The organism is uncultured Citricoccus sp. (genome assembly GCF_937871995.1).
Classification (GTDB): Bacteria; Actinomycetota; Actinomycetes; order Actinomycetales; family Micrococcaceae; genus Citricoccus.
Window position 1 is genome coordinate 1 of the sequence record NZ_CALMQR010000088.1, and the last position, 50,895, is coordinate 50,895.

At 71.7% G+C, this 50,895-nt stretch carries 42 protein-coding genes, 1 pseudogene and 2 riboswitches; of the genes and pseudogenes, 27 read left to right on the top strand and 16 right to left on the bottom strand.

Annotated features, from left to right (window positions below):
• Positions 1-932 (bottom strand): alpha/beta fold hydrolase (locus Q0283_RS10570; RefSeq protein ID WP_298044541.1); only part of this gene is annotated, 932 nt, incomplete at its 3' end.
• Positions 933-943: 11 nt separating this feature from the next.
• The gene (locus Q0283_RS10575; RefSeq protein WP_183529626.1) at positions 944-1,480 is read right to left on the bottom strand and encodes an SRPBCC family protein; all 537 of its coding nucleotides are present in this window, start codon (positions 1,478-1,480) and stop codon (positions 944-946) included.
• A 154-nt stretch (positions 1,481-1,634) separates the two neighbouring features.
• On the opposite strand from Q0283_RS10575, the gene Q0283_RS10580 reads away from it, so the two are divergent.
• From Q0283_RS10580 to Q0283_RS10625, 10 genes are all read left to right on the top strand, one after another.
• On the top strand, positions 1,635-3,218 hold the full coding sequence (locus Q0283_RS10580; protein WP_183529624.1) for a SulP family inorganic anion transporter: 1,584 nt from the start codon (positions 1,635-1,637) through the stop codon (positions 3,216-3,218).
• Positions 3,219-3,361: 143 nt separating this feature from the next.
• Positions 3,362-3,958, top strand: coding sequence for a DedA family protein (locus Q0283_RS10585; RefSeq protein WP_183529623.1), 597 nt, complete (start codon positions 3,362-3,364; stop codon positions 3,956-3,958).
• Between the two features lie 138 nt (positions 3,959-4,096).
• The gene (locus Q0283_RS10590) at positions 4,097-5,689 is read left to right on the top strand and encodes a fumarylacetoacetate hydrolase family protein (protein ID WP_183529622.1); all 1,593 of its coding nucleotides are present in this window, start codon (positions 4,097-4,099) and stop codon (positions 5,687-5,689) included.
• Positions 5,686-6,399 (top strand): GntR family transcriptional regulator, encoded by a 714-nt coding sequence (locus Q0283_RS10595; protein WP_298044544.1) that lies wholly within the window; start codon positions 5,686-5,688, stop codon positions 6,397-6,399. The genes Q0283_RS10590 and Q0283_RS10595 overlap by 4 nt, the downstream gene beginning before the upstream one ends.
• Positions 6,400-6,442: 43 nt before the next feature.
• Positions 6,443-7,990 carry a 5-carboxymethyl-2-hydroxymuconate semialdehyde dehydrogenase gene (gene hpaE / locus Q0283_RS10600; RefSeq protein ID WP_183529621.1) on the top strand — a complete coding sequence of 516 codons (1,548 nt, stop codon included), beginning with the start codon at positions 6,443-6,445 and terminating at the stop codon, positions 7,988-7,990.
• Between the two features lie 59 nt (positions 7,991-8,049).
• Entirely contained in the window at positions 8,050-9,216 is a 1,167-nt protein-coding gene (hpaD, locus tag Q0283_RS10605) for a 3,4-dihydroxyphenylacetate 2,3-dioxygenase (RefSeq protein ID WP_183529620.1), read from the top strand.
• A 155-nt stretch (positions 9,217-9,371) separates the two neighbouring features.
• Positions 9,372-10,826 carry an MFS transporter gene (locus Q0283_RS10610; RefSeq protein ID WP_298044545.1) on the top strand — a complete coding sequence of 485 codons (1,455 nt, stop codon included), beginning with the start codon at positions 9,372-9,374 and terminating at the stop codon, positions 10,824-10,826.
• A gap of 101 nt (positions 10,827-10,927) precedes the next feature.
• Positions 10,928-11,779 carry a LuxR C-terminal-related transcriptional regulator gene (locus tag Q0283_RS10615; RefSeq protein WP_183529619.1) on the top strand — a complete coding sequence of 284 codons (852 nt, stop codon included), beginning with the start codon at positions 10,928-10,930 and terminating at the stop codon, positions 11,777-11,779.
• A gap of 147 nt (positions 11,780-11,926) precedes the next feature.
• The gene (locus Q0283_RS10620) at positions 11,927-12,712 is read left to right on the top strand and encodes a 2-keto-4-pentenoate hydratase (RefSeq protein ID WP_183529618.1); all 786 of its coding nucleotides are present in this window, start codon (positions 11,927-11,929) and stop codon (positions 12,710-12,712) included.
• Positions 12,697-13,566 (top strand): HpcH/HpaI aldolase/citrate lyase family protein, encoded by an 870-nt coding sequence (locus tag Q0283_RS10625; RefSeq protein ID WP_183529617.1) that lies wholly within the window; start codon positions 12,697-12,699, stop codon positions 13,564-13,566. Before Q0283_RS10620 ends, Q0283_RS10625 begins: the two co-directional genes overlap by 16 nt.
• 169 nt (positions 13,567-13,735) lie before the next feature.
• On the opposite strand, the gene Q0283_RS10630 is transcribed toward Q0283_RS10625, so the two are convergent.
• Complete coding sequence (locus tag Q0283_RS10630) at positions 13,736-14,521, bottom strand: IclR family transcriptional regulator (RefSeq protein ID WP_298044548.1); 786 nt, start codon at positions 14,519-14,521, stop codon at positions 13,736-13,738.
• A 160-nt stretch (positions 14,522-14,681) separates the two neighbouring features.
• Between Q0283_RS10630 and Q0283_RS10635 the strand changes: the two genes are divergently transcribed.
• Complete coding sequence (locus Q0283_RS10635) at positions 14,682-16,577, top strand: FAD-dependent monooxygenase (protein WP_298044551.1); 1,896 nt, start codon at positions 14,682-14,684, stop codon at positions 16,575-16,577.
• Positions 16,578-16,667: 90 nt separating this feature from the next.
• Here Q0283_RS10635 and Q0283_RS10640 read toward each other — a convergent pair whose 3' ends face one another.
• The 7 genes from Q0283_RS10640 to Q0283_RS10670 all read right to left on the bottom strand — a co-directional run bounded on the left by Q0283_RS10640 (position 16,668) and on the right by Q0283_RS10670 (position 22,942).
• A complete protein-coding gene (locus tag Q0283_RS10640; RefSeq protein WP_298044554.1) occupies positions 16,668-19,121 on the bottom strand; it encodes a cation-translocating P-type ATPase in 2,454 nt (817 codons plus the stop codon).
• Between the two features lies 1 nt (position 19,122).
• On the bottom strand, positions 19,123-19,359 hold the full coding sequence (locus Q0283_RS10645) for a heavy-metal-associated domain-containing protein (RefSeq protein WP_183529609.1): 237 nt from the start codon (positions 19,357-19,359) through the stop codon (positions 19,123-19,125).
• 38 nt (positions 19,360-19,397) lie between these two features.
• Positions 19,398-19,781 (bottom strand): metal-sensitive transcriptional regulator, encoded by a 384-nt coding sequence (locus Q0283_RS10650; RefSeq protein WP_298044557.1) that lies wholly within the window; start codon positions 19,779-19,781, stop codon positions 19,398-19,400.
• Between the two features lie 103 nt (positions 19,782-19,884).
• Complete coding sequence (locus Q0283_RS10655; protein ID WP_298044558.1) at positions 19,885-20,811, bottom strand: cation diffusion facilitator family transporter; 927 nt, start codon at positions 20,809-20,811, stop codon at positions 19,885-19,887.
• A 68-nt stretch (positions 20,812-20,879) separates the two neighbouring features.
• The gene (locus Q0283_RS10660; RefSeq protein WP_298044561.1) at positions 20,880-21,563 is read right to left on the bottom strand and encodes a three-helix bundle dimerization domain-containing protein; all 684 of its coding nucleotides are present in this window, start codon (positions 21,561-21,563) and stop codon (positions 20,880-20,882) included.
• A gap of 200 nt (positions 21,564-21,763) precedes the next feature.
• The gene (locus tag Q0283_RS10665) at positions 21,764-22,489 is read right to left on the bottom strand and encodes a low molecular weight phosphatase family protein (RefSeq protein WP_298044562.1); all 726 of its coding nucleotides are present in this window, start codon (positions 22,487-22,489) and stop codon (positions 21,764-21,766) included.
• 48 nt (positions 22,490-22,537) lie between these two features.
• The gene (locus Q0283_RS10670; protein ID WP_298044564.1) at positions 22,538-22,942 is read right to left on the bottom strand and encodes a three-helix bundle dimerization domain-containing protein; all 405 of its coding nucleotides are present in this window, start codon (positions 22,940-22,942) and stop codon (positions 22,538-22,540) included.
• Positions 22,943-23,143: 201 nt separating this feature from the next.
• On the opposite strand from Q0283_RS10670, the gene Q0283_RS10675 reads away from it, so the two are divergent.
• From Q0283_RS10675 to rlmN, 4 genes are all read left to right on the top strand, one after another.
• On the top strand, positions 23,144-24,442 hold the full coding sequence (locus Q0283_RS10675; protein ID WP_298044566.1) for a hypothetical protein: 1,299 nt from the start codon (positions 23,144-23,146) through the stop codon (positions 24,440-24,442).
• Positions 24,439-25,257: an oxygenase MpaB family protein gene (locus Q0283_RS10680; protein ID WP_298044568.1), complete on the top strand. Its 819-nt coding sequence runs from the start codon at positions 24,439-24,441 to the stop codon at positions 25,255-25,257. The genes Q0283_RS10675 and Q0283_RS10680 overlap by 4 nt, the downstream gene beginning before the upstream one ends.
• Positions 25,258-25,278: 21 nt before the next feature.
• Positions 25,279-26,484 (top strand): MFS transporter, encoded by a 1,206-nt coding sequence (locus Q0283_RS10685; RefSeq protein ID WP_298044569.1) that lies wholly within the window; start codon positions 25,279-25,281, stop codon positions 26,482-26,484.
• Between the two features lie 434 nt (positions 26,485-26,918).
• Positions 26,919-28,220 carry a 23S rRNA (adenine(2503)-C(2))-methyltransferase RlmN gene (rlmN, locus tag Q0283_RS10690; RefSeq protein ID WP_255459761.1) on the top strand — a complete coding sequence of 434 codons (1,302 nt, stop codon included), beginning with the start codon at positions 26,919-26,921 and terminating at the stop codon, positions 28,218-28,220.
• Positions 28,221-28,311: 91 nt separating this feature from the next.
• Here the strand turns inward: rlmN and Q0283_RS10695 are convergent, their stop codons facing one another.
• The gene (locus tag Q0283_RS10695; protein ID WP_183529593.1) at positions 28,312-29,835 is read right to left on the bottom strand and encodes an MDR family MFS transporter; all 1,524 of its coding nucleotides are present in this window, start codon (positions 29,833-29,835) and stop codon (positions 28,312-28,314) included.
• Positions 29,836-30,055: 220 nt separating this feature from the next.
• On the opposite strand from Q0283_RS10695, the gene Q0283_RS10700 reads away from it, so the two are divergent.
• From Q0283_RS10700 to Q0283_RS10730, 7 genes are all read left to right on the top strand, one after another.
• Positions 30,056-30,892 (top strand): DUF4397 domain-containing protein, encoded by an 837-nt coding sequence (locus Q0283_RS10700; protein WP_183529591.1) that lies wholly within the window; start codon positions 30,056-30,058, stop codon positions 30,890-30,892.
• Complete coding sequence (locus tag Q0283_RS10705; RefSeq protein ID WP_183529589.1) at positions 30,885-31,637, top strand: class F sortase; 753 nt, start codon at positions 30,885-30,887, stop codon at positions 31,635-31,637. The genes Q0283_RS10700 and Q0283_RS10705 overlap by 8 nt, the downstream gene beginning before the upstream one ends.
• A 145-nt stretch (positions 31,638-31,782) precedes the next feature.
• Positions 31,783-32,262 (top strand): RNA polymerase sigma factor, encoded by a 480-nt coding sequence (locus Q0283_RS10710; protein WP_010143927.1) that lies wholly within the window; start codon positions 31,783-31,785, stop codon positions 32,260-32,262.
• Positions 32,255-33,118: an anti-sigma factor domain-containing protein gene (locus Q0283_RS10715; protein ID WP_183529586.1), complete on the top strand. Its 864-nt coding sequence runs from the start codon at positions 32,255-32,257 to the stop codon at positions 33,116-33,118. The genes Q0283_RS10710 and Q0283_RS10715 overlap by 8 nt, the downstream gene beginning before the upstream one ends.
• A gap of 65 nt (positions 33,119-33,183) precedes the next feature.
• Positions 33,184-33,284, top strand: a riboswitch (SAM riboswitch).
• A gap of 104 nt (positions 33,285-33,388) precedes the next feature.
• Positions 33,389-34,717, top strand: a complete 1,329-nt coding sequence (locus Q0283_RS10720; protein WP_298044570.1) for an acyl-CoA dehydrogenase family protein — start codon at positions 33,389-33,391, stop codon at positions 34,715-34,717.
• A complete protein-coding gene (locus Q0283_RS10725) occupies positions 34,714-36,195 on the top strand; it encodes an MFS transporter (protein WP_255459751.1) in 1,482 nt (493 codons plus the stop codon). Before Q0283_RS10720 ends, Q0283_RS10725 begins: the two co-directional genes overlap by 4 nt.
• Positions 36,192-37,571 carry an LLM class flavin-dependent oxidoreductase gene (locus Q0283_RS10730; RefSeq protein WP_183529583.1) on the top strand — a complete coding sequence of 460 codons (1,380 nt, stop codon included), beginning with the start codon at positions 36,192-36,194 and terminating at the stop codon, positions 37,569-37,571. The genes Q0283_RS10725 and Q0283_RS10730 overlap by 4 nt, the downstream gene beginning before the upstream one ends.
• A gap of 148 nt (positions 37,572-37,719) precedes the next feature.
• On the opposite strand, the gene Q0283_RS10735 is transcribed toward Q0283_RS10730, so the two are convergent.
• Complete coding sequence (locus Q0283_RS10735; RefSeq protein WP_183529581.1) at positions 37,720-39,156, bottom strand: MFS transporter; 1,437 nt, start codon at positions 39,154-39,156, stop codon at positions 37,720-37,722.
• A 256-nt stretch (positions 39,157-39,412) separates the two neighbouring features.
• Between Q0283_RS10735 and Q0283_RS10740 the strand changes: the two genes are divergently transcribed.
• From Q0283_RS10740 to Q0283_RS10750, 3 genes are all read left to right on the top strand, one after another.
• Positions 39,413-40,279, top strand: coding sequence for a siderophore-interacting protein (locus Q0283_RS10740; RefSeq protein WP_183529579.1), 867 nt, complete (start codon positions 39,413-39,415; stop codon positions 40,277-40,279).
• 204 nt (positions 40,280-40,483) lie between these two features.
• Entirely contained in the window at positions 40,484-41,632 is a 1,149-nt protein-coding gene (locus tag Q0283_RS10745; RefSeq protein WP_183529577.1) for a siderophore-interacting protein, read from the top strand.
• A 224-nt stretch (positions 41,633-41,856) separates the two neighbouring features.
• Entirely contained in the window at positions 41,857-42,081 is a 225-nt protein-coding gene (locus Q0283_RS10750) for a hypothetical protein (RefSeq protein WP_183529575.1), read from the top strand.
• Between the two features lie 26 nt (positions 42,082-42,107).
• Here Q0283_RS10750 and Q0283_RS10755 read toward each other — a convergent pair whose 3' ends face one another.
• Positions 42,108-44,333 carry an AMP-binding protein gene (locus tag Q0283_RS10755; protein WP_255459750.1) on the bottom strand — a complete coding sequence of 742 codons (2,226 nt, stop codon included), beginning with the start codon at positions 44,331-44,333 and terminating at the stop codon, positions 42,108-42,110.
• A gap of 12 nt (positions 44,334-44,345) precedes the next feature.
• Positions 44,346-44,468, bottom strand: a riboswitch (SAM riboswitch).
• 113 nt (positions 44,469-44,581) lie between these two features.
• Here Q0283_RS10755 and Q0283_RS10760 point away from each other — a divergent pair.
• Positions 44,582-46,267 (top strand): sodium:proton antiporter, encoded by a 1,686-nt coding sequence (locus Q0283_RS10760; protein WP_183529573.1) that lies wholly within the window; start codon positions 44,582-44,584, stop codon positions 46,265-46,267.
• Between the two features lie 390 nt (positions 46,268-46,657).
• On the opposite strand, the pseudogene Q0283_RS10770 reads toward Q0283_RS10760, so the two are convergent.
• From Q0283_RS10770 to Q0283_RS10780, 3 genes and pseudogenes are all read right to left on the bottom strand, one after another.
• Positions 46,658-48,072 (bottom strand): annotated as a pseudogene (locus tag Q0283_RS10770) (FAD-linked oxidase C-terminal domain-containing protein).
• A gap of 213 nt (positions 48,073-48,285) precedes the next feature.
• On the bottom strand, positions 48,286-49,614 hold the full coding sequence (locus tag Q0283_RS10775) for an MFS transporter (RefSeq protein WP_183529571.1): 1,329 nt from the start codon (positions 49,612-49,614) through the stop codon (positions 48,286-48,288).
• Between the two features lie 26 nt (positions 49,615-49,640).
• Positions 49,641-50,693, bottom strand: a complete 1,053-nt coding sequence (locus Q0283_RS10780; protein WP_183529569.1) for an MBL fold metallo-hydrolase — start codon at positions 50,691-50,693, stop codon at positions 49,641-49,643.
• A 133-nt stretch (positions 50,694-50,826) separates the two neighbouring features.
• Between Q0283_RS10780 and Q0283_RS17635 the strand changes: the two genes are divergently transcribed.
• Positions 50,827-50,895: LysR family transcriptional regulator (locus Q0283_RS17635; RefSeq protein ID WP_366134354.1), on the top strand; the 69-nt coding region annotated here is incomplete at its 3' end.

Below are 50,895 nucleotides of genomic sequence, written 5' to 3' on the forward strand. Positions count from 1 at the left end.
CCGTCCCGGTGCGGGCCGTCAGGACTGGCGGCGGGGCTCCGCCTCAGGCGGGGCCGGTCCGTGAGTCGATCGACGCGTGGGCCGGGGACGCCCTGCGCCACCCAGGGGTCCACGAGCCCGCGGAACGCCTCGGGTTGCTCCACCCAGGGATAGTGGCCGCAGTCCCCGATCATCTCCAGCCGGGCACCCAGGACGCGGGCGCCGGCACGGACCGGGGCATCGCCGACGAGGATGTCCTCCGTGCCGCCGATGACGAGCGTGGGAGGCAGGTCAGCCTGCCGGACGCGGTCCGCGGCGTCCTCCGGGATGTCCCGGGACCAGGCACCGGAGGCCGCGAGCGAGGTCGACCCGAGGGGTGAATGCTCCTGCTCCCGCAGGGTCCACCGCGCGTAGCCGGCGGGGCGCTGGACCGGTGAGTCCGCCTGGAACCGCGCCTCGTCCCGCGGGGCGGGTCCGGCCAGCGAGGCCATCGCCCGGCCGATCACCGGTTCCGTGCGCCGGGCCGCGATCGCGGCGCCGTCGTGCTCGGTGTCGGTGAGCCAGGTCAGCGACGGGGTGACGAGCAGGAGGGAACGCACGCGGCCCGGGTACCGGGTGGCCGCGGCCAGCGCGAGCTGCGCCCCCGCGGAGTGGGCGATCAGGTCGGCCCGGTCCAGGCCCAGGGCGTCGAGCGCGGACACCACGTCGGCCGCGTCCGTCCACCAGCCCCGGGACAGGCTTCCGGTGGCCGGCGTCCCGCGCGGGTGCAGGACGGCCAGCGTCCGGGTCCCGGCCAGGCCGGCCAGGTCCTCGAGGTACTCCGGCGAGCGGCACGGCCCGCCCGGCAGGACGAGGACCGGTGGGCCGGAACCGGCGCCCAGGACCTGGACGGCGAGGGGAGTGCCGTCGTCGGCGACGGCGGAGATCAGGGAACCGGTCTGCGTGGACTCCACGGCCGGCGTCCCTACAGGTACAGGCCGGCCAGCCGGGTCAGCGAGGACCGGATGCCGTTCGCGTTGTCCGCCGGCCGCCGGCTCAGTTCGTAGGCCCTGGCCACGAGCGGCCTCGTCCAGGAGTAGTCGAAGGTCTCGGTGACCAGGGTGGTGCCGTCGCCCCGGTCCTCGAACTGCCAGCGCCAGCGGTGACCGCCCGGGTGCTGCCACTCCACCACGCGGTCCTGGTCCGACGCGGTGGTCACCAGCCTCATCGTGTAGGGCAGGCCGAACTTGCGCATCGCCATCGTGAACTCGTCACCCACCGCCAGCCGGGTCGGCCCGGTCCTGGTGTACTGCACCGACTCCGAGCCGTCCACCTCGTGGTGCCGGTGGGGATTGGCCAGCAGGGCCCACAGCTCGGTGGCGGGGGCGTTCACGGTGATCCGGTAGCTGACCTGACGGGGACCGGTGCCCACCCGTTCCGGCCAGGCGGCCTGGGGCGCGGACACCGGAAGGCCGGTCTCCGGGTTGGTCCGTCCTGATGCACTCTCGGGCTGATCGCTCATGGCCCCAGTCTAGGGACGGCCGAGCTGTCGTCACCCGCGGTGTTCGCACGCCGCCCTCACCCGCCGACGGCGCGCGCACGCCGCCGGTGACGGGACCACCCCGGCTAGGGTGGGGCCGTCACCTCCACCGCCGCACCGTCCCCGAGGCACCGCCATGTCATCCAAGAAGCCCACGTCCCCCGGACAGCCCGCCGCACCGAACCATCCGGAGGTCCGGCAGAACCTGGCGCTGGGGCCCTCCGGGGCCCGCCCGGGGGACCGGATGTCGGTGTGGGCCACGCTGCGGCGGCCGGGATGGCTGAAGACCGAGGTGCTCGCCGGGCTGGTGGTCGCGCTCGCCCTCATCCCGGAGGCCATCGCGTTCTCGCTCATCGCCGGCGTCGACCCGACGGTAGGGCTGTACGCCACCGCCGTCATGGCCATCTCCATCGCCTTCCTCGGCGGGCGCCCGGCGATGATCTCCGCCGCCACGGCGGCCACGGCCCTCGTGATCGCCCCGGTGGTGGCCAGCCACGGTGTCCAGTACCTGCTGGCCACGGCCGTCCTGGCCGGGGTCATCCAGGTCCTGCTGGGCCTGCTCGGCGTCGCGCGGCTGATGCGGTTCATCCCGCGCAGCGTGATGACCGGTTTCGTGAACGCCCTGGCCATCCTCGTCTTCATCTCCCAGCTGCCGGACCTGATCGGGGTGCCGTGGGTCGTCTACGTGCTGGTGGCGATCGGGCTGGCCCTCATCTTCGTCCTGCCCCGGCTCACCACCGCCGTCCCGGCCCCGCTGGTCTCGATCGTCGTCGTGACCGTGCTGGTGATCGCCACGCAGCTGGCGGTGCCGACCGTTGGGGACAAGGGCGAACTCCCGGACGCCCTGCCCTCCCTGGTCATCCCGGACGTCCCCCTCACCCTGGAGACGCTCGAGGTGATCGCCCCCTACGCGCTGGCCATGGCCGTCGTGGGGCTGCTCGAGTCGCTCATGACCGCCAAGCTGGTGGACGACATCACGGACACCCGCTCGGACAAGACCCGCGAGGCCCTGGGGCAGGGCGGGGCCAACGTCCTCGCCGGGCTCTTCGGGGGCATGGGCGGCTGCGCGGTGATCGGGCAGACGATGATGAACGTCAAGGTCGCCGGGGCGCGGACGCGGTTGTCCACCCTCACGGCCGGCGTGATGGTCCTGGTGCTGTCGGTGCTGCTGGAGGAGGCCGTGGCGGTGGTGCCCATGGCCGCGCTCGTGGCCGTGATGGTCTTCGTGGCCTGGTCGGCCTTCGACTGGCACTCGATCCGGCCCTCCACCCTGCGGGCCATGCCGAAGTCCGAGACCACGGTCATGCTCGTCACCGTGGTCTCGACCGTGGCCACGGGGAACCTGGCCGTCGGGGTGGGCCTGGGGGTACTGGCGGCCATGGTGCTCTTCGCCCGCCGGGTGGCCCACGTGGTCACCGTGCACCGGGCGGTCCAGGACGGTCCCGACGGCGGCGCGACCGCCACCTACACGGTCGACGGGGCCTTGTTCTGGGCCTCCTCGAACGACCTCTACACCCAGTTCGAGTATCTCGAGGACCCGGAGCGGGTCGTGATCGACCTGTCCCGCTCCCACATCTGGGACGCCTCCACCGTGGCCAGCCTGGACGCGATCACGGACAAGTACGCGCGGTACGGCAAGGCCGTGGAGGTCAACGGGCTGAACCGGGCGAGCGCGGCCATGCGCGAACGCCTGCGCGGTCGGCTGGCCGCCGGGGACTGACCCGCCGGCCAGATTCCTTCCCTCCGGGTCTTGGTCCGCACCGGTGGCCGGCGGCATGCTGGTGGTGACCGGGTGGCCCGGGCCACCCGGTCGGGACCGGCGTGCCGTCAGGCACCCGAGCGACGACGGAGGCCGGTGGACCGATGGACGCGGTGCGGGAGGTGCTCGGAGCTGCGGACTCCGCCTGGGTCTATCCGCTCGGGATGATGCTGGTCGCCGTCTCGGCGCTGTTCCCGCCCGTCCCGAGCACCTCCGTCTTCGTCGCGCTCGGGGCGCTGTCGGCCACGGAGAACGTGCCCAACGGCTTCCTGCTGGTGGTGTCCATGCTGGCCGGCGCCCTGATCGGGGACGCGGCGACCTACGGGCTGGTGCGGCAACGGGACGTGGCGAACTGGCGCATGCTCCGCGGGGACCGGGCACGGAAGGCGCTGGACGCCTCCCGGAACCGCCTCGACCACGGCGCGGTCTCCTGGGTGCTGACCTCGCGCTTCATCCCCCTGGGCCGGCTGACCATGAACGTGGCCTGCGCCATCACCCCCATCCCCTGGGGTGCCTTCATGCTCTACTCGCTGGGGGCGGGCATCCTCTGGTCCGCCTACTCCGTGGGCATCGGCGCGCTGTCCGGACTGCTGCCCGGGCTCTCCACGGAATTCACCGTCCTCGTGGCGATCGTGCTCTCGCTGCTCCTGGGCCGCGCGATCGGCGCCGCGGCGGCCTGGTACCTCCAGCCGGAGGCCTGACCGCCCGGCAGGACCCACCGGTCCGGGCCCCGGCCCGGCCCGAGGGTTGCACTCCGCGCAAAATCGTATACGATCTGTGGTGAGCGACGCAGATCACACGACGCAGACCACCCCCTGACCGCGGAGGCGCAACACACCATGGCAGACAACGCAGAGGGCACGGCGGTGCCGACCACCGGCCCCGTGGACTTCACCACCCGTGGGCACCGCCCGGGCAAGGTCATCGCACTGCACCTGAACTACCCCTCGCGCATCGCCCAGCGCGGGCGCTCGCCGCAGTTCCCCGGTTACTTCCTCAAGGCCGGCACCTCCATCGCCACCACGGGTGCCGAGATCGAACGCCCCGCCGGCACCGAGCTGCTGGCCTACGAGGGCGAGATCGCCCTGGTCATCGGCGAGGACTGCCGCCGGGTCTCCCCGGAGGAGGGCTGGTCCAAGGTCTCCGGGATCACCGCCGCGAACGACTGGGGACTGTACGACCTGCGCCACGCGGACAAGGGCTCCAACATCAAGAACAAGTCCGGAGACGGCTACACCCCGTTGGGCCCGGAGGTCATCCCCGCCGCCGCCGTCGATCCGGCCGGGCTGCGCGTGCGCACGTGGGTCAACGGCGAGCTGGTGCAGGACGACACCACCGCCGACCTGGTCTTCCCCTTCGGCCAGCTGGTGGCGGACCTGTCCCAGCTGATGACCCTGGAGGCCGGGGACGTCATCCTGACCGGCACCCCGGCCGGTTCCTCGGTCGCCCAGCCGGGTGACGTCGTCGAGGTGGAGGTGGACGCCCCCGGTGCGCCCGGTGCGCCCTCCACCGGACGGCTCGTCTCCCGCGTGGTGGCCGGGGAACACCCGATGGCGCCCTACGGACACGGACCGAAGGTCGACGACACCCAGCGGGAGGAGGCCTGGGGCTCCCGCGAGGCCGCCGGCCTGCCACCGGTCCCGGCGGCGGAGGGCGCCACCGGGGCCGGATCGGAGGGCTTCCACTACGTGCCCTCCGCGCCCACGGCGGACCGCTCACTGCTCACCGAGGAGCTGAAGGCCACGATCAACGCCACCGCGGTGGCCACCATCACCGCCCAGTTGCGCAAGCGCGGCATCGACAACGCCACGATCGACGGCGTGCGCCCCATGCACCCCGGGCAGCGCATCCTGGGCTACGCCAAGACCCTGCGCTACGTCCCCAACCGCGAGGACCTGTTCAAGGCCTTCGGCGGCGGCTTCAACGCCCAGAAGCGGGCCATGGACACCGTGGAGCAGGACGACGTCGTCGTCATGGAGGCCCGCGGGGAGACCGGCACCGGCACCCTCGGGGACGTGCTGGCCCTGCGCGCCAAGGTGCGCGGCGCCAACGCCGTGATCACCGACGGCGGCGTGCGGGACAGCGCGGCCGTCGCCGAGGTGGACATCCCGGTCTACTCCAGTGGCGTCCACCCGGCCGTGCTCGGCCGCCGGCACGTGCCCTGGGAGGTGGGCGGCACCATCGCCTGCGGCGGCACCACCGTGCAGTCCGGGGACATCATCGTCGGCGACGACGACGGCGTGGTGGTCATCCCGCCGGCACTTCTGCATGAGGTCGTCGAGGACGCCTACGCGCAGGAGCTGCAGGACGCCTGGGTGTTCGACCGCGTGGCCGAGGGCCACCCGGTGGACGGGCTGTTCCCGCCGAACGCCGAGTGGAAGCAGCGCTACGCCGAGTACCGGGCCGCGCAGGACGCGGAGCGGTCCCGGTGAGCACCCTCCGGGGCGCCGCGCCGGCGGGGGCGCCGGACACCGTGCCCCCCGCGGAGAGCCACTCCAAGGCGGACCGGGCCTACCAGGCGCTGATCGAGGGCATCCAGCAGGGCCGCTTCGCCCCGGGCAGCCGGCTCGTGCTGGCCCAACTGGCCGAGGAGCTCGGGATGTCCGTGGTGCCGGTGCGGGAGGCGATCCGCCGTCTCCAGCACGACGACCTCGTCTCCTACGAGCGCAACGTGGGCGCGACCGTCGTCGGCGTCGACCCCGAGGAGTACAGGTACACCATGGAGACGCTGGCGCTGGTGGAGGGCTTCTCCACGGCCCAGTGCGCCCCGCTGGTCACCGCCGGGGAACTGGAGCGGGCCCGGGACATCAACGCCCGGATGCGCGCCCTGCTGGACGACTTCGACCCGGTCGAGTTCACCGCCCTGAACAAGGAGTTCCACTCCACCCTGTTCGAGCACCACCAGAACCCGCACATCCTCGACCTCGTGCACCGCGGCTGGAACCGCCTGACCGCGTTGCGCTCCTCGACCTTCGCCCACGTGCCCGGCAGGGCACCCCAGTCCGTGGCCGAGCACGACCAGCTGCTCGACCTCATCGCCGCCGGTGCCCCGTTCCAGGACATCGAGACGGCCGCCCGGCAACACCGCGCCAACACCCTGGCGGCGTACATGGACACCATGGCGTCCGCCGGCCAGCACTGAACCCACCCCAGCCGTCCACCTGTCCGACCGAGAGGACCCCACGATGACGACCCAGGCCATCCCGAACACCGACTTCGCCCCGGCGAACCTGCCGGAGAAGATCCAGCACTACATCAACGGCAAGCACGTCGACTCGATCGACGGCGACACCTTCGAGGTGCTCAACCCCGTCACCAACCAGCCCTACCTGAAGGCCGCCTCGGGCAAGGTCGCGGACGTGGACGCCGCCGTCGCCGCCGCCAAGGAGGCCTTCGAGAACGGCCCGTGGCCCACGATGCTGCCGCGCGAGCGCTCCCGCATCCTCCACAAGGTCGCGGACATCGTGGAGTCCCGCGGCCAGGACCTGGCCGAGATGGAGTGCTTCGACACCGGCCTGCCGATCAAGCAGGCCCTGGGCCAGGCCCGGCGCGCGGCCGAGAACTTCCGGTTCTTCGCGGACCTGATCGTCGCCCAGCACGACGACGCCTTCAAGGTCCCGGGCCGCCAGGCCAACTACGTCAACCGCAAGCCGATCGGCGTGGCCGGGCTCATCACCCCGTGGAACACCCCGTTCATGCTCGAGTCCTGGAAGCTGGGCCCGGCCCTGGCCACCGGCAACACCGTGGTGCTCAAGCCCGCCGAGTTCACCCCGCTGTCCGCCTCCCTGTGGCCGGGCATCTTCGAGGAGGCCGGGGTCCCGGCCGGCGTGTTCAACATCGTCCACGGCTACGGCGAGGAGGGCTTCGCCGGTGACTCCCTGGTCAAGCACCCGGACGTGCCGCTGATCTCCTTCACCGGCGAGTCCCGCACCGGGCAGATCATCTTCGGCAACGCCGCCCCCCACCTCAAGGCGCTCTCCATGGAGCTCGGCGGCAAGTCCCCGGCCGTCGTCTTCGCGGACGCGGACCTGGACGCCGCCATCGACGCGACCATCTTCGGCGTCTTCTCCCTCAACGGTGAGCGCTGCACCGCCGGCTCCCGCATCCTGGTCGAGCGGAGCATCTACGACGAGTTCGTCGAGCGCTACTCCGCCCAGGCCCGGCGCGTGAAGGTCGGCCTGCCGCACGACGAGTACACCGAGGTGGGCGCCCTGGTGCACCCGGAGCACTTCGAGAAGGTCATGTCCTACGTGGAGATCGGCAAGTCCGAGGCCCGGCTGACGGCCGGTGGCGGGCGTCCGGAGGCGTTCCCCGAAGGCAACTTCATCCAGCCCACGGTGTTCGCGGACGTGGCCCCGGACGCCCGGATCTTCCAGGAGGAGATCTTCGGCCCGGTCGTGGCCATCACCCCGTTCGACACGGACGAGGAGGCCCTGGCCCTGGCCAACAACACCAGGTACGGGCTGGCCGCCTACATCTGGACCAACGACCTCAAGCGCGCCCACAACTTCGCCCAGGACGTGGAGGCCGGGATGGTGTGGCTGAACTCCAACAACGTGCGTGACCTGCGCACCCCCTTCGGCGGCGTCAAGGCCTCCGGTCTGGGCCATGAGGGCGGTTACCGGTCCATCGACTTCTACACGGACCAGCAGGCCGTGCACATCAACCTCGGTGAGGTCCACAACCCCGTCTTCGGCCGCCAGGAAGAGGCCGCCGAGGACCTCCAGGCCTGACCGCCCCCACCCCCCTCCCGCATTCCTTCCAGCATTCCCTTCCACAGCAAGGACCAGTCATGACCCACCTCGACGACCGGACGATGACGTCCTCGGGCTTCTACGTCTCCCAGGAGGCCCCCATCCACTCCGACAACCCGATCCCCACCCCGAAGGCCCCGGCGCCGGACATCCTGCGCTGCGCCTACATGGAGCTGGTGGTCACCGACCTGGCCAGGTCCCGTGAGTTCTACGTGGACGTGCTCGGGTTGACCGTGACCGAGGAGGACGAGGAGACCATCTACCTGCGCTCCCTCGAGGAGTTCATCCACCACAACCTGGTGCTGCGCAAGGGCCCGGTGGCCGCCGTCGCCGCCTTCTCCTACCGGGTGCGCAGCCCCGAGGAGCTGGACAAGGCCGTGGCCTTCTACGAGGAGCTCGGCTGCCGCGTGGAGCGCCGCCCGGAGGGCTTCACCAAGGGCATCGGCGACTCGGTGCGCGTGGAGGACCCGCTGGGCTTCCCGTACGAGTTCTTCTACGACGTCGAGCACGTCGAGCGCCTGGCCTGGCGCTACGACCTCTACACCCCGGGGGCGCTGGTGCGCCTGGACCACTTCAACCAGGTCACCCCGGACGTGCCGCGCGCCACGAAGTTCATGCAGGACCTGGGCTTCCGCGTCACCGAGGACATCCAGGACGAGGCCGGCACCGTGTACGCGGCCTGGATGCGGCGCAAGCCCACCGTCCATGACACCGCCATGACCGGCGGCGACGGCCCGCGCATGCACCACGTGGCGTTCTCAACCCATGAGAAGCACAACATCCTGGCGATCTGCGACAAGATGGGCGCCCTGCGCATCTCCGACCGGATCGAGCGCGGCCCCGGCCGCCACGGCGTCTCCAACGCCTTCTACCTCTACATCCTGGACCCGGACGGCCACCGGATCGAGATCTACACCCAGGACTACTACACCGGCGACCCGGACAACCCGGTCGTCACCTGGGACGTGCACGACAACCAGCGCCGCGACTTCTGGGGCAACCCGGTCGTGCCGTCCTGGTACACCAACGCCTCCCTCGTGCTCGACCTGGACGGGAACCCGAAGGAGGTCGTGGCCCGCACCGACGACTCCGAGATGGACGTGACCATCGGCGCGGACGGGTTCTCCTACACCCGCGAGGGTGACGAGTCCGGCACCTGGAAGGGCGAGGCCGCCAAGGGCTTCAAGCTCGGCAACCAGCTCTGACCCGTCGTCTCCCGACGCCGGCCGGCACCTCACGCGGTGGGGGACCGGCCGGCGTCGTGGCCTGGGCCCGTTACCTCCTTCGGGAGGTAACGGGCGGTCCTTTCGGCTCATAGTGTGGCGCGCATCACATTGATCGTCCGCACTGAGGAGAGGCCATGACCCTGATGAGCCATGACCGGCAGCAGCCGTTGACCGAGGCCGCCGCGCCGGCCAAGAAGCCGCCGATGGGCCGTGTAGCCGTCGCCACCACGGTGGGCACCACCATCGAGTACTACGACTTCTTCATCTACGGCACCGCGGCGGCGCTGGTGTTCCCCACCCTCTTCTTCGGCACCCTGGGCGAGGCCGGCGGCCTGGTGGCCTCCTTCGCCACCTTCGCGGTCGCCTTCTTCGCGCGGCCCGTGGGCGCGGTCATCTTCGGGCACTTCGGGGACCGGATCGGCCGCAAGAAGGCCCTCGTGGCCACCCTGCTGATCATGGGCGTGGCCACCGTGCTGATCGGCCTGCTGCCGACGCCGGCGAGCCTCGGGGCCTTCGCGGTCGTCGCCCCCATCCTGCTGGTGACCCTGCGCTTCCTGCAGGGGTTCGCCGTGGGCGGCGAGTGGGCCGGTGCCGCGCTGATGGCCGCCGAGTACGCCCCGCCGAAGCTGCGCGGCTACTTCGCCTCCCTGCCGATGCTCGGCCCGGCGATCGCGTTCGGCCTGGCCAGTGGCACCTTCCTCGTCACCAACATCACCCTCGGGGACTCCTCCGGGGCGTTCATGGAGATCGGCTGGCGCGTGCCGTTCGTCCTCAGCGCCGCCCTGGTGATCGTCGGCCTGTGGATCCGCCTGAGCATCGAGGAGACCCCGGTGTTCCTGGCGGCCAAGGCCAAGGCCGTTGCGGAGGCCAGGGCCCGGGCGGAGGACGTGCGGACCGGCGGCCCGGACGCGGCGCCCGCGTCCCCCCGCACCCTGCCGATCTGGGAGTCCGTGCGCCGGCAGTGGAAGGAGATGCTGTTGGGCGGGCTGGCCTTCAGCTCCCTGTTCGCCTTCTTCTACATCGGGACCTCGTTCCTCACCAGCTACGGCACGACCGTGCTGCAGCTGGAGCGCAACGAGGTGCTGACCACCGGCGTCATCACCTCCGTGTTCTTCGCGATCGCCACCGTGGGCTCGGGAATCCTCTCCGACCGCATCGGACGCCGGGGCACCCTGCTGCTGGCGGGCGTGGCCGGCCTGGTCTGGTCCTTCGTGATGTTCCCGGTGCTGAACACGGGGATGACCGAGGAGGGGGGCAGCTTCCTGTTCTTCACCCTCGGCGTGATCGGAACGCTCGTCGTGGCCGGGCTGAGCTTCGGCGCCGCCGGGTCCTTCCTGCCCGAGCTGTTCCAGACCGAGTACCGCTACACCGGTGCCGGGCTGGCCTACAGCCTGGCGGGGATCTTCGGCGGGGCCCTGCCGCCGCTGGCCGCGGCCACCCTGATGGCGACCTTCGGGGGTGGGGCCGTGGGCCTGATGCTCTCCGGCATCGCGGTGATCAGCGTGGTGGTCCTGGCCATGCTGCGCGAGACCAAGGGGTCCGACCTCGGCGCCCAGGAGGCGACCGCGGAGCCGGTGAACGCCGCCTGATCCGCGTCAGCCCCAGGAAGCCACGGCCCGGCAGCACGGGCCGTGGCTTCCTTGTTTTGCTAAAGTGTTGTGGATCACACACGAGGGGAGAGCCGCCTGTGTTGAGCCCGTCCGTCGAACTGCTGCGCCCTGATGACCGGGAGCTCATCCGGGCGTGGCTGCGCAGGATGCGCCAGGAGACGCTCACGGACGTGTGCTTCGGCGGGATCGTGCACGACGGCCGCCTGGAGATCTCCGAGCTGCGGGGCGCCAGGACCAGGGTCCTGGCCGGGCAGCAGGTGCCCGTGGGCCAGGGGCTGGGTGGCGAGGCGATGGCCCGGGACCGGCCGCTGACCGTCGAGGACTACGTCACCGCCCCGTCCATCACGCACCAGTTCGACGAGGTGGTCAGCGCCGAGGGGCTCTCGTCCATGGCGGCCATCCCCGTGGTGGTGGGCCAGCGGCCGCGCGCCGTGCTGTACGCCGCCACGCGGCAGGCGGGCACCGTGGGGGACCGGGTGATCCACGGCATGGTGTCCACCGGCCGCGCGATCGCCCAGGAACTGCGCGTGCGGGACGAGGTCGACCGCAGGGTGTCCATGATCGGGCTGGCGGACAGCGCCGGGGCCGGTGACGCCCGGGACCTCGAGGAGGCCGTGCGCACCGCGCACTCCGAGCTCATCGCGATCGCCCACTCCAGCCACGATCCCACCCTGGTCGCCGCCGTGCGCGCGGTGGCGGAGCGCCTCGAGCGCCGGGGGACGGTGCCCGCCGAGGTGCCCGCGCTGACCCGCCGGGAGATGGACGTGATGTCCCAGGTGGCCCTCGGCTGCAGCTACGCCGAGATCGGGGAGCGGCTCTCCCTCAGCCCGGTGACCGTCAAGAGCTACATGCGCTCGGTGATGATGAAGCTGCACTGCAACAACCGGGTGGAGGCGGTCGCCACCGCGCGCCGGTTGCGCATCCTGCCCTGAGCCTGCCGGCGCCACCCCGGCCTCGTCCCGGCCTGGTCCCGGAAGGGGCCGCGACCTGTGACGCAGATCGCGCCGTTATCGTATACGATCGAGGCACAACGCCCACCCCGTGGCGGCACGCCACGGGCCCCCCTGGGAGGAGCCAGCTTGCTCGACCATGAGACCCATGTGAAGATCGCCGACGAACTGCACCGGGCCGGCATCGACCGCCAGCCCGTCCCGCTGCTCACCGCGCGCTACCCCGAGATGCAGATCGAGGACTCGTACGCCGTCCAGCGCATCTGGGCCGAGCGGCAGGCCGAGGCCGGCCGCACCAAGGTGGGCCACAAGATCGGCCTGACCTCCAAGGCCATGCAGGAGGCCACCGGCATCGACGAGCCGGACTACGGGGTCATCTTCGATGACCAGGTGGTCGAGTCCGGCCACGTGTACGAGTGGGCGAGGTACACCCACCCGCGCATCGAGATGGAGCTGGCCTTCGTGCTCAAGGACGAGCTGCGCGGCCCCGGGCTGAACCTGATGGACGTGCTGCGCGCCACCGAGTACGTGGTGCCCGCCCTGGAGGTGCTGGACTCCCGCATCGAGATGAAGGGCCGCACCATCACGGACACCATCTCGGACAACGCCGCCCTGGGTTCCATGGTGCTCGGCGGGCGCCCGGTCGGCGTGGGGGACGTGGACCTGCGCTGGGTCGCCGGCATCCTGTCCCGCAACGAGGAGATCATCGAGACCGGCGTGGCCGCCGGGGTGCTGAACCACCCGGCCAACGGGGTGCACTGGCTGGCCAACCGGATCGCCGGGCACGGGGACGTGCTCGAGGCCGGGGAGATCATCCTGGCCGGGTCCTTCACCCGGCCCATGTGGGTCTACGCCGGGGACACCGTGTACGCAGACTACGGACCGCTGGGAACGGTGACATGCCGATTCGCGTGACCACTGAACCGAGCCTGAGGGACCTGTTCACCGCCGAGGCTGTCCGGGACCGCGGCGGGCGCCCCGTGGCCGGGATGTTCCTGTCCTCGGGGGATGCCACCGCCGCCGAGATCTGCGCGGGCGCCGGGCTGGACTACCTCCTCATCGACGCCGAGCACGCCCCGCTGTCCCTGGAGTCCATCCAGTCCCAGCTGCGGGTGATCGCCGGCACGGGCACGCTCGCGCTGGTGCGGGTCCCCGCCCTGGACGAGGTGGTCATCAAGCAGGTCCTGGACCTGGGCGCCCAGAACGTGCTGGTGCCCATGGTCCACACGGTCCAGGACGCGCAGGCGGCCGTGCGGGCCATGCACTACCCGCCGCGCGGGGTGCGCGGGGTCGGTTCGGCCCTGGCCCGGTCCGGCCGGTGGAACCGGACCACCGGATACCTCCAGGACGCCGGGGCGCAGGTGACCCTCCTCGTCCAGGTCGAGTCGGCCACCGCCGTGGAGAACGCGGCGGAGATCGCCGCCGTGGACGGCGTCGACGGGGTCTTCATCGGCCCCTCCGACCTGTCCGCCACCATGGGACTGATCGGGCAGCAGGCGCATCCCGACGTCGTGGCGGCCGTCAAGACGGTCATCGCGGAGGTGAAGGCCGCGGGGAAGATCGTGGGCGTCAACGCCTTCGTCGAGGCCCACGCCCGGGACTACGTGGAGGCCGGGGCCGACTTCGTGAACGTCGGCGCCGACGTCGCGCTCCTGGCCCGCGGCTCCGAGGCCCTCGCGGACACGTGGTGCCCGGACCCGGGCCAGGAGTCCGGTCCGGGCGGCGCTGCGGCCGGGCCGAGGGCCTCGACGCCGCGCGGATCCTACTGACAGGCCCTCATCGGCTCGCCCGGCCCGACCGGTACCCCGGGCGGGCCGGTGGCCGTGCGCCGGGCCCGGTGGGCCGTCCGGCGGGCCCGGTGGGCCGTCCGGCTGGGCTCCCCTCACCCGTGCCGGGCACCGCGGTCGTCCCCGGCGAGGACCGCGGTGGCCGCAGGATTCAGTGGCCGGTGGCCAGGCGCTGTCCGAGCCGGCCGGCGACCCGCTCCGCGCTGAGCGCGAGCTTCCTGCCCAGGGCCTCGACGTCCAGCTGGCGGGTCGCGTACACCACCGCGACGGCGGCCGGCAGGTGCCCGTCCACGCGCAGGGGGACGGCGACGGAGGAGACGCCGTCCAGGACCTCGTCGTTGCTGACGGCATAACCGCGCTGCCGGGCCTGCTCCACCTCCACGCGCGGGGGCAGGCCCCCGGTCAGTCCGGCGAGCTCCTCGGGCCCCATGCCCGCCTGCACGGCCAGACCCGGGGCTCCTCGGTCGAGGGGGTGGCGGGTGCCGGGGCGCTGGGTGACGGCGTGACCGTGGGAGGGCTCCACCGTCACCAGGGTGATGCACTCGCCCTGTCCCCAGACCGCCACGAAGGCGCTCATCTGCAGTTCGTTGGCCAGCGTGGTCAGCTCCGGCAGCGCGGCGGACTGCAGGTCCTGCTGCACCCCGCGCGCCAGGACGGCGAGCCCCGGTGCGCCGATCAGCCGTCCGGAGGCATCCCGCGTGATCAGCCCGTGGTCCTCCAGCGTGCGCAGGATCCGGTAGGCGATCGAGCGGTGGACACCGAGCTGGGCGGAGACCTCGGCGATCGTGGGCGGTTCCGGGGCGGAGACCACCAGTTCCAGCATGCGCAGCCCACGGGACAGGGTCTGGGAGTGCGGGGCGCCGCCGGACGCGTCCTCGCCCTTCCTCGGACGCGTCGCGGACGGGGTGTCGGGGGATCCGTGGGCAGGTGCGGTCACCGGGGGCCCTTTCATGGTGAGTCCTGAGGAGCAGGTCACGCCGCCTTGTGAGGGGCGTCACCTACCGTATATGATCTCGCATAGTTGTTCGCTATGAGAACTGTATGTTCGATTATAGAACACCCCTTCTCTCCCCGCCTTCACGACCGCAGGAGTCACCATGCTGTTCCACCACCACGGATACGTCTCCACCGATCCGCGCGTGCAACCCGCCGCCGGCGTGGGCATCGAACGCTCACCCGAACTGCCCGAGACCATGGACGTCCTCGTGGTCGGTTCCGGCCCGGCCGGCATGACCGCCACGGCCCAGCTCGCCAGCTTCCCCGAGGTCATGACCTGCCTCATCGACCGCCGCCCCAACCGCCTCGAGATCGGCCAGGCGGACGGCATCCAGGCCCGCAGCGTCGAGACCTTCCAGGCCTTCGGCTTCGCCGACGAGATCGTCGCGGAGGCCTACCACCTCACCGAGATGAACTTCTGGAAGCCGGACCCGGCCAACCCGGAGAACATCATCCGGACGGCCCGCGAGCTCGACGACCCGGCCGGCGTCAGCGAGTTCCCCCACCTGATCGTCAACCAGGCCCGCGTGCTGGACTACTTCGCGCGCTTCGCCAGGCACGCCCCCTCCCGCACCGAGCCGTACTTCGGCTGGGAGTTCGTGAAGCTGGAGGTCGGCGAGGGTGAGTACCCCGTGACGGCGACCCTGAAGCGCACCGGCGAGACCGCCGAGGCCGGGGTGGCCCCGGGCGAGGAGCGCGTGGTGCGCGCCAAGTACGTCCTCGGCGCCGACGGGGCCCACTCCAAGGTCCGCCGGGACATCGGTGCCCAGCACGTCGGGGCGGTGTCCTACCACGCCTGGGGCGTCATGGACGTGCTGGCCGAGACGGACTTCCCGGACATCCGCACCAAGTGCGCCATCCAGTCCAAGCACGGCTCGATCCTGCACATCCCGCGCGAGGGCGGTTTCCTGTTCCGCATGTACGTGGACCTGGGCGAGGTGGACCAGAGCGACGCCGGCGCGGTGCGCAAGACCCCGCTGGACGAGATCATCCGCCGCGCCAACGAGATCGTCACGCCGTACACCGTGGACGTGAAGGACGTGGCCTGGTGGAGCGTCTACGAGGTCGGGCACCGGGTGACCGACCGTTTCGACGACGTGCCGACCGAGGAGGCCGGCACGCGCACCCCGCGGGTCTTCATCGCCGGGGACGCCTGCCACACCCACTCGGCCAAGGCCGGCCAGGGGATGAACGTCTCCATCCAGGACGCCTTCAACCTGGGCTGGAAGCTCGGCCAGGTCGTCTCCGGGATCGCGCCGGAGAAGCTGCTGACCACCTACACGGCGGAGCGGCAGCAGATCGCCCAGAACCTCATCGACTTCGACCGCGAGTGGTCCTCGATGATGGCGGCCAAGCCGGAGGAACTGGAGAACCCCAACGCCCTGGAGGAGTTCTACCAGAAGACCTTCGAGTTCCCGGCCGGGTTCATGACGGAGTACCCGCAGGGCCTAATCACCGGTGCCGCCACCCACCAGGACCTGGCCACCGGCTACACGCTGGGCAAGCGCTTCAAGGCCCATCCGGTCAAGCGCGTGTGCGACACCAACCCCACGTTCCTGGGGCACCAGCACGTGGCGGACGGCCGGTGGCGGATCTACGCCTTCGCCGACGCCGCCGTGTCCTCGGCCCAGGACTCGGCGCTGCGCTCCTTCGCCGAGTGGCTGGAGTCCGCCGAGTCCCCGGTGCACCGGTTCACCCCGGCGGGCAAGGACCTCGACGCGCTGTTCGACGTCTACGCCGTCTACCAGCAGCCGCACCAGGAGGTGGACCTGATGCAGGCCCCGGGGATCTTCCGCCCCAAGGTGGGCACGTTCCAGGTCTCCAACCTCAACAAGGTGTTCGGCGTGGACCCGGAGGACGACATCTTCGAGGCCCGCGGCCTGAGCCGTGACGGCGTCGTCGTGGTCGTCCGCCCGGACCAGTACGTCGCCCAGGTGCTCCCGCTGTCCGCCACGGAGGAGCTGGCGGCGTTCTTCGAGGGCATCTACGGCGTCTGACCGTCCCCCCGGTGCCGTGCGGGCGGTGACGACCGGTCGTCATCACCCGCACGGCACCGGTCGTCCTCACCCGCGCGGTGCGGCAGGCCCCTACCGGGCGAAGCGGGTGAGGCGCAGCGAGTTCGCCACCACCAGCACGGAGCTGGCGGCCATCGCCGCCCCGGCGAGCATCGGGTTGAGCAGCCCGAACGCCGCCACCGGGATGCCCAGGGTGTTGTAGGCGAACGCCCAGAACAGGTTCGACTTGATGATGCCCAGGGTCCTGCGGCTGAGCTGGACCGACTGCACCACCTGGTGCAGGGACGAGCCCATCACGGTGATGTCCGCCGCCTCCCGGGCCACGTCGGTGCCGGAGCCCATGGCGATCCCCAGGTCGGCCTGCGCCAGGGCGGGGGCGTCGTTGACGCCGTCGCCGACCATGGCGACCACCCGGCCGGCCTCCTGCAGCTGCCGCACCTGGGCGACCTTGTCCTCGGGGCGCACCCCGGCGAACACGTCCCGGGCCGGGATCCCGACGGCGGCCGCCACCCGGGCGGCGACCTGCGCGTTGTCCCCGGTCAGCAGGATCGGCCGCAGCCCCAGCTCCGTGAGCTCCGCGATGGCCTGCGCCGAGGACTCCTTGAGGGTGTCCTGCAGCGAGACGATCCCGGCGACGCGACCGTCGACGACCACCCAGATCGCGGTGGCACCGGCCCCCTCCGCCGCGTCGAGGGCCGCGGTCTCCGCCTCGGTGAGCGTGCCGGACTCCAGCAGGGTGCCGATGTACCCGGACCGGCCCGCCGCGACGGTGCGCGGCTGCGTACGGCCGGGCTGCGCGGTGTCATCCCCGGTGGCACCGGTGACGGTGCCCGGGACGGCCGGTGAGCCGACGTCGTGCACGAGTCCGCGCACCCCGCCGCCGGCGGAGGAGGCGAAACCGGTCACCTCGGGGATGCCGCCGGCCTCGCGGGCGGCGTCCACGATGGCCCGGGCGATCGGGTGCTCGGAGTGGGACTCCACCGCGCCGGCCAGCCGCAGCACGGTGTCCGCGTCGAAGCCGTTCAGGGGGGTGACGCCGGTGACGGCGAGGGTGCCCTCGGTGACCGTGCCGGTCTTGTCCAGCACGATCGTGTCCACGGTGCGGGTGTCCTCGAGGGCCTCGGGGCCGCGGATGAGGATGCCCAGTTGCGAGGCGCGTCCCGTGCCGGCCAGCAACCCCACCGGGGTGGCCAGGCCGAGGGCGCAGGGGCAGGCGATCACCAGCACGGCGACGGCGGCGCGGAAGGCGGAGTGCGGGTCACCGGACAGGGCCAGCCACGCCAGGAACGTCACCACGGCGATGACGAGCACGATCGGGACGAACACCGCGGAGATGCGGTCGGCCAGCCGGGCGATCGGGGCCTTGCCGGTCTGGGCCTCGGACACCAGGCGCCCCATCTGGGCCAGGGTGGTGTCGCTGCCCACGCGGGTGGCGCGCACCAGCAACCGGCCGGAGGTGTTGACGGTGGCACCCGTGACGGTGTCCTGCGGGCCGACCTCCTCGGGGACGGACTCACCGGTGATCAGGGAGGTGTCCACGGCGGAGTGGCCGCTGACCACGAAGCCGTCCGTGGCGACCTTCTCGCCCGGGCGCACCACGAACTCGTCGCCGGGCACCAGTGCGGCCGCGGGGATGGTGGTCTCCACGCCGTCCCGCAGCACGGTGGCGGTCTTGGCGCCCAGGTCCAGCAGGGACCTCAGGGCCTCGCCCGCCCGGCGCTTGGCCCGGGCCTCGAGCCAGCGGCCCAGCAGCAGGAAGGTGGTCACCACGCCGGCGGTCTCGAAGTAGAGCTGGTGGTCCGCCATGGAGGTCATGCCCGCCATGCCGGCGTGTTCGGTCCCCGCCAGCGCTGTCATGCCCGGGTCCAGGAGTAGCTCGACCGTGGAGAAGGCCCAGGCGGCGAGCACGCCGATCGAGACCAGGGTGTCCATGGTGGAGGAACCGTGGCGGGCGGCCTTGAACGCGGCGGCGTGGAACGGCCAGGCGGACCAGAAGGTCACGGGGGTGGCCAGGGCGAGGGCGACCCAGCCCCAGTGCGGGAACTGCAGGGCGGGGACCATGGAGATCAGGAACAGCGGCACCGTGAGGGCGGCCGCCCCGATCAGCCGGGGCCGGATCACCTCGCCGGAGGGCCCGTGGTCCATGTGGTCCCCGTGTTCGCCGTGATCCGGGTGCTCACCCTGCTCGGGCCCCTCGGCCCCGGGCCGGATGTCGTGGCGCCGGACGTCCCCGTCCGCGTGCTCCGCCGGACGGGCGTCCCGGACGGCGGCGGGATGGCGGACGGTGGCCGAGTACCCGGCGCGGTCCACGGCGGCGACGAGCTCCGCGTCGGTGACGGAGGCCGGTGCGGTGACGGCGGCCGTCTCCAGGGGGAGGTTGACCGAGGCTCTCACGCCCTCCAGCTTGCCCAGCTTCCGTTCGACGCGCTGGACGCAGGAGGCACAGGACATCCCGCTGATGTCCAGGTCCACCCTGCGGATGCCGGTGTCCTGGTCCGGGGCGGTCGTGGCGTGGTCAGCGCTCATCTCAGGCTGACTCCAGCCCCGGGGTGGCCACGGCGTACCCGGCCTCCTCGACGGCGGCCTGCAGGTCCTCGGGTGCCGGCGGCCGCCCTTCGCTGGTCACGGTCGCCACCGAGGTGCCCCCGGACACCAGGTCCACCTCGACGCCCGTCACCCCGGGCAGCACGGAGAGTTCCTCGGTAACGCTGCGGACGCAGTGGCCGCAGGTCATGCCGGTGATCTTGATGTCGGTGGTGGTCATGGGAGTCCTCCTGGACGTCGGAATGATGTCGGTGGTGGTCAGCGGACGAGCCGGGCGATCGCCGCGGTGGCCTCGGCGATCTTCTCCTGCACGAGGGTGTCGTCCCCGGCGTCCCGGGACTGGCGCGCCGCCTCGGCGACGCAGTGCCCGAGATGGTCCTCCAGCAGGCCCAGGCTCACGGCGTGCAGTGCCTTGGTCGCGGCGGCCACCTGGGTCAGCACGTCGATGCAGTACTGGTCCTCGTCCACCATGCGGCTGATGCCGCGGACCTGTCCCTCGACCCGGCGCAGGCGCTTCAGGTACTCGTCCTTGCGCGGGCTGTATCCGTGGCCCGGGGCGCCGTCGGCCGCGTCGGCCGGCCGGGCCTCCCGGCCCGCCGTGGGGGCGACGGGGCCGGCAGTGAGGTGCGCTTCGCTGCTCATGCCCCGACCATATACCCCCTAGGGGTATTATCGCAAGTACCCCCAGGGGGTATATGTCCACGGGTGCGGCGGGGCTCCACTCCCTCCGGGGCCTCCGGGGCGCTCACGAGTGGACGTGTCCCTCCCCGTCCCGGTGTCCGGGCGGTTCCAGCTGGAAGGTGCTGTGCTCCACGGGCAGGGGGAAGTGCTCCGTGACGCAGTCCTGCAGCTCCTGCAGGATCTGGGTGGCATGGCCGTCGTCGAAGCAACCGCGCTCGACCACCACGTGGGCGGTCAGGACGGGCGTGCCCGTGTCGATCCGGGACACGTGCAGGTCGTGGACCTCCAGGACGTGGGGCATGCTGAGCAGGTGACGCCGGATGTCCGTCAGGTCCAGCTCGGCGGGTACCGACTCCAGCAGCACGCTGCCGGCCTCGCGCATGATCACCACCGCCCGGGGGATGATGAGCAGGCTGATGAGCATGCCGGCCACGGCGTCGGCGCGCATCCAGCCGGTGGTCGCCACCACCACCGCGCTGACGATGACCGCCACCGAGCCCAGGGCGTCGTTGACCACCTCCAGGAACGCCGCCCGCAGGTTCAGGGAGTGCTTCCTGCCGCCGGCGAGGACCACCAGGGAGGCGACGTTCCCCAGCAGTCCCACCGCGCCGAAGACCAGCAGGCCCTGCGCGTGGACCTCGGGCGGGTCCGCCAGTCGGAACGCGCCGTTGACCAGGGCGAACGCCCCCACCAGGAGCAGGATGGTGGCCTGGGCTCCGGCGGCCAGCACCTCCAGCCGGAGCAGGCCCCAGGTGCGGCGGCGTGAGGGCGGCCGGAGCACCAGCTGCGCCGCGACCAGCGCCACGAGCAGGCCGCCGGCGTCCGTGAGCATGTGCCCGGCGTCGACCAGCAGGGCCAGGCTGTCGGTCAGCACCGCGCCGACCACCTCGACGACGAGGATCGCGGAGGTGATGCCGAAGGCGATCGCGAGTCGCCCGCGAGCCGCGGTGGCGCCGTGCCGGTGGCCGGGAGCGCCTCGGTCAACCGTCATGCGGCGATCATAGGCCCAGGCCCCCAGGCCCCCAGGCCCCCAGGCCCCCAGGCCCCCGGGGCCCGGCCTCAGGACCCCGCGTCGTGGCCCAGCTCGGCGATCAGCTCCCGCACCCGCGCGTCGATGTCATCCCGTAACCGCCGCACGTCCTCGATGTCGCTGCCCTCCAGCGTGGGGATGTCCCAGTCGCGGTACTCGACGCCGTCGACCCTCTCGACGCGATCGGCGCAGGCGAGGGTGACGACCAGCTGGGCGGCCCGGTGGATGTCGTCGGCCAGGGGCTTGGGGTAGGCGTGCTCGAGGTGGACACCGGCCTCCGCCATGACCTGGACGGCCGCGTCGTGGACCGACCCGGCCGGTGCCAGCCCGGCGGAGCGGGCGGCGATCCTGCCCTCGGTGTGCTTGAGGACCAGGGAGGCCGCCATCTGGGACCGGCCGGCGTTCTCGTCGTCCACGAACAGCACGCGCGGGTTCCTCGCCTCGATGGCACCCCGGGCGATGGACAGGGCGCGCAGCCTGCTGTCCGCGAAATTGCCGGCCGAGGCGGTCAGGTAGGTCCTCACGGCGGCGGTGCGCTCCAGCTCCTCGTAGGACTCCTGGACCACCCGCTCCACCGTCTCCCGGTCCACCACATGGGCGTACCGCTCGTAGAGGTGGGCGGCGGTTCGCGCCAGGACGTTGCGGTCGAGCGCGCGAGAGGCGTGGCTGTCGTCGTGGGCGGTGTCCTGGGGCGTGGCGTTCCGGTCCATCATCACTCCAACGGTGGCGGCCCCGTGCAGGGCCGGTGACGGCCACGGACGGGGCCCGGGACCGGACGGCCCTGTCCGGGGCCGCCGGGCACCATGCTGGCCAGCGGGAGGGTGCCGGTCAAGACCCTGTCCGGGCCCGCCCGGTGGTCGACGCCGGGTGGAGGCGCGAGCGGTCGCTGGGCCGTCGGCAGGGGTGTCAGCACTCAGGCCGTCGTGGACGCTGACGGCGCCGGCCCGGACGCTGCCCACCGGGACTCCGGCCCCAGCTCCCGGACCAGGTCCAGGACGCGGGACTCGATCTCCGCGCGGGCCCGGCGCACGTCCTCCAGGGGGCGGCCGACGAGGTTGGGGATGCCCCAGTCGCGATAGTCCTTCCCCTCCAGCCGGTCGACCCGGTCCGCGCAGTCGAAGGTGATGACCACCTGGGCCGCCTCGAGGACGTCGGCCGTCAACGGCTTCGGGAAGGCGTAGTGCAACGCGATGCCGACCTCGTCCATCGCGGTCAGGGCGTCCTCGTAGATCGAGCCGGCAGGCTCCAGTCCCGCCGATCGGGCGGTGATCCGGCCGTCCGAGTGCTTGAGCGTCAGGGACGCGGCCATCTGCGAGCGGCCGGCGTTGGCGTCGTCGATGAAGAGCACGCGCGGCAACGGCGACTCGATGGCTCCGCGGGCCACGGCCAGCGCGCGGATCCGGCTCTCCGCGAACCGTCCGGCGGTGGTGGCGAGGAAGGACTTGACGGTCGCCCGACGGTCGAACTCCGCATAGGTCTCCGCCACCAGGCGGTCCACCGTGGCCCGGTCCACGGCCGGGGCGTACCGCTCGTACAGGTGTGCCGCCAGGCGGGCCAGCACCTGCTGGTCGCGCTCGCGGTAGTCCTGACCGGCCCGTCCGGCCAGGACCTGGGTGTCTGGATCCTGGTGCATGGTCATCACTCCCGTGCTGACGCCCCGCGCCTGAGCGCCCGGGGCCTCGGATGGTCAGGCGGCGGCACGCTCCCGGGACCGCGTGATGCCCGCGGGGCTGCCCCCGTCGAGCACGCGCGGCGCAGGGGTGGCGTCGGCGCGTCCGTCCCGGGCTGTCCTGGCCAGCTCCCGCAGGCGGTTCTCGGCGAGATGGACTGCGGTGGCGGGGAGGAACGTCTTCACCCGGGCAGACGCCTCCAGCTCCCGGTAGGTCCTCTGGACGGTCCGGCGGATGAGGCCGGGCTCCAGGTCACTTCCGTACGTGACGGTCAGGCGCTGTACCGCCCGGTCCAGCACGCGGGAGTGGACGATGTCGTTGGCGCCGGTGGGAAGTCCGCCGCCCATCCCGTTGCGCGCGGCAACGGTGGTGGTGAGATGACGGCCGCTCGGCCGGTCATCGGTCATGACGTGGGTGGTCATGGCATCTCCTTGCTTCTCTCGGCGACGTCCTCGTCGCCCTCCGTCACCCCGATCAAAGTGAACACCAGGTGAACAGAACATGAATCACTATAAGACATCCTGTGAGGAACGCAACACTCTTCCCCCGGTCGGACGGCCGGCGGCGGGTCCCGGTGGACGACGGTTCACCCGGTCGTGCCAGAATCGGCCACCGTGACGGACGTGAGCCCACCCCCTGCACCCGCCACCGCCGGCCCGGGCGGCACCCGGAGCCACCACGAGCCGGCGATGGAGCGACGCCCTGCCGCCCGCCGGGTGACGAACCCGGTGGTGCGGGAGTCGCTGGCCATCTGGGTGGCCATCGCCTCCGCGGCGGGGGGAGCCGCCGTCGGGCTGGTGTTGTTCCAGGACCGGCGGCCGTTGTCCGGGGACGGGTCCGTGGGCCTGATCGCGGCCGTCACGGCCGGGGCCTGCGCCGGCGTGGCCTGCCTGGTGGGGCTCGCCCGGTCCACCCGCACCACCCACCAGTGGATGACCCGCCGACGCTGGGGCTGGTTCGTGGCCGACGCGGTCGGGCTGCTGGTGGTCCATGCCGCGATCGCCGTCATGGCCTGCCTGGCCCTGTTCCGCCTCTTCCAGGAGGCGTTCACGGGGCTGACCGTGGACCGGGTGGCGGCCACGGTGATGATGACCGTCATCAGTGCGGTGGCCGGGTACCTGGGGTTCAACTCCGCGGCCCGGATCTCCACGCGCTCGCTGTCCTCGCTGCTGGCGGTGTTCATGGCGTCCGGGATGATCGTGTCCATGCTGCTGGCCGAGAACCCGTTCTGGTGGCACGCGTTCTTCTCCGAGCTGGGCACCGGCCAGGCCGGGATCCTGTCCTTCTGGACCTTCAACACCACCCTGACCGTCTCCGGGTTGGTCCTGACCACGCTGGCCTCCTTCATCACCCAGGACCTCTACGCCTGGGCCCGGGCCCGCGAGTCGGCGGGCGGGCGACGGGCCAGGATCACCGTGCTGCGCGGGGGCCTGGTGGTCATCGGGCTGTGCATGGTGGGTGCCGGGATCGTGCCGATCAACCTCTCGGACCCCGTCCACTCCACGTTCATCCGCGTCCTCGGGGCGGTGTTCATGCTCATGCTGGCCTCCATCCAGTGGTGGCTGCCCGGTTTCCCGGCCGCGGTGTACGTGGCCAGTTACCTGATGGTCGCCCTGGGGGTGGTCGCCACCCTGCTGTGGTTCCCGTTGCGCTACTACAACCTCACCGGGTTCGAGCTGGCGATGGCCGGGATCGTCTACGCCTGGCTGGTGGTCTTCATCCGCAACCTCGACGCCGTCCTCACCGTGGCCGGCCTCGGCGACGCCGAGCGCGACGAGCAGATGGAGGCACTCGAGACCGCGCGGGAGGCCCAGGCGGAACCGGTGAGGACCGGGACCCCGGGACCGGTCCCCGCCGCGGCGCCGGCCGCGTTCCCCCCGCCGTACCGCGGCTGGCGGGTGGACCCGGGGGAGTGGCGGTGACCGGACCGGTGGCCCCCGCAGATCCCGCCCCGCGCGGCCACCGGGACGCGCCGCTGACCACGGTCGGCCTGGCCCGGGAGGCGATCGTGCTGGCTGGTGCCGGGGCGGCGATCCTCCTCCAGGTCGCCCACCGGCCGGTCGGAGCCGGCGTCGCCCGTCACTCGGACTTCGCCGCGGACCCGCTGAGGCGGCTGCGGCACACCCTGCAGTACGTCTACGCCGCGGTCCTGCCGGAGGCCTCCGGCAGGCGGGACGCGGTCACCGGCTGGGTGCGGGCGGCCCATGGTCCGGTGAGCGGGACCGACGGTGGCGGCCGGTCGTACTCGGCGGCCGACCCGCAGGCCCAGCTGTGGGTCACGGCCACCCTCTACCGTGCCGCCGAGGAGGCGCGCTGGCGGCTGTGGGGCACGCTCGACGACGCCCGGTCCGAGGAGATCTACCGCGACTACGCCGTCCTGGGCACCCTGCTCGGCATGCCCGCGGGCCTCTGGCCGCGGGACCGCGAGGGTTTCGAGCGGTACTGGAGCACTGCCGTCGGGACCCTGGAGGTGACCGAGGAGGCCCGGGTGATCTGCCGGGACCTGTTCGCCGCCGAGTCCGCCCCCTGGTGGCTGCGCCGCCTCATGCCGCTGGTGCGCTTCACCGCCGCCGGGATGCTGCCGCACCCGGTCCGCACCGGTCTGGGGCTGGACTGGGACGGTGCGGACTCGGTGCGCGAGGACCGGATGTGGCGGGTGGTACGCGGCGTCTATCCGAGGCTGCCCCGGCGCCTGCGCCAGCTGCCGTCCGCCCTCGTGCTGCGCACCCTGTCCTGAACGGGTGGCATGATGCCCCTTGTGAGATCGAGAACACCCCCGTCGCCGTCACCGGTCTCCTGGCTGTACCTGGCGGTGTGCGTGGTGCTGGTCTCGCTGAACCTGCGGACCCTGTTCTCCTCGTTCTCCGCGATCCTGCCGGAGATCACCGCGGCCACCGGACTGCCGGGGTGGGGAGCCACCGTGCTGACCACCGTGCCGGCCACCCTGCTGGGCGTCTTCGCCCCGCTGGCCCCCGTCCTCGCGCGCCGCTTCGGGTCCTGGCGGGTGCTCTTCGGCGCCCTGCTGCTGCTCACGCTCGGCCTGGTGGTGCGCTCGGTCCCCGTTCCCGACGGCGGCGCGATGGTCACGCTGCTGGTCGGCACCGTGTTCTCCGGGGCGGCGATCGCGCTGGCCAACGTGGTGCTGCCCAGCATCGTCAAGCAGGACTTCGTCAACCACCTGGGGCTGATGAGCGGGCTGTACACCACCGCGATCTGCGGGTCGGCAGCCCTCGGCGCGGGGCTCACGTTCCCCGTGTACGAGGCGGTGGGGGACTGGCGGCTGGCCCTGGGGATCTGGGCGGTGCCCGTACTGGTGACCGCCGGCCTGCTCGTGCCCGTGCTCCGGAGGCACCGGTCCGGTGCCCGGCCGGTCACGTCCACCACGGGGCGGAGCCCGCTGACGTCCCCGGTGGCCTGGCACATCACCCTGATGATGGTCTTCCAGGCGATGACGTCCTTCACCGCCTTCGCCTGGCTGGCCCCGATCCTGCGCGAGCGCGGCCTCGACGGCGGGCTGGCCGGGCTGATCGTGGCGGTGTCGATCGTGCTGCAGATGGCCGGTTCCCTGGCCGCCCCCGTGCTGGCGGCCCGGATGCGCAGTCAGTCGGCACTGAACGTGGCCGCGGCCGTGCTGACCGCCGCCGGGTTCATCCTGTCCATCCACGGCCCCATGGCCGGGATCTGGGTGTGGACCGGCGTGCTCGGCGTGGGCCAGGGGGCGCTGACGGCGTTGGCCCTGACCATGATCACCCTGCGCAGTGAATCCGCCCACATGGCGATCCGGGTCTCCGGCATGATGCAGGGCCTCGGGTACGGGCTGGGGTCCTCGGGGACGTTCATCACGGGGCAGGTCTTCGCCGTCACGGGCTCCTTCGGTCCCGCGGCCTGGCTGTTCGCGGCCTCCGGGCTCGGTGCGGCCGTGTTCGGCTGGCTGGCCGGGCGGGACCGGGCCGTCGAGGAGTGACCGGGGGGCATCCGTCCGCCGTATCCGCATCAGGTCCGCAGCCACCGCATCAGGTGTGGGGAATGACGCCATCCCTGCCCCGGGATGGCGACGAAGCCCGTTCCTGATGGCGAGGGGCCGTGGTGCCCCCCTGACCCTGGCCGGCGTCGGCCCCCCTGCCGGGGCTGGACAACCGTGGGAGAATGGGGGCGATGGCTGACCAGAACCGTTCCCGCACCCCGGACCGCCCGTCCCGCACCGCACCGGTGCAGCAGGGCCGGCAGTCCCACCGCGCCGCCGACCCCGCGGACGCGCACCTCGAGCACGCCCGGGACGGCAAGCTCAAGCTGAACCGTCCCCAGCGCGGACTCATCGACGAGACCGAGGCCCGGCAGCTCTCCGAGGACCGCGAGCGGCTCCAGCGCCAGGGCATCGGCGGACCCCTGGACGGGCGGATGCTCTCCAACCCGGCCGCCGCGGCCACGGGCCCTGACGCCAACCGCCCCCAGGTCCGGCCGCAGGCGGAGGGCTGGACGCAGCAGACCACGGAGGACGGGCGGCCGCTGCTGCAGTTCAAGCAGCCGCGCGTGGCCCAGCCGAAGATGCACCTGGCCGACCTGACCCTGGCCGAACGCCAGGAGAGGGTCAAGGCACTGGGGCTGCCGGCCTTCCGCGCCAAGCAGCTCTCCACCCACTACTTCGTGCACCACACCTCGGACCCCGAGCGCATGACGGACCTGCCCGCGGCCCAGCGCGAGACGCTCGTGGCCGAGATGTTCCCGCCGCTGCTCACCGAGGTCCGCCGGCTGACCACGGACAACGGGGACACCGTCAAGTTCCTGTGGCGCCTGTTCGACGGCGCCCTGGTGGAGTCGGTGCTGATGCGCTATCCGGGCCGGGTGACGCTGTGCGTGTCCAGCCAGGCCGGCTGCGGGATGAACTGTCCGTTCTGCGCCACCGGCCAGAACGGGCTGACACGGAACATGTCCACCGCGGAGATCGTGGAACAGGTGGTCCGGGCCAACCAGGTGATCGCCGAGGGCGGGCTGGGGGGACTGCGGCGCGACGGCGGCCACGACGCCGAGCGCGTCACGAACATCGTGTTCATGGGCATGGGCGAACCGCTGGCCAACTACAAGCGCGTCATCGCCGCGGTCCGGCGGATGGTGGACCCCGCCCCCGAGGGCCTGGGCATGTCCGCCCGCCACATCACGGTCTCCACCGTGGGGCTGGTCCCGGCCATCAACCGGCTCGCGGACGAGGGCATCCCGGTCACCTTCGCCCTGTCCCTGCACGCCCCGGACGACGAGCTGCGTGATGAGCTGATCCCCGTGAACTCCCGGTGGAAGGCCGATGAGGCGATCGACGCCGCCTACAACTACTTCGTGAAGACCGGGCGGCGCGTGTCGATCGAGTACGCGCTGATCAAGGACATGAACGACCACGCCTGGCGGGCCGACCTGCTGGCGAAGAAGCTCAACGCCCGCGGCCGGGGCTGGGTGCACGTCAACCCCATCCCGCTGAACCCGACCCCGGGCTCGATCTGGACCTCCTCCGAGCCGGACGTCACGCAGGAGTTCATCGACCGCCTGAACGACGCCGGCATCCCCACCACCCTGCGCGACACCCGCGGCAAGGAGATCGACGGCGCCTGCGGGCAGCTCGCCGCGGAGGGCGACGAGGAGGCCGACGGCCCCGTCACCCCGCCCGCCGCCGGGCGCGCCGGGACCTCGGCGTCCATCGACCTGCGCGGTTGAGCCCCCGGGCTCCGGCGGTCGACGGATGACGTCCCCGCCCGGGACCCGGGGGTCTGACGTCACCCCCTGACCGCCAGGTGCGGTCAGGGGATCAGGCGTCGACGCCGGCCCGGACCGGGGCGGGCGCCGGCCGGACCTCCTCCTCGGCGGGGGTGGAACGGACGGCGAAGGAGCCCGCGAGGGCCACCAGCGAGATGACCGCGCCCCAGACCATCGCGTTGTGGATGCCGTTCATCAGGGCGACCGTCGGCTCGGTGCCGCTGGCGGCCCCGGCGATGGTCGCCGTCGTCATGACGGTGATGAACACGGCGGTGCCCGCGGCCCCGGCCACCTGCTGGAGGGTGGACAGGATGGCGCTGCCGTGCGAGTACAGGCGGCGCGGCAGGGCGCCCAGGGCCGAGGTCATCAGCGGGCCGAACATCAGGGACAGCCCCGCGTTGAGGAGCATGTGCCAGGCGATGACCGTGCCCAGGGACGTCTCGGCGGTCAACGTGGTCAGGCCCCACAGGGCCCCGGAGACGACCGCGGTCCCGGGGATCACGAGCGGACGGGCGCCCACGCGGTCGAACAGGCGGCCGACGATCAACCCGAGCACGCCCATCACCAGTCCACCCGGCAGCAGCGCCAGGCCGGTGTCCATCGTGGACTCGCCCAGGACGTTCTGCAGGTAGATGGGCAGCACGATCAGGGTGCCGAACATCGCCATCATGCCGATGATCATCATGCCCAGCGAGATGGTGAAGGCCGGGGCCGTGAAGGCACGCACGTCCAGCAGGGCGTGGTCGCGCAGTCCGAGCTGGCGCCACGTGAAGACGGCGAGGGCGAGGACACCGACCACGAGCGGGATCCACGGCGGCATCAGGGCGTCCCCCTCGGCCGCGGCCCCGATGCTGCTGAGCCCGAACACCAGGCCGGCGAAGCCGATACCGGACAGTGCCACGGAGAGCACGTCCAGCGGGATCCGCTGGGTGTCGGTGACGTTGCGGATCATGGCCACGCCCAGGGCCAGGGCCAGCGTGGCGATCGGCAGCATCAGCAGGAACATCCAGCGCCACTCCAGCAGGTCCAGGATGATCCCGCCGATGGTCGGCCCGGTGGCCGGGGCCACCGCGATGACGATGGAGATGACCCCCATGGTGCGGCCGCGGCGGCTGGCCGGGACCACGTTGAGCACCGTGGTGAACAGCAGCGGCATCATGATGGCCGTGCCCACCGCCTGGACCACGCGTCCCAGCACCAGGACGAGGAACGTGGGGGCCAGGGCGGCCAGCAGGGTGCCGAGCAGGAAACTGACCATGGCGATCGTGAAGACCGTCCGCAGCGGCAACCGGGTCAGCAGGTACCCGGTGACGGGGATGACCACCGCCATGGTGAGCATGAACGCGGTGGTCATCCACTGTGCGGTGGCGGCCCCCACGCTGAACTCCCGCATCAGTTCCGGCAGCGCGACGCTCATGATCGTCTCGTTGAGGATCACCACGAAGGCCGAGACCACCAGCAACCAGATGACGCGCATCGCGCCCTCGGGGACCCCGGACGCGGTGGATGTCCCGGCCGGCGGTGCGGTGGCGGTGACGGTGCCCCGCTGGGGGCCTTCGGCGGGGGCAGGCGACACTGTGGGTTCTCCTCGGGATGCGTGGGGAGCCGGGATGACTCCGGTGGTCCAACGGTGGATCCGCCCTTGCTATTCCCCGGATTCCCCCGGCCGGAACATCATCCGGACCAACGTCGTCCCTCGTGCAACCTTTCGGCGCCTCCTCCGGTAGTAGGCGGTGTGAGGACAAACGTGCTCATGTGGACGGCCCCGACTGTGGGTCCCGTGAAAGGACGACACCATGCGTAAGGCACTTCCCCTGGCAGTCACCGCAGCATGCGGCGTGGCGATGCTCGGCACGGCACTGCCGGCCACGGCCGGCGAGACGGAGGGATCCGGCGGTGACACCGCGATGCTCTCCGTGCTCCACGGCGTCCCGGACACCACCGTGGACGTGTTCGTCAACGGCGAGCGCACCCTGGACGACTTCGCACCGGGTGACCTGGCCGGCCCCCTGGAACTTCCCGCCGGTGACTACGAGATCGCGGTGACCGCCGCGGACGCGCAGGACGACTCGGAGCCCGTCATCGGCCCGGTGAACGTCACCCTGGACGGCGGGGTCGACTACACCGCGGCGGCCCACCTCGATGCCGAGGGCCAGCCCACCGCCACCGCCTTCGTGAACGACACCTCCGCCCTGGAGGCCGGGAACGGGCGCCTCGTGGTCCGACACGTCGCCGCGGCCCCGGCCGTGGACGTCTGGGCGAACGGTGAGGTGGCCGTCCCCGGCCTGGCCAACCCGGACGAGCAGTCCCTGGACCTGCCGGCCGGCACCCTGGAGGCCGCGGTCTCCGTGGCGGGTGAGTCCGACCCGGTGCTCGGCCCCGCGGACGTGGAGGTCACCGAGGGCGCCGCGACGATCGTCTACGCCTGGGGCTCGGCGGAGGACGGTTCGCTCGCCCTGGCCACCCAGACGGTGGAGGGGATGCACTCCGCCCCCGGCGGCGTCCCCACGGGCAACACCCAGGTGCCCGCCGAGGGTCAGGGCCTGTGGTGGGCCGCGGGCGGCGGCGCGCTGCTCCTGGCCGCGGCCGGTGCGGTGACGGCGTTGCGGCGCCGGTCCTCCGTCCGTGCCTGAGACGACCCGCCGGGGCAAGTCCTCGCCCCGCGGGTCCAGGGCGGCGGGGCCGGTCCTCGCCGCCCTGGCGGTCGCAGTCGCCCTCGCGGGCACCGGTTGCGCACCTGCCGGCGTGGTGGAGCCCCCTTCCTCCGACCCGGCTGCGGCCGCACCATCCTCCTCCGTCTCCCGGGCACCGGCGGCCTCGTCCCCGGCGCCCGGGGACCCGGGTGGCACCGGTGCCGGCGTCCCCGCCTCCCGTGCGGGAGCCGCGGAGGTCCCGGTGGCCTCCGCGGCCCTGCGGCCCGCGGCCCCGGTGCCCGCACCGGTGCGGCTGGACTACGAGGCCATCGGGGCGGAGATGACGGTGGTGCCCACGGGGGTGGCCGAGGACGGGCAGATGGAGATCCCCGAGGACGCGTCCATCGCCGCCTGGTACCGGTTCGGCCCGGCACCGGCAGACGGCGAGGGCAACACGGTGATCGCCGCCCACGCCGGTTCGGAGCACACGCCCGAGGGGCCGCTGTACGCGCTGCGCACGGCGCGGACGGGGGACACGGTCCGGGTCGGGGACGAGTCCGGGCGGTGGCACGCCTACCGGGTCACCCAGGTGGAGCGCCTGGGCAAGGACGGGCTGGACTTCACCCCCTACTTCACCCGCTCCGGACCGGAACGGCTGGTCCTCGTGACCTGTGGTGGACAGTGGTTGCCGGAGAGGCAGAGCTATGCGGACAACATCATCGTGGTGGCAGAGTCACTGGACTGACCCGTATCCTCGGAGGACGTCCGTGCCACGGGTACGCCCCGGGGTGACGTGATGGACCACCGCCGCCCGCCGGGGCCACGACCGAGGAGGGACGCTGGACAGCGACGACCTCTCCCGACGCTTCGCCGCGGGGAGCGCGGACGCCATGCGTGAGGCCTATGACCAGCATGGCCGTCTCGTCTTCTCCCTGTGCATGGCGGCGCTGTCCAACCGGCAGGACGCGGAGGACGCCACGCAGCAGGTGTTCACGCGGGCCTGGCGCTCGCGGGAGACCTACGACCCCACCCGTCCGCTGGGCGGCTGGCTGACCGGGATCACCCGTCGGGTCGTGGCGGACACGTTCGCGGCCCGGGACCGCCAGCGGCAGCTCGTGGACGCGACGTCCGGCCAGCATCAGCGGGAGGACCGGCAACTGTCCGAGCAGGTCGTGGACCGGGTGCTGGTCCATGAGGCCCTGGAGAGGCTCGGTCCGCCCCAGGATGAGATCCTGAGGATGGCCTTCGTCCAGGACCTCCCGCAGGGGCAGATCGCCGAACGGCTGGGAATGCCCCTGGGAACGGTCAAGTCGCATGTCCACCGGGGACTGGCCCGGCTTCGAGCAGCACTGGAGGTGAACGATGGCTGAGACCGCTGAACGGCACCTGACCGAGGAGGACCTGGCCTCGATCGCCGCCGGCCAGGCGCCCGGCCCCGGGGCCGCCGCCCACCTGCGCTCCTGCCCCGACTGCCGCCTGGACCTCGACCGGACCGAGCGCGTGGTGTCCGCGCTCGCGGCACCGGTCAGCCTCCACGAGCCGTCCGCCGACGTGTGGGCGGGCATCGAACGGGAGTTGGGCCTCCGGCAGGATCCCCACGCCGGACCCGGTCTCGCCGCGGTCCCGGGCGCCCCGGAGCCGGCCGGCACGTCCGGCACGTCTGCGGAGACCGCGCCCGGAGGGCACGGTGGCGGGGGGACGCTCGGTGCCGACGACGCCGGCACGGTGAGCTTCCTGCCCCGGACCCAGCGACGCCGGTGGCCCGTCATCACGGCCGCCGCGGCCGCCGGGCTGGTCGTCGGCGCCGTCGGTGCCGCCGTCGTGGCCGGCCTGGTGGGCCAGGGGGACAGCGGGCAGGACACGCCGCCCCAGCCGGTCGCCGTCGGCGAGGCGGTCCTCGCGCCGGTGACGGAGCGGGACGTGGAGGGGCGCGCCGAGATGGTCGCCGAGCCCGACGGCGCCCTGCGCCTGACCGTCGACGTCTCCGAGGGGCCCCAGGAGGGGTACTACGAGGTGTGGCTGCGCGACGAACAGGCCAGCCGGCTGATCTCGCTGGGCACGGTGTCCGGCCAGACCACCACGCTGCCGGTGCCGGACGGCGTCGACCTCGACCGGTTCCCGGTGGTGGACGTCTCCCAGGAGGAATTCGACGGCGACCCCTCGCACAGCGGCGTGACGCTGGCGGCGGGGGCCATGACCCGGTCCGGGGACGCCACCGCGGGGTGACTGTGTGTCCTGACGTGACGTGGGCGACATCCACGCCCCGGGGATCCATTGCTAGGGTGAACCCGTAACCATCCAGAGCGGCTGAGAGACCTGGCTCGACGACGCCGCAGCAACCCGAGGGGATCATCTCCCCAACGACGGGTGCTAAGGCCAGGACCGATGGAGATCCCGGATCTGCAGTCGGTCTGTGCGTCGGCGTCCGCTGCCTGCGCCGGACCAGCCGTTGGCGTGACTGCCGGTAATCCTCGGTGTGACCGGAAGGACCGCCGAATGTCGCAGAGCACGGCCGAGAAGGCCGCCACCACCGAACACCTCTCCCGGCCGGGACCGGAGGCCGGGGCCGCGAACCTCGCCGAGGGCCTGCCCGCCTCCTACGCGGGATTGCGCGAGCACTTCGCCCCGGTCTTCGCCTCGATCGCGGCCGGTGCCCTGGAACGGGACCTGGAGCGCCGGCTGCCCCGGGAGGAGGTCCGCAGGCTGGACCGCGCCGGGTTCGGCACCCTGCGGGTCCCGGCCGCCCACGGAGGGCCGGGGGTGAGCATCGAGGACTTCACCCGGTTGCTCATCGACCTGGCCGAGGCCGACTCGAACATCGCCCACCTGTACCGGTCCCACTACGGTTTCGTGGAATCCCTGCGCTTCCTGCCCGGCCGCCTCCAGGACGCCTGGTACCCCCGGGTGCTGGCGGGGGCGACGGTGGGCAACGCGTCCACCGAGAAGGGCGGCAACGCCCTGGGCACCCTGAACACCGTGCTGACCCGGAGCGGGGAGGGCTGGGTGCTCAACGGCCGGAAGCTCTACGCGACCGGATCGATCTTCTCGGACTACACGCGGGTCTCCGCCGCACTGGACGGTGAGGACGGACGCCGCTTCGCCGTCGTCGCCACGGACGCCCCCGGTGTCACGCTGGAGGACGACTGGGACGGCTTCGGGCAGAAGCTCACCGGCACCGGCACGGCCCTCTTCGAGGACGTCACCGTCCCCGAGGACGCCGTGCTGGACCGTACCGCGGGCAGCGCCGAGGCCGTCCACGAGGCCGCCTTCTTCCAGCTCGTGCTGCTGGCCGTGCTGGCCGGCATCGCCCGGGCCGCCCGCCGGGACACCGTCGCCACCATCGCCACCCGCAAGCGCACCTTCAACACCGGGCTGGGCCTGCCGTTCCGCGAGGACCCGCTGATCCAGGAGGCCACCGGGCGGATCTCCGCCCAGGCCTTCACCGCCGAGGCCACCGTGCTGCACGCCGCGCGGGCCCTCGACGCCGGCATCCAGGCCGCCATCGATGCCGGGGCGAATGTCCCGGAGTTCACCGGCACCCTGCCGGGAGCCCTGTACGAGTCCGAGATCGCCGTCGAGCACGCCCAGGTCACGGTGCCCGAACTGGCACTGGGCGCCGCCCAGGACCTGTTCCTGACCGTGGGTGCCTCCGCGACCTCCACGTCCAAGGGGCTGGACCGGCACTGGCGCAACGCCCAGACCGTGGCCACCCACAACCCGATCGCCTTCCGGGCCCGCGCCCTCGGCGACTACCACATCAACGGCATCCTGCCGGAGGGCCTGAACGCCATCGGCGACGCGAAGACGGCGGGGCCTGCCGCATGAGCGCCCCGACCATCATGACCACCACCTCCACCGGCGAACCCCGGCAGGGACCCGCGCGGGTCTTCGACGGCAAGAAGCGCGTCCTCGCCTCGGCCTTCGCCGGAACCACCATCGAGTGGTACGACTTCTACCTCTACGGCACGGCCGCGGCGCTGGTCTTCAACGTCCAGTTCTTCCCGATGGCCACCGAGCTCGGCGGCATCGTCGCCTCGTTCGCCACGCTCGCCGTCGGCGTGATCGCCCGGCCGCTGGGCGGCATCGTGGCCGGACACCTGGGGGACCGGATCGGCCGCAAGGCCCTGCTGGTGGCCTCGCTGCTGCTGATGGGCGTGGCCTCGACCCTGATCGGGCTGCTGCCCACCTTCGAGGCGATCGGCTGGTGGGCCGTCGTCGGGCTGGTGGTGCTGCGCGTCCTGCAGGGCCTGTCCGCCGGTGCGGAATGGGGCGGTTCGGCTCTGCTGAGCGTGGAGCACGCCCCGGCCCGGCACCGCGGCTTCTTCGGGTCCTTCACGCAGATCGGCTCGTCCGCGGGGATGCTGCTGGCCACCGGCGCGTTCTTCATCGTGCAGAACGTGCTGAGCGCCGAGCAGTTCGCCGCCTTCGGGTGGCGGATCCCGTTCCTGCTCTCCGCGCTGCTGGTGGCCCTGGGACTGTGGATCCGGCTCGGCGTCTCCGATGCCCCGGAGTTCCTCGAGCACCAGGCCTCCGGGAGGGTCGAGAAGGCGCCGCTGAAGGTGCTGCTGACGCACCACCGCCGCCCGCTGCTGGTGACGATCGGTCTGCGGCTGGCCCAGAACGCCGTGTACTACCTGGTCACGGTCTACATGCTGACCTACCTGCGCGACGAGCGGGGGGACTCCTCCTCGGGTGTCACGGCGGTGATGATCGCCTCGGCCGTCGGCCTGGTCTCGACCCCGTTCTGGGGCTGGCTGTCCGACCGGGTGGGACGCAGGGTGGTCTCCGTGACGGCCTATGCGGCGATCGGCGTGTTCGGCTGGGTGCTGTTCGCTTACCTGGGGGCCGGGCCGCTGGCCCTGCTGCCCCTCGTCATCATCCTGGGCATCAACCTCATCCACGACGCGGTCTACGGACCGCAGGCCGCCTGGTTCGCCGAGCAGTTCCCGGTGCACGTGCGCTACTCGGGCGTGAGCCTGGGCTACCAGGTCGGCACGGTGCTGGGCGGGGGACTGATGCCCCTGATCGCGGCGCTACTCTTCGCCGCCGGCGGTGACACCCCGTGGCTGATCGCCGGCTACCTCTCCGGGCTGGCCGTGCTGTCCGTCGTCACCGGGCTGGCCGCGAAGGATCCTGCCCGGGACCAGCACGGCACGGAGCTCACCGAGCTGCACGGTCCCGGGCAGGATCCGGTGCCCGACGCCGGCCCTGCCGGTCCCGCGCCCGGCTCCGGCACCCCGCGCACCACCGAGGACACCGCTGAGAACGCCATTGAGGGCGCCCCCGAGAGGACGATCGTATGACCCGCCCCATGCTGCTGAACGCCTTCGACATGATGGTCCCGGTGCACCAGTCCCCGGGGCTCTGGCGGCACCCGGAGTCCGGGGTGTCCCGCTTCGACACCCTGGCGTACTGGACCTCGCTGGCCCGGACGCTGGAGGAGGGCGGGTTCGCCTCCCTGTTCCTGGCGGACATCCCCGGTGTCTACGACGTCTACGGCGCAGGGACCGGGGCCACGGCACGCGGCGGGGTGCAGTACCCGGTGCTCGACCCGCTGGTGATGGTGCCCGCGATGGCCGCCGTGACCGAGCGGCTCGGCTTCGGCGTCACCGCCTCGGTCACCTACGAGGCGCCCTACCTGCTGGCCCGCACCCTCGCCACGCTGGACCACGTCACCGGCGGGCGGGTGGCCTGGAACGTGGTCACCTCCTACCAGGACTCTGCCGCGCGCAACCTGGGCATGGACCGGCAGCTGCCGCACGACGAGCGGTATGACCGGGCCGACGAGTACATGGAGGTCATGTACAAGCTCTTCGAGGGATCGTTCGATCCCGGCGCGGTGCGCGCCGACGCCCAGACGGGCGTGTTCGTGGACCCGGACCGGGTGCACCCGATCGGCCACCACGGGACGTACTTCTCCGTGCCGGGCCAGGCGCTGACACACCCCGGGCCGCAGGGCACCCCGTTCCTGTTCCAGGCCGGGGCGTCCACCCGCGGCCAGGAGTTCGCCCTGGACCACGCCGAGGCGATCTTCTTCATCGGCAACACCCCGGAGCTGGTCCGGCGCTGGACGGACGGCGTGCGGGCCGGGCTGGCCGGACGCGGCCGCGCGGAGGATGCCGTCAAGGTGTTCACCATGGCCACGGTGGTCGTGGCCGACTCGGACGAGGAGGCCCGGGCCCGGCTGGAGGGTTACCGCCGGCACGTGGACGTCGAGGGCGCACTGGCCCTGTTCGGGGGCTGGACCGGCGTGGACCTGGCCGGGGCCGATCCGGACTCCCCGCTCGAGTACGTCGCCACCGAGGCCAACCAGTCCGCCCTGGCGTCCTTCACCTCGCTGTCACCGGACAGGACGTGGACGGTGCGGGACCTGGCCGAGTTCATCGCGATCGGGGGCCGCGGACCGGTCATCGCCGGCTCCCCGGCCACCGTGGCGGACGAACTCGAACGCTGGCAGGAGGCGGCCGGCGTCGACGGTTTCAACATCTCCGCGGCGGTCCGTCCCGCGGACCTGGAGCGGTTCACCGCCCTGGTCTCCCCGGAACTGCGGCGCCGGGGCATCCTCGCGGAGGGGACCGGGGGCACCCTGCGCGAGGCCCTGACCGGTGCCGGACCGCGCCTGGCCGCGGACCACCAGGGCGCTGCGTACCGGCGTGCGGTGGGGGCCGCCCGGCGCTGAACCGGGCCCGTCGGGACGGCCCCGGGCAGTCCCGCGGAAGCCGGGCAGTCCCGCGGAACACGACGGGATGAGACGGAACGAGACGGAACGAGACCGGGCCCCGCCGCACCAGTGGTGCGACGGGGCCCGGTTCCGTGAGGGGGCAGGGTCAGTGCCGGCCACCCCGGTCGGTCGGCGTGCCCGCCTCACCGTGGGCCTGGGCGGCCTGCTGCACGATGGCGGCGTCCTCCGGGTGCTCGGAGAGGTACTGCTCGTGCACCTCGTCGACGTGCAGGTCCGTGCCCTCGATGGACTTGGGCACCATGGACACCGCGATGAAGGAGATGATGGCCAGCACGGCGATGTACACGCCGATGGTCCAGCCCATACCGGTCTGGTTCAGCAGCAGCTGGGCGATCATGGGGGCGAACGCACCGCCGATGATGGAGCCGAAGGCGTAGCCGATCGAGACGCCCGAGTAGCGCACGTGGGCGGGGAACATCTCGGCGTACAGGGCGGACTGCGGGCCGTAGGACGGGCCGAGGCCCATGGTGAGGATCACGATCGCCAGGGCGAACAGCGGCAGGGACGCCGTGTCCAGCATGAACCACATGGGGATCGCCCACACGATGATGATGGCGTAGCCGATCTGGAAGGTGCGGATCTTGCCGATCTTGTCCCCGATGTACCCGCCGAACATCGTGAACACCAGCCAGCCCAGGCCGCCGACGAAGGTGGCGATCAGGGTGGCCTCACGGCTCATGCCGAGCACGTTGGCCCCATAGGAGGCGAAGAAGGCGATCACCAGGTAGCCGGCGGCGTTGTTGGCCATGAAGATCAGGGCCGCCAGGGTGACGTTCTTCTTGTGGGACTTCAGCAGCACGCCCAGGGGGGCGGCGGACTCCTTCTTACGGAGCTGCATCTCCTTGAACACCGGGGACTCGTCCACGGCCTTGCGGATGAGGTAGCCGACCACGATCAGCACCACGGAGGACAGGAACGGGATGCGCCAGCCCCAGGCCTGGAAGTCCTCGGGCGACATCGAGCTGGTCAGGATCCACATGAAGGCGGTGGCCAGCAGCATGCCCAGCGGCACGCCGATCTGCGGGTAGGAGCCGAAGGCGCTGCGCTTGTTCTTCGGGGCGTGCTCCACGGACATCAGGGCGGCGCCACCCCACTCACCACCGGCGGAGAAGCCCTGGATGATGCGCATCAGCAGCAGGAGGATCGGGGCCCAGATGCCGATCTGGGCGTACGTCGGCAGGACGCCGATCAGCGCGGTGGCGCCGCCCATGCCGATCAGGGTGATCACCAGCACGAGCTTGCGGCCGTGCTTGTCACCGAGGTGTCCGGCGACCACGGCGCCGAGCGGGCGGAACAGGAAGCTGATGCCCAGGGTCGCCCACGTGACGACCTGCGCGAGGCCGGGATTGTCGGCGGACAGCGGGGCGAAGAACAGCGGGGCCAGCACGAAGGCGGCGGCCTGGGCGTAGATGAAGAAGTCGTACCACTCGATGGTGGTGCCGACGAGGGTTCCGGCCAGGACTCTCTTCTCTTCGGGGGTGCGACCCCGGGGAGAGGCCACTGCGGCGTCGTGATGTGCCATGGTGTGCTCCAGGTGATGGTGCGGATGCTTCGCGGGGATGAGGTTACGGATTAGTGACCGACCGTTCGGTTACTTCGAAGATCATAGAGGATTCCGGTGAGGTGTGTCACACGTTCCGTGCGGCCCGGTGTGAAGATCCCGGACGGGGCATTATTGGGTCACGGGTTAATGACGTAATGTCGGATGAGTGGGCGGTGTGTCGACCCGCCCCGTGCCCGCCGGCCGCCAGCCGGTGACCCGACGAAGAGGTGTCCCCATGACCGAGCAGAAGTCCGTGCCGCAGCCCCCGGCCGCCCGGCCGCGGCGCCAGCCCAAGCCCCCCGTGGTCCTGGAGGTGACGGCCACCGAACGACTGGGCCCCCACATGGTCCGGCTGACCCTGGGCGGACCGGGCTTCGGCGTCTACCAGGACAAGGACGCCACGGACAAGTACGTCAAGCTGATGTTCGCCGATCCGGCGCTGGGCCTGGAGATGCCGTACGACCTGGAGGTCCTGCGCGAGCGCCTGGCCCCCGAGCAGATGCCCGTGCGCCGTACCTACACGGTGCGCTCGGTGGACCCCGGGGCCGGCACCCTCACCATCGACTTCGTGGTCCACGGCAGCGACGGCCTGGCCGGCCCCTGGGCCGACTCCGCCCGGCCCGGGGACCGGGTGTGCCTCACCGGCCCCGGGGGGATGTACCTGCCCGACCCCGCGGCGGACTGGCACCTGCTGGCCGGGGACGAGTCCGCCCTGCCCGCGATCGGCGCGGCCCTCGAGGCCATGCCGGCCGACGCCGCCGGGCAGGCCATCATCGAGGTGAACGGCCCCGAGGACGAGATCGGGCTGTCCGTGCCCCAGGGGATCACCGTCACCTGGCTGCACCGCGGGACGGAGTTCACGCCCGAGACCACGAAGCTGGCCCAGGCGGTCATCGATGCCGAGTGGAGGGAGGGCGCCGTGCAGGTGTTCGCCCACGGGGAACGGGAGATGATCAAGGACCTGCGCCGGTACCTGGCCGACGTGCGCGGGGTGGACCGCCGGCAGATGTCACTGTCCGCCTACTGGGCCTATGGCCGGGCCGAGGAGGCCTTCCAGGCGGAGAAGCGCGAACCGATCGGGCAGATCTTCCCGGAGGCCTGAGCGTCCCGGCCCAGACGGCCGGGCCCGTCGGCCTGCCGCTGTGAGGGGCCGCCCGGCCCCGAGGTCCTCCACACGGACCGTGGGCCGGCCGGTTTCGCTGTCCCCGCGCGCGCCGTACGCTGATCGGCACAGCACGAGTCCGTACGAGTCCGCACGAGTCAGCCTGGTGCGACGCAGGACAGAACGCAGTCGAGGAGACATGGCATGGGCAGCGACCACGGCACGCCGCACGGGCACGACGGCGGCCGGGTGCCCGCGGACGCCGCTACCGGCACCGGTGCCGGTGACGGAACCGGCACCCCTGGTGCCGCGGAGGCGGACCTCGCGTCTGCGGTGGAACGCCACCGCGTCGCAGCGGAGCGGTACTCCGTGGCCAAGTACGAGTACAAGGCGGCCAAGTACGCGCTGAAGGCGGCACGCCTCCGGGCGGGCCAGGACCCCCAGGGGCGCCGTGCGCACGGCCATCACCACGGGCATCGCGAACACCATGGGACGTACGGCCGCCACCGGTATGACGACCGCCTCCCGGAGACCAGGTCGCGGCGCGAGGGTGAACCGCTTGCGGACGGGGTGGACCACGGCCGGGAACGGCGAGGCCGCCGGCAGGTCGTCCTGGAGGTGGTGGCCACGGAGCGGATTAGCGAGCACATCCAGCGCCTGACCCTGGGTGGTGACGGCTTCGAGGAGTTCCGGGACAACGCCTACACGGACAAGTACGTCAAGATCCTGTTCGTGGACCCCGCGCTCGGCCTTCAACCGCCCTATGACATCCAGGCCCTGCGCAAGACCCTGCCGAAACACCAGCGCCCGGTCCGGCGGACCTACACGGTGCACTCCGTGGACCCCGACGCCCGGACCCTCGTCATCGACTTCGTGGTCCACGGGGACGCGGGCGTCGCCGGGCCCTGGGCCGCGGCGGCCCGGGTGGGGGACAGGGTCGCGTTCTCGGGCCCGGGCGGCAAGTACGCCCCGGACCCGCGGGCCGACTGGCACCTCCTCGTGGGGGACGCCGCGGCCCTGCCGGCGATCTCCGCGGCCCTAGCCGCCCTGCCGGCCGATGCCGTCGGGGCGGCCTTCATCGAGGTCCCCGGCCCGGCCGACGAGTGGGAGCTCGAGGCGCCCCCGGGGGTGACGGTGAGCTGGTTGCACCGGGGACTGGCAGAGCGCGTCCCGTCACCGTTGCCGGGCGCCGTCCAGTCCATGGAGTGGCCTCCGGGACGGGTACAGGCCTTCGTGCACGGGGAGAAGGCCGCGGTGAAGTCCCTGCGGCGGCACCTGCTGGAGGACCGGGGCGTGGACCGACGGATGCTCTCGCTGTCCTCGTACTGGAGCCGGGGCTCGTCGGGGGACTGAAACTCTGGGCCCGTGGCTGCCCGTGGCTGCCCGGGCGCCGCGGCCCGCGCCCGGACCTGTCCGATGGTGCCGCCCGGAAGGCCCTCTACCGGAAAGTAGTGGACGATCGTCCACTACCAGCGGGGTGCCCCGATTTCTAGTCTGTGAGGACCCCCGGGCCGCCACGGTCGATGACAGCACCGGTCTCACCCAGCCCATTGACTGCACACCCTGGAGCCGCTGCCATGCTTGATGCCAAGACCATCACCATGAAGTGCCGGACGAGCACCCCGCACCGGGACTACTTCTGCCTGTGCAAGACCCTCGCCCCGCTCCGCCCCTACGGCGCCGAGGGCAACCTGGAGACCACGTCGACGGACCCCTGCGGGTGCATCCGGCTCATCGTGAACCCCGTCCAGGTGGCCGTGGTGGACCCGGCCTGTGACCGGCACGGGGCCGCATCGTCCTGAGCCGTGACCATCTCGACGGTCCGGGGTCAGCCGTCCTGCGCGGCGGCCGGGCGGTGCGATGGCCGACGGCCCATGACCTCGGCGATCTGGCCGACGCAGGGCTCGTTCTGCAGGGAGGTGGTGTCGCCCAGGGCGGTGCCCTCGTAGAGCTGGGTCAGCAGGCGGCGCATGATCTTACCGGAGCGGGTCTTGGGGACGTCGGGCACGAAGACGACCTCGCGTGGCTTGGCCACCGGCCCGATGACCCGGCCGACGTGCCGGCGCAGCTCCTCGGCGGCGTCGGCGGCGGGCCCGGCCCCGGTGCCGGCCGGCGCGGGGGCGTCCCCGAAGCCCGCCCGGGCCACCACGAAGGCCACGGCGGCGTGCCCGGTCTTCGCGTCCGGAACGGGGCAGACCCCGGCCTCGACCACTTCGGGGTGGGACACGAGCGCTGACTCAATCTCGATGGTGGACAGGCGGTGTCCGGAGATGTTGATGACGTCGTCGATGCGGCCGAGGATCCAGGTGTCCCCGTCCTCGTCGACCTTGGCACCGTCGCCGGCCAGGAACCAGCCCTGCCCGGCGTAGTCCTTCCAGTACGAGGTGAAGTAGCGCCTCGGGTTGCCCCACACGGTGCGGGCCATGGCCGGGCCGGTGCGGGTGACCACGACCTTGCCCTGCAGCCCGGCGGCCACGGGCGCCCCGGCGTCGTCCACCACGGCCACGTCCACCCCGGGCAGCGGGCGGGAGCCGCACCCGGGCTTGAACCGCTCGTCCGCCTGGCGCGGGGAGAGCACGGTGGCGCCGGTCTCGGACTGCCACCAGGTGTCCACCATCGGCACGCCCACGGAACCGTCGCGGGGGACCCGCGCGTCGTCGTCGCCGGTCTCGGCCTGGAGCCGGGCGTCCAGCGCGTCCAGGTGCGAGCGGCCGATCTGGGTGCGGGCCCAGGTCCATGCCTCCGGGTTGACGGCCTCTCCCACGGTGCCCACCAGGCGGATCGAGGAGAGGTCGTGCCCCGCGGGGATGCCCTCGGGGAACCAGCCCATCAGCGACCGGACCAGGGTGGGAGCGGTGTAGTAGGAGGTGACGCCGTAGCGCTCGATGACCTCGAAGTGCCGGCCCGGGTGCGGGGCGTTCGGCACGCCCTCGTAGATGACCTCGGTGACGCCGTTGGACAGCGGTCCGTAGATCTCGTAGGTGTGCGCGGTGACCCAGGCGAGATCGGCGGTGCACCAGTGCACGTCCTTCTCCCGCTCGGACACGTCCGGATGGGAGAACAGGTAGTCGTAGGACCAGGAGGCCTGGGTGAGGTAGCCGCCCGAGGTGTGCACGAGGCCCTTGGGCTGTCCGGTGGTGCCCGAGGTGTACATGATGAACAGCGGGGTCTCGGCGTCGAAGTACTCCGGGGTGTGGGTCTCCGGCTGGCGGTCCACGATCTCGTGCCACCACACGTCCCGGCCCTCGGTCCAGCTGATCTGGCCCGGGCCGTCCCCGACCTCGGTGTGGCCGGTGCGGTTGAGCACCAGCACGTGCTCGATCTGGTTCTGGCCGGAGACGGCCTCGTCCGCGTTGTCCTTGACGGGCACGGCCTGGCCGCGGCGGTACTGGCCCTCTGAGGTGACCAGCAGCTTCGCGCCGGTGTCCTCCACGCGGAAGCGCAGCGCCTCGGCGGAGAAGCCGCCGAACACCAGCGAGTGCACCGCGCCGATCCGCGCGCAGGCCAGGGTGATGACGATCGTCTCCACGAGCACCGGCAGGTAGACCACCACGCGGTCGCCCTTGCCGATGCCCAGTTCGAGCAGGGCGTTGGCGGCCTGGCTGACCTTGCGCTGGAGCTGGGCGTAGGTCACGGCGCGGCGGTCACCGGGTTCGCCCTCGAAGTACAGGGCCACCTTCTCCCCGCGGCCGGCGGCCACATGCCGGTCCACGCAGTTCACCGCGACGTTCAACCGGCCGCCCTCGAACCAGCGGATCTCCGGGCCGCGCTCGGCGGCCGGGTCGGCAGGGGTCCAGGAGTGGGTGGTGTGCCAGGGCGTCTCCCACTCGAGGCGCCGCGCGGCGGCATCCCAGAACGCGAGCCGGTCCTCCTCGCGCACGGGCCGGCCGTCCCCGAGCCCGCCGTGCAACAGGCCCGCGGGCCGGCCCGGGTGGACGGAAGGATCGGCGGCGTCCACGACGTCGGCCGGCAGCGGGCCGGGCAGGGCACCGGGGGCGTGGGCGGGGGTGTCGCGCGCGGTGGCGGTGGGAGCGGCGTGCGGGGCAACAGACAAGACAGAACCTTCTTTCCATCGAATCTGGCAGTAGCACCTGGTCCGGTCCTTGCAGTGCCGGGAGGGCACCCCAGGACCATGGACGGGTTGCTGCGGCGTCACGGAGCCAGATCTCTCAGCCGCTCGGGATGGTCGCCTCCACTCTACGACCGGTCCTGTCCGCGGAGCGAAACGGGTGAAGCAGTGCTACGCACCGGCCTGATGCCCTAGTTTTGACGTGCACCGACGCCGACGGACAGGGACTGCACATGGAGGACATCGCACTGCTGGCCGTGGCCGGTGTCCTGATCATCGTGCTGGTCTCGCTGTTCGCGCCCCGGTTAGGCGTCGCGGCGCCGATCCTGCTCGTCCTGGTGGGCATCGGCTGCAGCATGATCCCCGGGGCGCCCCAGATCCTGCTGGACCCGGAATGGATCCTCATGATCGCGCTGCCGCCGATCCTCTACTCGGCGGCGGTCAACGTCCCCATCACGGACTTCCGCCGGGACCTCGGCACCATCAGCGCCCTGTCCGTGTTCCTGGTGATCGCCTCCGCCTTCGCCACGGGGTGGCTGATCTGGTGGCTGCTGCCGGACATCGATCTCGCGGCCGCAGTGGCCCTGGGGGCGGTCATCAGCCCGCCGGATGCCGTCGCGGCCACCTCGATCGGCAAGAGACTGGGCCTGCCGCCCCGGCTGGTGATGATCCTGGAGGGGGAGGGCCTGGTCAACGACGCCACCGCGCTGGTCATGCTCCGCACCGCCATCGCGGCCACCGCCGGCGCCGTGACCTTCTGGGGTGCCATCGGTGACTTCGCCTACGCCGTCAGCGCCGGGATCGTCCTCGGTCTCCTCGTGGGCGCCGGGACCGTCTGGTTCCGGTCCAGGATCCGGCAGCAGCCCGTCCTCACCACGGCGATCTCCCTGACCGTGCCGTTCCTGGCGTACATGCCCGCGGAGAACCTGCACGCCTCGGGCGTCATCGCCGTGGTCACTGCCGGCCTCCTCACCGGTCACCAGGCGCCCCAGCGCCTCAGCGCGGCGGACCGGCTCACCGACCGCACCAACTGGCGCACCATCCAGCTGCTCCTGGAGAACGGCGTGTTCCTGCTTATGGGCTTCGAGATCACCTCGATCGTCGCGGACGCGGAGGCCTCGGGGCGGGGGCTGTGGTTCGCCGTCGGGATCGCCGTGCTGTGCACCGCGGTCCTCGTCGTGGTGCGCATCGCCTTCGTGGTGCCGCTCATCGCCGTGCTCCGGGCGCGGCAGAGGCGGGTCCCCCAGCTCGCGCGGCACCTCGATGCCGCGCTCGAGTCCACGGCGTCCGGGGAGCCGCCCCACCCGCGGACGGTGGCCCGGTTGCGGCGGTGGCGTGCCGATGCGCACTTCCTGGCCACGCAGGGCCTCGGCTGGCGGGGCGGGGCCGTGCTGGCGTGGTCCGGGATGCGCGGCGTCATCACCCTGGCCGCGGCCCAGTCCCTCCCGGCTGACATCCCGTACCGTCCCGAACTGATCCTGATCGCCTTCTCCGTGGCCATCCTCACGCTCGTGGTCCAGGGTGGCACCCTTCCGCTGCTGATCCGGGTGCTCGGCATCAAGGGGACCGACGAGGAGGCGCAGCGCCGGGAGATCGGCCGCCTGGCCGATGAGATCATCGCCGCGCGCCAGGCCTACCTGCAGAACAGGACGCTGCTCCGTGAGGACGGCAGTCCCTTCGACCCCGCCGTGGTGGAGCGGGCCCGACGGGAGGGCCGGGCGGCCACGCAGGCACTGGCGGCGATGGTGGCCGAGGTGGACCCGGACAGCCAGCGGCAACAGTACCGGGAGCTGCGCCGGCAGCTGGTCGAGGTGGAACAGGCCGCGCTGCTGGACGCCCGCTCCGGGGGCACGTACTCCTCGCACACCCTGCAACGCGCGCAGCACTTCATCGACACGGAGGCCACCCGCCCGGGTTAGGGCGTGTCTCCTCATGTCTCTCGTCTGAGACTGAAGCGCTGGGCACATGACCCCGCGCCGCACATGTCAACGCAACCAGCCACCCACGAGGAGACACGCCCTGGTCGTGACCCTCCGCGTTCCGGGAATCGAGTTCTAATCAGAGGCCCGCACTCTTCAAGTCGGGTATTGGCACGACGGGCCCCTCGGCCGAGCCCTGGCGGGCGAGTGGGGCAATCAGTGGATCCTGGCAGCTACGTGTACGCCGCCAACGGCCTGGCGGTCATCTCTACAGCACCCTCACTGCAGGCTGACTGGAACGCCAACTGGGGCTTCAGATAACGTCGCAGCCACTCCCCGAAGCTCAGGCTGACCGGTGCCTGCTTCCCCGGGATGTCGGAGTGATGCCGGTCAGATGGCTCGCCCGGGGTTCAGGATGCCATGAGGATCGAAGAAGGCTTTCAGCTCGTGCTGCAGGGCCAGGGTGTCCGGGTCGAACTGCTGGGTGAGCATCCCAGTCTTGAGCGAACCGATGCCGTGCTCCCCAGAGATCACGCCGCCCATCTCCAAGGCGGCCTCGGTGATGAGGGTCAGCACGTGCTCGGCCGCGGCCACGTCCTCGGGGAATCGCTGGGGGCCAGCACGGCGGGGTGCATGTTGCCGTCGCCGGCATGGGCGCAGGTGTTTACCGAGTAACCGGTGTGGGCGGAGATGCTCTCGATGCGCCCGAACATCTGCGCCAATCGGCTGGGCGGAACGGCAACGTCGCAGGACAGGGCCAAACCCGCGGCGCTGAGCGCGGGGTTCACCATCCGTCGGGTCCGGAGCACATCGTCGCCGTCGCCCGCCTCGGCCAGAACGGCCCCGGCGGCCCGGCATGCTGAGACGATCTCCTCTGCCTGCCGGTGGGCATCGGTGCCCACGGTCTGGCCCACCAGCAGGGCTTGCCCATCGGTCGTGATGGTGGAGGGGAAGTGCCGCTGGACGATGTCGATGCAGTTCCGGTCCATCAGTTCCAGGATCTCCGGGGTCGTCGAGGAGGCCATGATCGCCGCGACCGCCTCTCCTGCGGCAGTCATGGTCGGGAAATGCGCCTGGAACGTGACCGGGGTGCCGGTGGGGCGGGGCTTGAGACGGGCGAGGACCTTGGTGACCACGCCGAGGGTCCCCTCGGAGCCGATGAACAACCCCGTCAGGTCATAGCCTGTGCTGTTCTTCCGGGTCCGGGAGCCGGTGTGGAGCAACCGGCCGTCGGGCAGGACGACCTCGAGCCCGGCGATGGCGTCGCGGGTGACACCGTGGGCCAGGCAGCGCAAGCCGCCTGCGTTGGTGGCCACCGTGCCACCGATGGTCGCGGTCTGGTAGCTGACGGGGTCCGGGGCGTACATCAGCCCGTGTTCGGCGGCCGCCTGGTCCAACTTCTCTACGACGACGCCCGGATCTGCCACGGCGATCCGATTGGCGGCATCGATCTCCAGCAGCCGGTTCAAGGTCCGCAGGGAGATGACCAGCCCCCCGGCGTAGGCCAGGGCGCCGCCGCTGACGCCAGTGCCGGCTCCGCGCACGGACACGGGCACCCGATGGGCATTTGCCCAGCGCAGTGCCGCCCGGACGTCTTCGGCCGAACGGGCTTGGACCACCGCCGCGGGCAGACCCACCGGTTCGGCCCGGGAGGCGTCCCGACTGTGCTCGGCCAGCACGGCAGGCTCAACGCTCACCGTGTCCCCGAGCTCCTGCATCAGTTCGTGGAGGGCCTGCGGTGAGGCCGCCTGCACATGGCCCCGAAGGCCGGTGTCTCCCTGATCTCGTTCATAGCTCGTGCGCATGGATGATCTCCTCGTGACCAATTGGCGCTCTACACCAGCGCCGGAATGTGAACTGACTCAGATACGAAACGTGGAAGCCGCCTCGAAGCACGGGACCCGTGTCCTACCGGGTGTGTCTGCTCGGACACCCTATGCGCCGCGTGGATCAAGGCACGGGTCGGTGGTCGCTCTCGGATACGCACTGGGAGCGACCACCGGTGAATATGATCCCGGTCAGGTGAGTGTGAGGCGGGATCCTTCTTTGGTGAGCAGGACGGCGATGAGTCCTGCGGCCAGGACGGCGATCCAGAAGCCGGCGACGAGGCCGGTGCCGCCGGCGACCATCAGGCCGGTGGCGATCATTGGGCTGAGCCCGGCGCCCAGCACGGAGGCACCCTGGTAGGACAGCGACGCCCCGGTGTAGCGGACGTGGGTGGGGAACTGCTCGGCGATGAAGGCGCCGATCGGTCCGTACAGCAGGCCCTGGATGACCCCGTTGCCCACGACGATAGCCACGGCGAAGCCCCAGATCGTTCCGTTGTTGAGCAACAGCATCAGCGGGTAGGCGGCAACGATCCCGGCGACGCCGCCGATGGCGAGCATCCGTCGGCGCCCGATGCGGTCACTCATGCGGGCGGCCCAGAAGGTCACCACGAGGGTGAGGACCGCCCCGGTGGCCTTCCAGTTCAACACCGCCTCGCGGTCGACGCCTTCGGAGGCGGCGATGGAGACGCCCCAGACGGTGAGCAGTCCCTGGCAGCAGTAGAAGCTCACGGCGGCCACGAGACTGAGCACGACGGCGCGCGGGTGGTTGCGCAACACCTCCATCAGCGGTAGGCGCCGCTTGTCCCCGGCCTCGGCCAGTTGGGCGAACATCGGCGTCTCGGTGACCTTCAGGCGGATGACCATGCCGACGGCGATCAGTGCGGCGGAGAGCAGGAAGGGGATGCGCCAACCCCATTCCAGGAAGGCGTCTCCCGTCAGGGCGGAGGTGGCGGAGACGACCAGGGTGGCGAGGATGCCGCCGGCCGGGCCGCCGCCGTTGGCGAAGGCGGTCGCGAAGCCGCGCCGGCGCTGCGGTGCATGCTCCATGGCCATCAGCGCGGCCCCTCCCCATTCTCCGCCGACGGCGACGCCCTGGACCAGACGCAGCAGCACCAGGATGATCGGGGCGGCGATGCCGATCTGTGCGGTCGTGGGTAGCACGCCCATGAGCATGGTGGCCCCGCCCATCATCAGCATGGACAGCACCAGCATCTTCTTCCTGCCGATCCGGTCGCCGTAGTGGCCGAAGACGATGCCGCCCAGGGGGCGGGCGAAGTAACCCGCCGCGAGTGTGGCGAAAGAGGCGAACAGCGCGAAACTCGGCCCGAGGTCGGCGAAGAACACGTGGTTGAACACCAGGGACGCTGCCGTGGCGTAGAGGATGAAGTCGTAGTACTCGATGGCGCTGCCGATGAAGCTCGAGGACAGGATGCGACGCATGTCCTTGGTGTTCATCGATTCCTGCACCTGCGGGGCCTCCGGCGGCAGGTCGGACTGGATGGTGGGTGTGTTGTGCATGATGGTTCCTCGCTGGCGTTTGAGGGTCAGAGGGCGAGACGGTCGAGGGCGGGCTGCAGTTCGATCACGTCGAGGTCATCGGGGACGTGGAAGATCCCCTCGAAGTGCTGTCCGGCCTCACGCCACACCGAGTCCGGCGCGGTACCGGGGACGAGGTGGTGCAACGCCAGCTGGCGTGCCCCGGCCTGCTGGGCCACGCGTGCGGCGTCCGAGACGGAGGTGTGGGACTTGTAGTGGTGGTCGCGGGCCGCGCGCGAACCCGCGTCGGTCTTGCCGGCGTAGGTTGCCTCCACGAAGCCGGTGAAGTCTATGGCCTCGTGCAGCAGCAGGTCCGTGTCGCGGGCCAGGCGGACCATGTTCGGCGTGTAGGCCGTGTCGCCCGAGAAGGTCACCGACCCCTCTGCGGTGTCGAAGCGCAGTCCGAAGGCCGGGGCGACCGGGGGGTGTTCGACGAGGATCGCGGTGACGGTGACTAGGTCGTCGCGGTAGATCTCGAATGGCTCCATCCCCGGGGTGGGGTTGTCGTTGGGGTGGTAACCGATACCGGCCGGGATCTCGATGTCCCGGGCGTCGAACAAATCCAGGGGCGAGGGCCGCAGGGAGTCGATGATGCGGTCATTGAGGTCAGTCGCATGGGCGCGCATCAGCGTCTGGAACATCTCGCGGGTGCCGGGGGTGGGGCAGTCCGGGGCCAGCGGAACCGGCGGCACCGTGGCCCGCGGAGAGGCCGGGGGGAGTACCCCGCGGTTGCCCGGCCCGATGATCCGCACGGGGTCGTGTTCGCGGCCAATCAGCTCGAACAGGCCGAAGATGGCCAGGCTGGCCAGATCCACGGTGTGATCGGAGTGCAGGTGGGTGAGGAAGACCGCGCGCAGGTCGCTGATCTCCAGGCCGGCCTCGGACATCCGCCGCCCGACACCGTGACCGCAGTCGACCAGGTAGACCGCGTCGCCGACCACCACGGCCGTGGCGATACCGGTGCGTCGGCTCGCCTGCTCGGCGCGCCACCATCGCGGGCCACCGGCGGTTCCCAGGGTGACGATCCGCGGGCGAAGGCTGGGAGGGGCAGAGAGGCTCACGAGTGTTCTCCAGAAGTTTGATGGTGGATAACCGGGGTACCCACTAGTGTGATCCGGGTTACAGGATGTGAATAGTCAATAGATCAGATGCCATTGATTAGGAGAACTGATGCCTGAAGTCACACTGCGGCAGATGCGGTACTTCGTGGCCATCGTCGACCTGGGTTCAGTCACGGCGGCCGCGGCCGCCTGCCATGTCTCC

Excerpts from the sequence above, each read along its gene's own strand:
- Q0283_RS10575 (WP_183529626.1), bottom strand. The coding sequence starts at position 1,480 with ATGAGCGATCAGCCCGAGAGTGCATCAGGACGGACCAACCCGGAGACC.
- Q0283_RS10580 (WP_183529624.1), top strand. The coding sequence starts at position 1,635 with ATGTCATCCAAGAAGCCCACGTCCCCCGGACAGCCCGCCGCACCGAAC.
- Q0283_RS10585 (WP_183529623.1), top strand. The coding sequence starts at position 3,362 with ATGGACGCGGTGCGGGAGGTGCTCGGAGCTGCGGACTCCGCCTGGGTC.
- Q0283_RS10590 (WP_183529622.1), top strand. The coding sequence starts at position 4,097 with ATGGCAGACAACGCAGAGGGCACGGCGGTGCCGACCACCGGCCCCGTG.
- hpaE (WP_183529621.1), top strand. The coding sequence starts at position 6,443 with ATGACGACCCAGGCCATCCCGAACACCGACTTCGCCCCGGCGAACCTG.
- hpaD (WP_183529620.1), top strand. The coding sequence starts at position 8,050 with ATGACCCACCTCGACGACCGGACGATGACGTCCTCGGGCTTCTACGTC.
- Q0283_RS10610 (WP_298044545.1), top strand. The coding sequence starts at position 9,372 with ATGACCCTGATGAGCCATGACCGGCAGCAGCCGTTGACCGAGGCCGCC.
- Q0283_RS10625 (WP_183529617.1), top strand. The coding sequence starts at position 12,697 with ATGCCGATTCGCGTGACCACTGAACCGAGCCTGAGGGACCTGTTCACC.
- Q0283_RS10635 (WP_298044551.1), top strand. The coding sequence starts at position 14,682 with ATGCTGTTCCACCACCACGGATACGTCTCCACCGATCCGCGCGTGCAA.
- Q0283_RS10640 (WP_298044554.1), bottom strand. The coding sequence starts at position 19,121 with ATGAGCGCTGACCACGCCACGACCGCCCCGGACCAGGACACCGGCATC.
- Q0283_RS10645 (WP_183529609.1), bottom strand. The coding sequence starts at position 19,359 with ATGACCACCACCGACATCAAGATCACCGGCATGACCTGCGGCCACTGC.
- Q0283_RS10650 (WP_298044557.1), bottom strand. The coding sequence starts at position 19,781 with ATGAGCAGCGAAGCGCACCTCACTGCCGGCCCCGTCGCCCCCACGGCG.
- Q0283_RS10655 (WP_298044558.1), bottom strand. The coding sequence starts at position 20,811 with ATGACGGTTGACCGAGGCGCTCCCGGCCACCGGCACGGCGCCACCGCG.
- Q0283_RS10660 (WP_298044561.1), bottom strand. The coding sequence starts at position 21,563 with ATGATGGACCGGAACGCCACGCCCCAGGACACCGCCCACGACGACAGC.
- Q0283_RS10665 (WP_298044562.1), bottom strand. The coding sequence starts at position 22,489 with ATGACCATGCACCAGGATCCAGACACCCAGGTCCTGGCCGGACGGGCC.
- Q0283_RS10670 (WP_298044564.1), bottom strand. The coding sequence starts at position 22,942 with ATGACCACCCACGTCATGACCGATGACCGGCCGAGCGGCCGTCATCTC.
- rlmN (WP_255459761.1), top strand. The coding sequence starts at position 26,919 with ATGCTCTCCAACCCGGCCGCCGCGGCCACGGGCCCTGACGCCAACCGC.
- Q0283_RS10700 (WP_183529591.1), top strand. The coding sequence starts at position 30,056 with ATGCGTAAGGCACTTCCCCTGGCAGTCACCGCAGCATGCGGCGTGGCG.
- Q0283_RS10710 (WP_010143927.1), top strand. The coding sequence starts at position 31,783 with ATGCGTGAGGCCTATGACCAGCATGGCCGTCTCGTCTTCTCCCTGTGC.
- Q0283_RS10715 (WP_183529586.1), top strand. The coding sequence starts at position 32,255 with ATGGCTGAGACCGCTGAACGGCACCTGACCGAGGAGGACCTGGCCTCG.
- Q0283_RS10720 (WP_298044570.1), top strand. The coding sequence starts at position 33,389 with ATGTCGCAGAGCACGGCCGAGAAGGCCGCCACCACCGAACACCTCTCC.
- Q0283_RS10725 (WP_255459751.1), top strand. The coding sequence starts at position 34,714 with ATGAGCGCCCCGACCATCATGACCACCACCTCCACCGGCGAACCCCGG.
- Q0283_RS10730 (WP_183529583.1), top strand. The coding sequence starts at position 36,192 with ATGACCCGCCCCATGCTGCTGAACGCCTTCGACATGATGGTCCCGGTG.
- Q0283_RS10735 (WP_183529581.1), bottom strand. The coding sequence starts at position 39,156 with ATGGCACATCACGACGCCGCAGTGGCCTCTCCCCGGGGTCGCACCCCC.
- Q0283_RS10740 (WP_183529579.1), top strand. The coding sequence starts at position 39,413 with ATGACCGAGCAGAAGTCCGTGCCGCAGCCCCCGGCCGCCCGGCCGCGG.
- Q0283_RS10745 (WP_183529577.1), top strand. The coding sequence starts at position 40,484 with ATGGGCAGCGACCACGGCACGCCGCACGGGCACGACGGCGGCCGGGTG.
- Q0283_RS10750 (WP_183529575.1), top strand. The coding sequence starts at position 41,857 with ATGCTTGATGCCAAGACCATCACCATGAAGTGCCGGACGAGCACCCCG.
- Q0283_RS10760 (WP_183529573.1), top strand. The coding sequence starts at position 44,582 with ATGGAGGACATCGCACTGCTGGCCGTGGCCGGTGTCCTGATCATCGTG.
- Q0283_RS10775 (WP_183529571.1), bottom strand. The coding sequence starts at position 49,614 with ATGCACAACACACCCACCATCCAGTCCGACCTGCCGCCGGAGGCCCCG.